At 71.1% G+C, this 57,671-nt stretch carries 48 protein-coding genes and 1 riboswitch (2 of these 49 running past the window's edge); of the genes, 24 read left to right on the forward strand and 24 right to left on the reverse strand.

Annotation, left to right across the window (positions count from 1 at the left end):
- The 4 genes in view from CLV30_RS15705 to CLV30_RS15720 are tightly spaced (at most 59 nt apart) and all read right to left on the reverse strand, a layout consistent with a single transcriptional unit that may run on beyond the window.
- Positions 1–629: the 5' portion of a carbohydrate ABC transporter permease gene (locus tag CLV30_RS15705; protein ID WP_106538162.1), read on the reverse strand. Its footprint begins 304 nt before the window's first position; the window shows 629 of its 933 coding nt (coding positions 1–629); it begins with the start codon at positions 627–629; its stop codon lies beyond the left edge, outside the window.
- A gap of 3 nt (positions 630–632) precedes the next feature.
- Complete coding sequence (ngcE, locus tag CLV30_RS15710) at positions 633–2,108, reverse strand: N-acetylglucosamine/diacetylchitobiose ABC transporter substrate-binding protein (RefSeq protein ID WP_106538163.1); 1,476 nt, start codon at positions 2,106–2,108, stop codon at positions 633–635.
- 59 nt (positions 2,109–2,167) lie between these two features.
- Positions 2,168–2,935 (reverse strand): sugar isomerase domain-containing protein, encoded by a 768-nt coding sequence (locus CLV30_RS15715; RefSeq protein WP_205740978.1) that lies wholly within the window; start codon positions 2,933–2,935, stop codon positions 2,168–2,170.
- The gene (locus CLV30_RS15720) at positions 2,932–3,894 is read right to left on the reverse strand and encodes a MurR/RpiR family transcriptional regulator (RefSeq protein WP_106538229.1); all 963 of its coding nucleotides are present in this window, start codon (positions 3,892–3,894) and stop codon (positions 2,932–2,934) included. The genes CLV30_RS15715 and CLV30_RS15720 overlap by 4 nt, the downstream gene beginning before the upstream one ends.
- Positions 3,895–4,112: 218 nt before the next feature.
- Between CLV30_RS15720 and CLV30_RS15725 the strand changes: the two genes are divergently transcribed.
- Positions 4,113–5,126: an N-acetylglucosamine kinase gene (locus CLV30_RS15725; protein WP_106538164.1), complete on the forward strand. Its 1,014-nt coding sequence runs from the start codon at positions 4,113–4,115 to the stop codon at positions 5,124–5,126.
- A 78-nt stretch (positions 5,127–5,204) separates the two neighbouring features.
- Here the strand turns inward: CLV30_RS15725 and CLV30_RS15730 are convergent, their stop codons facing one another.
- A complete protein-coding gene (locus CLV30_RS15730; protein WP_106538230.1) occupies positions 5,205–5,429 on the reverse strand; it encodes a hypothetical protein in 225 nt (74 codons plus the stop codon).
- A gap of 42 nt (positions 5,430–5,471) precedes the next feature.
- Positions 5,472–6,365, reverse strand: a complete 894-nt coding sequence (locus tag CLV30_RS15735; RefSeq protein ID WP_106538165.1) for a LysR family transcriptional regulator — start codon at positions 6,363–6,365, stop codon at positions 5,472–5,474.
- Positions 6,366–6,469: 104 nt separating this feature from the next.
- On the opposite strand from CLV30_RS15735, the gene CLV30_RS15740 reads away from it, so the two are divergent.
- Positions 6,470–7,474 carry a nitrilase family protein gene (locus tag CLV30_RS15740; RefSeq protein WP_205740980.1) on the forward strand — a complete coding sequence of 335 codons (1,005 nt, stop codon included), beginning with the start codon at positions 6,470–6,472 and terminating at the stop codon, positions 7,472–7,474.
- A 103-nt stretch (positions 7,475–7,577) separates the two neighbouring features.
- Here CLV30_RS15740 and CLV30_RS15745 read toward each other — a convergent pair whose 3' ends face one another.
- The gene (locus tag CLV30_RS15745; protein ID WP_106538167.1) at positions 7,578–8,858 is read right to left on the reverse strand and encodes a serine hydroxymethyltransferase; all 1,281 of its coding nucleotides are present in this window, start codon (positions 8,856–8,858) and stop codon (positions 7,578–7,580) included.
- Positions 8,859–8,895: 37 nt separating this feature from the next.
- Positions 8,896–9,001: riboswitch (ZMP/ZTP riboswitch) on the reverse strand.
- On the reverse strand, positions 9,000–9,752 hold the full coding sequence (locus tag CLV30_RS26060; protein ID WP_129711062.1) for a GNAT family N-acetyltransferase: 753 nt from the start codon (positions 9,750–9,752) through the stop codon (positions 9,000–9,002). (Overlaps the previous riboswitch by 2 nt.)
- A gap of 186 nt (positions 9,753–9,938) precedes the next feature.
- Here CLV30_RS26060 and CLV30_RS15760 point away from each other — a divergent pair, with 186 nt between their 5' ends.
- From CLV30_RS15760 to CLV30_RS15775, 4 genes are all read left to right on the forward strand, one after another.
- Positions 9,939–11,213, forward strand: coding sequence for an ABC transporter substrate-binding protein (locus CLV30_RS15760; RefSeq protein ID WP_106538170.1), 1,275 nt, complete (start codon positions 9,939–9,941; stop codon positions 11,211–11,213).
- 5 nt (positions 11,214–11,218) lie between these two features.
- Positions 11,219–12,121, forward strand: coding sequence for a carbohydrate ABC transporter permease (locus CLV30_RS15765; RefSeq protein WP_106538171.1), 903 nt, complete (start codon positions 11,219–11,221; stop codon positions 12,119–12,121).
- A complete protein-coding gene (locus tag CLV30_RS15770; protein ID WP_106538172.1) occupies positions 12,118–13,029 on the forward strand; it encodes a carbohydrate ABC transporter permease in 912 nt (303 codons plus the stop codon). Before CLV30_RS15765 ends, CLV30_RS15770 begins: the two co-directional genes overlap by 4 nt.
- 108 nt (positions 13,030–13,137) lie before the next feature.
- Complete coding sequence (locus CLV30_RS15775) at positions 13,138–14,775, forward strand: hypothetical protein (protein ID WP_106538173.1); 1,638 nt, start codon at positions 13,138–13,140, stop codon at positions 14,773–14,775.
- Here the strand turns inward: CLV30_RS15775 and CLV30_RS15780 are convergent.
- Positions 14,765–17,008 (reverse strand): family 43 glycosylhydrolase, encoded by a 2,244-nt coding sequence (locus CLV30_RS15780; RefSeq protein ID WP_106538174.1) that lies wholly within the window; start codon positions 17,006–17,008, stop codon positions 14,765–14,767. The genes CLV30_RS15775 and CLV30_RS15780 overlap by 11 nt on opposite strands.
- 23 nt (positions 17,009–17,031) lie before the next feature.
- A complete protein-coding gene (locus CLV30_RS15785) occupies positions 17,032–19,212 on the reverse strand; it encodes a glucosidase family protein (RefSeq protein WP_106538175.1) in 2,181 nt (726 codons plus the stop codon).
- 339 nt (positions 19,213–19,551) lie between these two features.
- Here CLV30_RS15785 and CLV30_RS15790 point away from each other — a divergent pair, with 339 nt between their 5' ends.
- From CLV30_RS15790 to CLV30_RS15800, 3 genes are all read left to right on the forward strand, one after another.
- Positions 19,552–20,592, forward strand: coding sequence for a LacI family DNA-binding transcriptional regulator (locus CLV30_RS15790; protein WP_240723351.1), 1,041 nt, complete (start codon positions 19,552–19,554; stop codon positions 20,590–20,592).
- Between the two features lie 9 nt (positions 20,593–20,601).
- Complete coding sequence (locus CLV30_RS15795) at positions 20,602–21,384, forward strand: glycerophosphodiester phosphodiesterase family protein (protein ID WP_205740981.1); 783 nt, start codon at positions 20,602–20,604, stop codon at positions 21,382–21,384.
- A gap of 123 nt (positions 21,385–21,507) precedes the next feature.
- The gene (locus tag CLV30_RS15800; protein ID WP_106538177.1) at positions 21,508–21,918 is read left to right on the forward strand and encodes a hypothetical protein; all 411 of its coding nucleotides are present in this window, start codon (positions 21,508–21,510) and stop codon (positions 21,916–21,918) included.
- A 98-nt stretch (positions 21,919–22,016) separates the two neighbouring features.
- On the opposite strand, the gene def is transcribed toward CLV30_RS15800, so the two are convergent.
- Positions 22,017–22,511 (reverse strand): peptide deformylase, encoded by a 495-nt coding sequence (gene def, locus CLV30_RS15805; RefSeq protein ID WP_106538178.1) that lies wholly within the window; start codon positions 22,509–22,511, stop codon positions 22,017–22,019.
- Positions 22,512–22,693: 182 nt separating this feature from the next.
- Between def and CLV30_RS15810 the strand changes: the two genes are divergently transcribed.
- Together CLV30_RS15810 and CLV30_RS15815 are read left to right on the forward strand one after the other, a co-directional pair.
- Positions 22,694–24,112 carry an MFS transporter gene (locus CLV30_RS15810; protein ID WP_165358695.1) on the forward strand — a complete coding sequence of 473 codons (1,419 nt, stop codon included), beginning with the start codon at positions 22,694–22,696 and terminating at the stop codon, positions 24,110–24,112.
- Between the two features lie 195 nt (positions 24,113–24,307).
- Positions 24,308–24,697 (forward strand): RNA polymerase-binding protein RbpA, encoded by a 390-nt coding sequence (locus CLV30_RS15815; protein WP_106538179.1) that lies wholly within the window; start codon positions 24,308–24,310, stop codon positions 24,695–24,697.
- Between the two features lie 115 nt (positions 24,698–24,812).
- On the opposite strand, the gene CLV30_RS15820 is transcribed toward CLV30_RS15815, so the two are convergent.
- From CLV30_RS15820 to solA, 5 genes are all read right to left on the reverse strand, one after another.
- Entirely contained in the window at positions 24,813–25,331 is a 519-nt protein-coding gene (locus tag CLV30_RS15820) for an FxsA family protein (protein ID WP_106538180.1), read from the reverse strand.
- Entirely contained in the window at positions 25,328–26,071 is a 744-nt protein-coding gene (locus tag CLV30_RS15825) for a polyprenol monophosphomannose synthase (protein ID WP_106538181.1), read from the reverse strand. Before CLV30_RS15825 ends, CLV30_RS15820 begins: the two co-directional genes overlap by 4 nt.
- Complete coding sequence (gene lnt / locus CLV30_RS15830) at positions 26,068–27,612, reverse strand: apolipoprotein N-acyltransferase (protein ID WP_106538182.1); 1,545 nt, start codon at positions 27,610–27,612, stop codon at positions 26,068–26,070. Before lnt ends, CLV30_RS15825 begins: the two co-directional genes overlap by 4 nt.
- A gap of 582 nt (positions 27,613–28,194) precedes the next feature.
- The gene (locus tag CLV30_RS15835) at positions 28,195–29,787 is read right to left on the reverse strand and encodes an amidohydrolase (protein ID WP_106538183.1); all 1,593 of its coding nucleotides are present in this window, start codon (positions 29,785–29,787) and stop codon (positions 28,195–28,197) included.
- A 327-nt stretch (positions 29,788–30,114) separates the two neighbouring features.
- Complete coding sequence (gene solA, locus CLV30_RS15840; RefSeq protein ID WP_106538184.1) at positions 30,115–31,293, reverse strand: N-methyl-L-tryptophan oxidase; 1,179 nt, start codon at positions 31,291–31,293, stop codon at positions 30,115–30,117.
- A 203-nt stretch (positions 31,294–31,496) separates the two neighbouring features.
- Here solA and lat point away from each other — a divergent pair, with 203 nt between their 5' ends.
- From lat to CLV30_RS15860, 4 genes are read left to right on the forward strand one after another with little or no spacing between them, the layout of a single operon-like run.
- Positions 31,497–32,834 (forward strand): L-lysine 6-transaminase, encoded by a 1,338-nt coding sequence (gene lat, locus CLV30_RS15845; protein ID WP_106538185.1) that lies wholly within the window; start codon positions 31,497–31,499, stop codon positions 32,832–32,834.
- Between the two features lie 19 nt (positions 32,835–32,853).
- Complete coding sequence (locus CLV30_RS15850; RefSeq protein WP_205740982.1) at positions 32,854–34,407, forward strand: aldehyde dehydrogenase family protein; 1,554 nt, start codon at positions 32,854–32,856, stop codon at positions 34,405–34,407.
- Positions 34,408–34,418: 11 nt separating this feature from the next.
- Positions 34,419–36,605 carry a thiamine pyrophosphate-dependent enzyme gene (locus CLV30_RS15855; protein WP_240723347.1) on the forward strand — a complete coding sequence of 729 codons (2,187 nt, stop codon included), beginning with the start codon at positions 34,419–34,421 and terminating at the stop codon, positions 36,603–36,605.
- 1 nt (position 36,606) lies between these two features.
- The gene (locus CLV30_RS15860; RefSeq protein ID WP_106538187.1) at positions 36,607–37,824 is read left to right on the forward strand and encodes an acyl-CoA dehydrogenase family protein; all 1,218 of its coding nucleotides are present in this window, start codon (positions 36,607–36,609) and stop codon (positions 37,822–37,824) included.
- Positions 37,825–37,853: 29 nt separating this feature from the next.
- On the opposite strand, the gene CLV30_RS15865 is transcribed toward CLV30_RS15860, so the two are convergent.
- Positions 37,854–38,291 carry an Lrp/AsnC family transcriptional regulator gene (locus CLV30_RS15865; RefSeq protein ID WP_106538234.1) on the reverse strand — a complete coding sequence of 146 codons (438 nt, stop codon included), beginning with the start codon at positions 38,289–38,291 and terminating at the stop codon, positions 37,854–37,856.
- Positions 38,292–38,445: 154 nt separating this feature from the next.
- A complete protein-coding gene (locus CLV30_RS15870; RefSeq protein WP_205740983.1) occupies positions 38,446–39,042 on the reverse strand; it encodes a TetR/AcrR family transcriptional regulator in 597 nt (198 codons plus the stop codon).
- Positions 39,043–39,124: 82 nt separating this feature from the next.
- Here CLV30_RS15870 and CLV30_RS15875 point away from each other — a divergent pair, with 82 nt between their 5' ends.
- Positions 39,125–39,757 (forward strand): NAD(P)-dependent oxidoreductase, encoded by a 633-nt coding sequence (locus CLV30_RS15875; RefSeq protein WP_106538188.1) that lies wholly within the window; start codon positions 39,125–39,127, stop codon positions 39,755–39,757.
- Between the two features lie 55 nt (positions 39,758–39,812).
- Positions 39,813–41,171, forward strand: a complete 1,359-nt coding sequence (locus CLV30_RS15880) for an FAD-binding oxidoreductase (protein WP_106538189.1) — start codon at positions 39,813–39,815, stop codon at positions 41,169–41,171.
- An 87-nt stretch (positions 41,172–41,258) separates the two neighbouring features.
- Here the strand turns inward: CLV30_RS15880 and CLV30_RS15885 are convergent, their stop codons facing one another.
- Both CLV30_RS15885 and CLV30_RS15890 read right to left on the reverse strand, forming a co-directional pair.
- Positions 41,259–42,365, reverse strand: a complete 1,107-nt coding sequence (locus CLV30_RS15885; RefSeq protein ID WP_106538190.1) for a M24 family metallopeptidase — start codon at positions 42,363–42,365, stop codon at positions 41,259–41,261.
- Between the two features lie 57 nt (positions 42,366–42,422).
- On the reverse strand, positions 42,423–43,097 hold the full coding sequence (locus CLV30_RS15890) for a GOLPH3/VPS74 family protein (protein ID WP_106538191.1): 675 nt from the start codon (positions 43,095–43,097) through the stop codon (positions 42,423–42,425).
- A 61-nt stretch (positions 43,098–43,158) separates the two neighbouring features.
- Between CLV30_RS15890 and CLV30_RS15895 the strand changes: the two genes are divergently transcribed.
- Positions 43,159–43,860, forward strand: a complete 702-nt coding sequence (locus tag CLV30_RS15895; protein WP_129711063.1) for a class E sortase — start codon at positions 43,159–43,161, stop codon at positions 43,858–43,860.
- 239 nt (positions 43,861–44,099) lie between these two features.
- Positions 44,100–45,023, forward strand: coding sequence for a 5'-3' exonuclease (locus CLV30_RS15900; protein WP_106538193.1), 924 nt, complete (start codon positions 44,100–44,102; stop codon positions 45,021–45,023).
- Positions 45,024–45,156: 133 nt separating this feature from the next.
- Here CLV30_RS15900 and CLV30_RS15905 read toward each other — a convergent pair whose 3' ends face one another.
- Positions 45,157–46,620, reverse strand: coding sequence for a M81 family metallopeptidase (locus CLV30_RS15905; protein ID WP_106538194.1), 1,464 nt, complete (start codon positions 46,618–46,620; stop codon positions 45,157–45,159).
- Entirely contained in the window at positions 46,617–47,804 is a 1,188-nt protein-coding gene (locus CLV30_RS15910) for an ROK family transcriptional regulator (RefSeq protein WP_106538195.1), read from the reverse strand. The genes CLV30_RS15905 and CLV30_RS15910 overlap by 4 nt, the downstream gene beginning before the upstream one ends.
- Positions 47,805–48,069: 265 nt before the next feature.
- On the opposite strand from CLV30_RS15910, the gene CLV30_RS15915 reads away from it, so the two are divergent.
- From CLV30_RS15915 to CLV30_RS15935, 5 genes are read left to right on the forward strand one after another with little or no spacing between them, the layout of a single operon-like run.
- Entirely contained in the window at positions 48,070–49,884 is a 1,815-nt protein-coding gene (locus tag CLV30_RS15915; RefSeq protein WP_106538196.1) for a peptide ABC transporter substrate-binding protein, read from the forward strand.
- 6 nt (positions 49,885–49,890) lie between these two features.
- Entirely contained in the window at positions 49,891–50,844 is a 954-nt protein-coding gene (locus CLV30_RS15920) for an ABC transporter permease (protein WP_106538197.1), read from the forward strand.
- Positions 50,841–51,767, forward strand: coding sequence for an ABC transporter permease (locus CLV30_RS15925; RefSeq protein WP_106538198.1), 927 nt, complete (start codon positions 50,841–50,843; stop codon positions 51,765–51,767). Before CLV30_RS15920 ends, CLV30_RS15925 begins: the two co-directional genes overlap by 4 nt.
- Complete coding sequence (locus tag CLV30_RS15930; RefSeq protein ID WP_106538199.1) at positions 51,764–53,494, forward strand: dipeptide ABC transporter ATP-binding protein; 1,731 nt, start codon at positions 51,764–51,766, stop codon at positions 53,492–53,494. The genes CLV30_RS15925 and CLV30_RS15930 overlap by 4 nt, the downstream gene beginning before the upstream one ends.
- Positions 53,491–54,423, forward strand: coding sequence for an ROK family protein (locus CLV30_RS15935; RefSeq protein WP_106538200.1), 933 nt, complete (start codon positions 53,491–53,493; stop codon positions 54,421–54,423). The genes CLV30_RS15930 and CLV30_RS15935 overlap by 4 nt, the downstream gene beginning before the upstream one ends.
- A gap of 94 nt (positions 54,424–54,517) precedes the next feature.
- Here the strand turns inward: CLV30_RS15935 and CLV30_RS15940 are convergent, their stop codons facing one another.
- Both CLV30_RS15940 and CLV30_RS27585 read right to left on the reverse strand, forming a co-directional pair.
- Positions 54,518–55,327, reverse strand: a complete 810-nt coding sequence (locus CLV30_RS15940) for a putative protein N(5)-glutamine methyltransferase (RefSeq protein WP_106538201.1) — start codon at positions 55,325–55,327, stop codon at positions 54,518–54,520.
- Between the two features lie 35 nt (positions 55,328–55,362).
- Positions 55,363–57,671, reverse strand: the 3' portion of a protein-coding gene (locus tag CLV30_RS27585; protein WP_106538202.1) for a DEAD/DEAH box helicase. 442 nt of this gene lie beyond the right edge of the window; the window shows 2,309 of its 2,751 coding nt (coding positions 443–2,751); its start codon lies off the right edge, out of view — the gene reads right to left on this strand; it ends in the stop codon at positions 55,363–55,365.

Raw genomic sequence — 57,671 nt, forward strand, 5'->3', positions numbered from 1 at the left:
GAACCGTCCAGCAGCGCCGCCTCGTAGATGTCACGCGGGATCGACTGCATCGCCGCGGAGAACAGCACTACGTAGAAGCCGACGAACGCCCACGTCATCACCAGGACGACGATCCAGATCAGGTATTTCGGCTCACCCAGCCACAACTGGGTCAGGCTGCCGAGCCCGATGGCCTCGAGAATGTTGTTCAGGATGCCACCGGCGTTCGACGGCGCGAACACGTAGGCGAACATGATCGCGACGATCGCGTGCGGCAGCACCTGCGGGAAGAAGTAGACGACCTTGTAGATCGACGACCCGCGCACCCCGGTGATCGCCTGCGACCGGCCGCGCCCGCCCACGTTCAGCATCGACGCGAAGAACAGCCCGAGGACCAGCGTCAGGACGGGAACGACGACCAGCAGGATCAGGTTGTTGCGCAACGCGGTGCGCAGCTGGTCGTCGTTCCACATCTCGACGTAGTTGTCGAACCCGATGAACTTCTGGTTCGCCGACAGCCCGCTCCACTCGGTCAGCGAGATGTAGATCGCCTGCACGTACGGCGACAACATGTACAACGCATAGATCCCGACCGGTGGAATCAGGAAGGTCAGGATGAATGGATACTTGCCGTGCCGTAGTGCGGACATTCCTCATCCCTCGCGGGTCTGCTTCACGATGGAGTCGTCCTTGCGGATGTCGGCGGCGACCTTCTCGCACTGCTGCACCCATTCGTCGACGGTGATGTCCGCACGCAGCAGTGCACCGGTGGCCTGGTCGATGCCGGGGTTCTCCATCGTCGGGTACCAGGTCGGGTACATCCAGTTGATGACGTTGTCGCCGGCGGCGTTCAGCGCGTCCTTCGCCGACGACAGCCCGGGAGCCTGGATCTCGACGCCCTGGTTCGCCTCGGCCACCGACGTCAGGCTGGTGACGGTGTCGGTGAACCCACGCGCTCCCTCGACGGAGAGCATCGCCCGCATGTACTCCATGCCCCCACGCGGGTTCTTCGCGTCGGCCGGGACGATGTACGGCTCGCCCGCCGTGGCCCGCACGGTCTCGATCGGCATCACCGCGTCCTCGGACAGCAGCGGCTGCGGCATCATCGCCATCTCGAACGTGGGGTCCTCCCCGATGGCGTCGGCCTCCTCGTTCTCCAGCCACGAACCGGACGGGCAGAACACCGCCTTTCCGCGCGCCCACAGCCCCTGCGCGTCGCGGAACTCCATGCCCTCGACGCCCTTGAGGAAGTAGTCGTTCTCCTTCAGGCTGCGGATCGCCGCCGCGGACTCCCGGATCGCCTCGTGTCCCCAGGCGCCCTCTTCCAGGTTGTCGATCGGGACGAGGATCTCCGGCCCGGCGAGCTTGGCCGCCATAGTCAGCAGCGGCCAGTTCATGTACCGCGGCGCGGTGACGCCCTGGTACACCCACGGCGCGATGCCGGCCGCCTTGATCTCGGCGCACAGATCCATCATCTGCTGCCAGGTCGTCGGCACGGTCCAGCCGTTCTCGTCCAGCAGCGTCTTGTTGTACCAGAGCCCGAACACGGTGAACGCGTAGTTCAGCGCGAACATCTCGCCGTCGCGCGCGCCCATCTCGACGGTGCCGGGGATCAGCGTGTCGCGCACCGGTGTCGCCGGGTCGTCCCAGCTGGGCGCGTCCAGCAGCTCCTCCAGCGAGTGCAGCTGACCGTCGGTGATCAGCTGACCGCCGTCCAGCTGCCCGTCGCCGGAGTTGTTCACGAAGTCGGGCGGGTCGCCGGCGACGAACCGAGCCTGCAGCTCGCCGGCGATGTCGACGGCGGCGTTGTGGTCGATCGTGACGTCCGGCCACTTCTCACTGAAGATCGGCTGGTGGACGTCGGTGGCGTACGCGTCGCCGAAGCCGCCGTCGAAGATGTAGATCTCGACGGTGCCGTCCTCGGGCATGCCGAGCGGGTTGTCCTCGCTGACGTCACCGGTCGGCTCGCTGCCGCCGCCTTCCTCGTCGTCACCACCTCCGCCGGTGGCGCACGACGAGAGGAAGGCCGCGCCCGGTCCGAGCGCGACGCCGGTGATCGCCATCCGCTGCAGGAACGTCCGGCGATCGGACGACATCCCCGCGGTACTGCGTTCGATACTGCTGGACATCTGTGTACTCCTTCGTACTGGGAGCGTTGGCGGCGGGATTCGGCCGGTCGGCCCGGCTGTCAGCCTCCGCGCCTGATCCGGCCCGCGTACCGCTGCAGCAGGCCGTCGTTGTGGGCATCTCCCCCGGGCACGTTCGCCGAGAGGTAGACGGGGGGCGTCTCGCCGGCGTCGATCATCCGGCGCAGCACCTCCGCCGTGAGCAGTTGAGCGAGCAGCGCCGCGGTGAGCGACGAGACCGCGCAGGCGGCGCCACCACCGGGCAGAGGCAGCACCGCGTCACCGAACGGGCCGCCGTTGTCGAGCACCACGTCGGCGACGTCGCCCAGCTTGCGCCCGGACGGGTGCCGCGACTCGACCTCGGCGCTGTGCCGGCGGGACAGGATGGCGACGACGGGGTGCCCGTTCTTCTTCGCCACCTCCGCGAGCCCGACGACGCTGCCGTTGATGCCCGAGTTCGACGCGATGACAAAGACGTCGGACGGGTCGACCGGTGTCGCGTCGTACAGCCGCTGCGCCAGGCCCGGGTCGCGTTCCAGATGCGGGTCGGTGAGCACGGACACCGGCTCGCCGCCGTAGGCCACCAGATCACGCAGCGAGATCCGGTTCGTGGGAATCAGCCCGCCGGCCCGCCCCGCGATCTCCATGGCTGTCGCCTGCGAGTGGCCCGTGCCGAACGCCTGAACCACGCCGCCCGCGCGCAACGCCGCTGTCACGACGTCCGCGGCGCTCGCGATGTTGTCGCGCTCGGTCTCGGCCACCCGGTCGATGGCCGTGCGCGCGTGGTCGAGGTACGCCGAGGCGCTGACCTCGCCGGTCAGATCGTTCACCGCTGCTCCTTCTTGCCGTCCGACGCGCGATGGGCACTGACCGCCTGCGCGGTCAGGTTGAGTGCGACGCCTGTCGTCTCGTACCGCCGCTGCGCGACGGCGACGTAGAGCAGGTCGAGCACGATCAGTTGCGGATGCCGCGCCGCGAGCGCGTCCGGGCGGAAGGTGGTCTCGTGGATCGCCGTCGTCAGCACGATGTCCGCCACTTCCGCGAGGTCCGAGTTCGGGAAGCTGGTGAGCGCGACGGTCGTGGCGCCGCGGCTGCCCGCCGCCGACAGCATCTCGACCGTCTCGTAGGTGGCGCCGGAGTGTGACACGGCGATCGCGACGTCGCTCGGGCCCAGCAGCGCCGCACTCGTCAGGCCCACGTGCACGTCACTCCACGACCAGGTCGGGATGCCGATGCGGTGCAGGCACAGCTGCATCTCGCCGGCCACCAGGGCGCTGCCGCCGATGCCGTACACCTCGACCCGGCCGGCGGACGCGATCGCGTTCGACGCGCGCTCGACCTCGCCGAGGTCGATCTGGGCGGCGGTCTCCTGGATGGCACGAATGTCGGCGGTGGTGATGAGGCTGAGCAGTTCCTGCAGCGAGTCGGTCGGCATGATCTCGCGGCCGATGTCGATCTCCCAGCCGGCGACCGCCGACGACCGGCCGGTCTCTTCGGCCATCGCCAGCCGCAGGTCGGCGTACCCGGGCAGGTCGAGCGCCCGGCAGAACCGGGTGACCGTCGCCGCGGACGTCCCGCTGCGCTCGGCCGTCTCGAGAATCGTGGCCCGGGCCACCACGGCCGGCGCGGACAGGACCTGCTCGCCCACCCGCTGCAGTGCCGCGGGCAGGTCGGGCAGCGCGGCACGGATCCGGGTCAGCACCGAGGCGCTGGACGTGCCGCCGCTACCATCGCCGGACGGCTGTGCGCCCGGCTGGTGCTCCCCCGCAGTGTCCGGCGCCGGTCGCACGGCCGGTGCCGTATCGTCGCCCACTCGCGTCGTCCCTCCGTCCGGCTGCCAGGCGGCCCGACATGTCGCCGGCTGCGCCGTGGTCGTCAGTTTCGCCGTCACGCCGTTGGCGTACGGTGATGAGAATTCTTTCTACCCTGTGGCGGATGTCAAGAGTTTGGCGCGAGTTTGCTCAAGCGTGATACTCCTGCATCCACCACGAGACCGAAGGGACGGCCATGACCCCACCGCCAGCTCGGTTGGTGCTCGGCCTGGACATCGGGGGAACATCCACCCGAGCCCTGGTCGTCGGTACGGACGGAGTCCGCCACGGCAGCGGCCGCGGCCCGGGCGCCAACATCACCTCGCACTCGCTCGACCATGCGATGGACGCGGTTTCCGTCACGCTGGACGAGGCGCTGCGCGGTGTCGACTCGTCGGCCGTCGTCGCCGGTGTGATCGGCGCGGCCGGCGACCGCAACCTCATCGTCCCCGACACCGCCGAGGCGCTCACGAAGCGCTGGCGGGCGGCCGGACTGACCTGCGAGTACACCGTGACGTCCGATGCGCTGGTCGCCTACGTGGCCGGCACCAGCGCACGCGACGGCTCGCTGCTGCTGTCCGGGACCGGCGCACTGGTGGCGCGGGCCGAGCAACGGCAGCTGACCCGGATCGTCGACGGGCACGGCTGGCTGCTCGGCGACCTCGGCTCGGGATTCTGGCTCGGCCGTGAGGCGGTGCGATCCACGCTGGCCTTCCTCGACCGTGGCGTGTCGCCGGGTCCGCTCGGTCAGGCCGTGCTCGCGTTCCAGCTCGGCGGCGCCGGGACCTGGCCGCCGGACCGCGTGACGGTGGCCGAACTGGTGCTCAAGGTGCACGACCGGCCGCCCGTCGCGCTGTCGGAGCTGGCACCGCTGGTGACGCGGCACGCCGACGACGACCCGGAGGCCGGCCGGATCCTGCGGGAGGCGGCCGCCCACCTGATGCGGGCCACCGACACCGTGCGCGCGCCCGGCGAGACCACACCGGTGGTGCTGACCGGCTCGCTGCTCGCCTCCGACACGCCGCTGGCCCGCCTGGTCCGCGGCGAGCTCGCCGAGCGCTGGCCGGACGCGACTGTCACGACGGCGACGGACGCGACCGCCGGTGCCGCCTGGCTGGCGGCCGTGCACGCCGACGGGTTGGACGACGCGGCCGCCGACGCGCTGCACGTCCGGCTCTTCTCGTCGCATGATCGCGCCCGACACGAGTGATCGTGCGACTGCCATGGCGACGAGACGGGCGACCTCACCCCGGCACGGCCACCTCGTCCGGCAGGGCGCGCCGTACGTTCAGCGGTTGCGTGGATGGTTCCGGGCGACACGCTCGTTGCCGCGCTTGTAGTTGCCGGTCCAGCGGGCCATGACCTGCTGCGCGTCGCCGCCGCCGTCCCCGAGTTCGGCGAGGAACGCTGCGGCGCGGCCGCGACGCAACGTCGTCGCCGCCCGCCCGTGGTGCGTGATCACCACACTCCCGTCGGAGCGGACCTCGTAGGCGAAACCGGCAGGCGCTGGCATGTCCGGCATCGTGCCACCGCCGGCTGCCGGCCGCACCTCGTTTCAGGCCACCGCCAGGGCCACTCGCACGAAGTTCGTCACGACCGCGGGAACGTTGTCACGGCGGCAGGCCACGCCGATGCGCCAGGCGGCCGCCTCGTCGTGGACGGGAACCAGCCGCACGGCCGACGACGCGACCGTTCGCGCGCTCGCGGGAACCAGGGCCACACCCGCACCGGCGGCGACCAGCGCGAGAACGGTCTGCAGGTCGTTCGCCACCTGTGCGGGCCGGAACCGGCCGAACCCGGCGGATTCGCGGAATCGGTCGATCTGCTCCGCAAGCCCCGGGCCGCGCTCACGGGTCAACGCCACCCATTCCCGCGCCTGCGCCCACAGCATCAGACCGTGCGGATCCGCTGGCGGCTCGTCGTCGGCTCGCGCCGCGAGAGCCAGCCGATCGGCGCCGACCTCCCACCAGCCGAGCGCGTCGTCGCCGGTCTCGCGGACGAATCCGACCTCGCGGACGAATCCGACGTCGAGAGCCCCGGCGCGTAGCCGGCCGAGCTGCACGTCCGACGACATGTCGTCCAGCGTGACCCGCACGTCCGGGTACCGCCGGCGATACGCGGCCACCGCTCGCGGCGCCGTGTCGATGCTCGAGAGCCCGAAGCCCACCGACAGCCGCCCCAGGACACCGCGGTGCATCTCGCCGATACGAGTGTCGAGCGCGTCGGCCCGCGCCACCAGGTCACGGGCGTCCGGCAGCAGCGTCCGTCCGGCCTCGGTCACCGCCGCCCCCTGCCGGTCCCTGGTGACCAGGCGGCTTCCGACCCGTCGCTCCATGGCCTGGATCTGTTTGCTCAACGCGGGCTGGGTGATCGACAGACGCCGTGCGGCGACGCCGAAACGCCCCTCCTCCGCCACCGTGAGGAACGCGCGGAGCTGCTGGATATCCATTCCGACAGGTTATGGCGAGCTGTGCAACATTCATTGGACACATCGCCGCGCACCGGATGTCCTGGTGCCCTCCGCAACGACCGCACTTCGGACGGGAGCGACACGTGCACGAATCGAGCACCGACGAGACCACCGACGACTCCTCCGCGCCCACGCTGCGGGTGGCCAGCGTCCAGTTCGAGCACCGACCGGACGAGAAGGAGTTCAACCTCGGCCGGGTCGAACAGTTCCTCCGCGCGGCAGCCGCCGACGGCGTCCAGGTCGTCGCGTTCCCCGAGATGTGCTTGCTCGGCTACTGGCATCTGCGCCGGCACACCGCCGAGCGCCTGCGCATGCTCGCCGAGCCGCTGAACGGGCCGTGCGTGTCGACGGTGCGGAAGTGGGCACGCGGGCACGGTGTCGCCGCCGGAGTCGGGTTCCTCGAGTCCGACGGCGACGCGTTGTACAACTCCTACGCCGTGTGCCTGCCGGACGGATCGGTGCACTGTCACCGGAAACTGCACGCCTTCGAGCATCCGGCCATCTCCAGCGGGGACGGCTACACCGTGCTGGACACCCCGTGGGGCGTCCGTATGGGTGTGCTGACCTGCTACGACAACAACCTCGTCGAGAACGTGCGCGCCACCGCCCTGCACGGTGCGACCGTGCTGCTGGCCCCGCACCAGACCGGTGGCACGTCCTCGCGCAGCCCGCACGGCATGAAACCGATCCCGCTGGAGGTCTGGCACCGCCGGCACGACGACCCGGAGGCCGTCGAGCGGCGGTTCCGCGGAGCCGACGGCCGCGAGTGGCTGCTGCGGTGGCTGCCGTCGCGGGCACACGACAACGGGATGTTCGTCGTTTTCAGCAACGGTGTCGGCCAGGACGACGACGAGGTCCGCACCGGCAACGCCATGATCATCGACCCGTACGGACGGATCGTCACCGAGACGTGGGCGGCCGGCGACGCCATGGTCACCGCCGACCTGGACACCGGTCTGGTGCCGATGTCCACCGGACGGCGCTGGCTCAAGGCCCGCCGCCCCGAGCTCTACGACGTCCTCACACGTCGGTTCGGCGACGAGCGCGACCCGCGCACCGCGCGGTTCTCCGATCAGCCCGCGTCGTGAGGCACGACCGCGGCACGGCGCGCCAGATGCACGCCGTGCCGCGGTGCCACGTGTTCGCCGTGGCGTCGGTGCCCGCCGGTCCCGCGCCGGCCGTGCTCGCCGCTCAGCCGTCCAGACCGGGGGTCGGGAACCGGCCGGTCAGCTCGCTGACCTCGCCGCGGACGCGGCTGATCGTGGACTCCAGCGCGTCGGCGTCGCCCGCGGCGGCCGTGACGACCTCGTCCAGCCACCGCGCGACCTCACGCATCTCGCCTTCGGCCATGCCCCGGCTGGTCAGCGCGGCCGTGCCGAGACGCAGGCCGGAGGGGTCGAACGGCTTGCGCGGGTCGAACGGGACGGTGTTGTAGTTCGCCTCGAGACCGGCGTTGTCGAGATGCTTGGCGACCGGTTTGCCGCCGACGCCCTTCGAGGTGAGGTCCATCAGGATCAGGTGGTTGTCCGTGCCTCCGGACACCAGGTCGAACCCGCGGCCCTTCAGCTCGTCGGCCAGCACCGCGGCGTTGGTCACCACCTGCTGCGCGTAGTCGCGGAACTCCGGACGCGCCGCCTCGCCCAGCGCCACCGCGATACCGGCGGTGGTGTGGTTGTGCGGACCGCCCTGCAGCCCCGGGAAGACGGCCTTGTCGATCGGCTTCGCGTACTCCTCGCCGGTGAGGATCATCGCACCCCGGGGCCCGCGCAGCGTCTTGTGCGTGGTGGTGGTGATGATGTCCGCGTGCCCGACCGGCGACGGGTGCGCGCCGCCGGCGACCAGGCCGGCGATGTGCGCGATGTCGGCCACGAGGATCGCACCGACCTCCTTGGCGATCTCGGCGAACGCGGGGAAGTCGATGGTGCGCGGGATGGCGGTGCCGCCGCAGAAGATCAGCTTCGGCCGCTCGGCCAGCGCGGTCTCGCGGACCTGGTCGAAGTCGATGCGTCCGGTGTCCTTGCGCACGTCGTAGTGCACGGCGCGGAACCACTTGCCGGTGGCCGAGACGCTCCAGCCGTGGGTCAGGTGCCCGCCCATCGGCAGCGACATGCCCATGACGGTGTCGCCGGGGTCGACCGTGGCCAGGTAAACGGCGAGGTTGGCCGGCGAACCGGAGTACGGCTGGACGTTGGCGTGCTCGACTCCGAACACGGCCTTGGCACGGTCGATGGCCAGCGTCTCGATCTGGTCGATGACCTGCTGGCCCTCGTAGTAGCGCCGGCCGGTGTACCCCTCGGAGTACTTGTTGGTGAGCACCGTGCCGGAGGCCTCGAGGACCGCGGCCGACACGTAGTTCTCCGACGCGATCAGCTTCAGGGTCTGCGCCTGACGCCGCTCCTCCGCGGTGATCAGCTCGGCGACCTGGGGGTCGCCCGTGCGTAGAGCGTCAGACGTCGTGTCCGAGGCGGTCATGGCGGGAGCCACATCCTCTCCGTATAGCTGGCAGTCCCCGTGACACCCAGGCGCGCGGTGTCACGGCTGTCCGCTTCCTGGTGGTCCGTTCCACCTCGGCGCGCCGGTTCGGCGAGCCGATTGCGCCAGTCGCGACGGACGTCACTCTATCGCCTCGCTCGGACGGTCCCCGGCTCGCGCCTCCTGTCCGGCTGGTTCGGGGCGCTCGGCGATCACCACGTCGGCGGCCACCCGCCAGCCCAGGCTGCCGTACAGCGCGTACCCGTCCGCGGAGGCCACGAGGATGCCGGTGCGGGCGCCGGCCTCCAGTCCGCGAGCGCTCAGCGCGCCCATCACGACCGAGCCGAGACCGCGCCGGCGGTGGTCCGGGCGGGTGAAGATCCGGTCGGCCACCGCGTCGGCCCCGACGACGCAGAGGTGCCCCTTCGCGGCGACCTCGCCGTCCGTGACGACCTCGACGACCAGCACCCCACCGGCGGTGGTGGAGCTCACGACGTCGTAGCCGGCCGGCGGTGTGCGACGCGGATGGTCACCGAGATCGACGGTCATCAGCCGCTCGGGAGCGCGTACGTGCAGCCCGGCGTCCCGCAGTGCCTGCTTCGTGCCCGCACGGTCGGCGGCCGGCACCGTCAGCCACTGCCCGGCACCGATCCGGCGCGCCAGCAGGACGTGCTCGGCCGGCGTCGTGGACACCGCGACGTGCTCGACCGCGCGGCCCGGCTCGCCGACCTCGACGGCCAGCACCCCGTCCGGGCCGTGAGCGCCCGGGTAGCCGCGTGCGGCGATCCACCCGTCCCGCCAGCGCGCCATCATCGCCGTCAGCCCCGGTCCCGGTCCCAGCTCCGGCGGCGGCCCGCTCCCCTGCCGCGGGGCCGCCTCGTGTTCGGTGTTCACACGCCCGACCTTAGAGGCCAACCGTCGAGCAAGCGATTACATCATCCACGGCTCGATACCGAGTTGTAACGCTGTTACCGGCGCCGTCGCGCTTGACGAAGCAGGTTCTTCAGGTAGTAATCTCGTAATCGATTTCACACATGGCACTCCAGCTGACCGAGCTGGCCGAGTGGAACGGAGAGCACGATGGCACCGACGCGCACCTTGACGGCCACGTTGTTGGCGACCGGATCGCTCGTGCTGCTCGCCGCGTGCGGCGGCGGCGACGAAACCAGTGGCCAGGGCGGCGACGAGCTGACCTACTGGGCGCGCGGCGCCAACGAAGCCATCAACCAGCAACTGGTCGACGCGTGGAACGAGACTCACGACGTGCAGATCGAGCTGCTGGCCGTGCCCGACGACGAGTACAACCAGAAGCTCGCCGCGGCCGTGCAGGCCGGCACACCACCGGACGTGGTGACCGTCGACGTCGTGCACGTGCCGAGACTGGCCCGCGGCGGCGCGCTGGACCCGATCACCGACCAGGCGAAAGAGCTGCCCTTCTTCGACACGCTCTTCCAGAGCTACGTCGACTACTCGACCTATGAGGGCGACATCTACGCGCTGCCGGAGAACGTGGACGCGTCAACGCTGTACTGGAACAAGAACCTGTTCGAACAGGCCGGCCTTGATCCGGAGAAGCCACCGCGCAGCTTCGCCGAGCTCAAGGAGTACGCCGAGAAGATCTCCGCGCTCGGCGACGACACGTACGGGTTCTACTTCTCCGGGCAGTGTGTCGGCTGCAACGATTACACGTTCTCGCCGCTGGTCTGGGCCAGCGGCGGCGACTTCGTGAGCGAGGACGGCACCACCGCCACCCTGACCGACCCGGCCGTCGCCGACGCGCTGCGCCTGTACCGCGACCTCTGGGAGTCCGGTGCGGTGCCGGACCAGGCTGAGACCGACACCGGCGCCAACTGGGTGTCGTCGTTCGGCTCGGGCAACATCGGCATGATCGGACTCGGCGCGTTCGCCATCAGCCAGATGAGCGAGAACTTCCCGGACGTCGACTACGGGGTCGCGACGCTGCCGGGCAAGGACGGCGGCGAGTCGTCGTTCACCGGCGGAGACGTCATCGCGATCCCGTCCGGGGCCGAACACCCGGATGCGGCGTGGGAGTTCGTGAAGTGGTCGCTGACGGATGCGGCGCAGGTCGACGTCTACGCGAAGAACGGCAAGCTGGTCGCGCGTTCGGACCTGATCGAGAACGAGTACGCCACCGAGAACCCGAAGGTCGTCGCGCACAACCGTGCGCTGCAGGCCGGCCGGCTCCCGGTGTACCACCCGAACTCGGCCGAGATCGACGCTCCGACCGGGCCGTTCAACTCAGCCTTCCAGGAGATCGTCTTCGGTGGCGCCGACCCGGAGTCGGTGCTGCCCTCGGCCGAGGAAGAGTTCCAGCGATTGCTCGACCAGGGCTGAACCGGATGGTCGACGCAGTTTCGTCCAGGCGCCGAGCGGGCATCGTCACCCGCCGCAACCGCCGGGGCCTGTGGTACGTGATGCCGGCGCTGGCGATGACGCTGGTGTTCTTCACCACACCGCTGCTGGGCACGATGTGGACCAGCCTTCACGACTGGCCGCTGTACGGCGATTCCACGTTCATCGGCATGGACAATTACCGCACCGCGTGGAACGACCCCGCGTTTTGGTCGACATTGCTGTTCACGGTGCAGTTCATGGCCGCGGTGACACTGATCGGCGTGATCGTCTCGTTCGGTCTGGCTCTGATCGTGCGCACCCCGCGTCGCGGTGTAGGACTGCTGCGTACCGCCTACTTCCTCCCCGTGACCGTCGGCTACGCGGCAGCCGGGTTCCTGTGGTTCTACCTGCTCGACGGGCGTGTCGGCGTCGTCAACGACGTTCTGCTGCGGCTGGGGATCGTGGATGCGCCAGTGCAGTGGCTGGCCGACGTCGACACGTCGTTCTGGGCGATCGTCGCGATGAGCGTGTGGAAGAGCGCCGGGTTCGGCATGGTGATCTTCCTTATCGGCATGCAGGCGATCCCGAACGAGCTGTACGAAGCGTTCCGCGTCGACGGCGCGAACGGCCGGCAGACGGTGCGGCATCTGACGATCCCGCTGCTACGCAACAACTTCGCACTGGTCATGGTGCTGAACGTCGCGCTGAACATGCTGGCGTTCGACCAGTTCTACGCCATGACTGGCGGCGGACCGAACGGCGAGACGGTCACCGCTGTGTACAACGTCTTCCTCAACGCGTTCGAGTACCAGAAACTCGGCTACGGCTCGGCGCTGGCGATGATGCTGCTCGTCGTCCTGGCGCTGGTGAGTTTCGCCCAACTCGCGATCTTCAGGCGGCGAACATGACGACGACCCCGACCACGACCGAACCACGATCCGTCGCGGTCTCGCACGACGACGGGCCCGCGAGGCGTCCCGGACGAGGGTCGCACCGGCTGCTCTGGTATGCCGGGGCCATCGCGCTGGCGGCGGTGTTCGTCTTCCCGTTGTACTGGGCGTTCGTCAGCTCGGTGAAGACGGAGGAGCAGGCGGCCGCGTCCCCGCCGACGTGGTTCCCCGAGCAGTTCTCCACCGAGAACTACGCCCGGATGGGCGAGATCGGCGCGACCGGGATCTACGGCGCCCTGCTGAACAGCGCGATCGCCACCGGGCTGGCGATCGTGTTCACTGTGGTGCTCAGCACACTGGCCGGCTACGGGTTCTCCCGGTTCCGCTTCCCGGGTCGCGGGATCGTTTTCGCGTTCATCCTGTTGACGTTCATGATCCCGTTCCAGTCGATCCTGATTCCGCTGTATCAGCTGCTCACCGAGCTTCAGTTGACCAACAGCATGCTCGGGCTGGCCCTGGTCTACGCGACCTGGCAGCTGCCGTTCGCCGTGTTCGTGATGCGCAACAGCTTCGACGAGTTGCCGCACACGCTGGACGAGGCAGCGATGCTCGACGGCTGCGGCACCCTGCGGGCACTCGTGCGGGTCCTGCTGCCCAGCGCGGTCCCCGGAATCCTCACCGTCGTACTGTTCACATTCCTGTTCTCGTGGAACGAGCTGCTCGCGGCACTGGTGATGGTCAGCGACGCTGAACGGTTCACCGTTCCGGTGCAACTCAGCCTGGTCCTTTCCAACCAGTTCGGGACCGTCGAATGGGGGGCGCTGCAGGCGGGCGTGGTCCTGACGGTCCTGCCCTGCATGGCGATCTTCTTCCTGCTGCAGCGTCACTACCAGGCAGGGGCGACTGCCGGCTCGGTCAAGGAGTAGCGCACTCGCCACCTCCGTACGCAGTAGTCACCTTCGGCAACGACGCGAACCCCGGTGACGTGTCCTCGTTGCGGCCGGCCGCCGCGACCGTCCACAGAAAGGCGCATCGTGACGACACCAACGGCGGATCTCAGCTTCGACCCGTGCGATCCGTACTTCCCGGTACCCGGCGGCGGTCCGGCACGCTGGGCGGTGCAGGTCTTCACCCACGACAACGGACACGGTGTCGACCCGGACAGCGCCGAGGTGAGCACCCCCGACGAACGGACCGTACGGATGTGTGCCGGTCGCTACGCCAGGCTGGGCCAGCAGGTGACGGGCGCGGCCGGGGAGGTCGACGTCGTCGTGCGGCGCGACGCCAGGACGCTGACCTTCCAGGTGAACGCGAGTCATCCGGAATCGATCAAGTCCGTCAAGCTGCTCCTGCGCGGACTCCCGCGTACAGCGCTGCAGGCGGGATGGTGGTCGCCCACCACGCCCCGTGGCGCGACCACCGTCGGGCGCTTCCAGTGGACCTACCCCGGGCCGGAATGGGCCACCCGGTGGGCCGCCGCCGGCGAGGGCCCGGACTCGGTCGCGCTGAGCGTGCGTGATCCCGGCGTCCATGCGACCGCGCTGCACGTCAGCGAACCTCCCTACGCCGGCGAACCGATCACCGAGGTCGTGCTCGCCGCGCCCGCACACGAACGCACCCAGCGCTACCAGGCGCCCCCGGTCCAGGTCACGTTCACCGACGACACCGCCGGCCTCGACGCTGCTCTCGACGATCACTTGCGGTTCGTGGAGTCCGCGCACGGACTCGTCGCGTGGGAGGAGCGCGTCGACACGCCGGACTGGCTGGACGACGTCGCGCTCGTGGTCGCACTGCACGGCCAGCACTGGACCGGGCACATCTTCAACACGTTCGACCAGATGGCCCACGCCCTGAAGTTCGTCGCGGACCATGTGGATCCGAGCCGTGTGCTCGCCTACCTGCCCGGCTGGGAGGGGCGCTACTACCACTCGTACCCGCACTACCGCCCGGGACCGGACCTGGGCGGGGACACCGGATTCGCCCGGCTCGTCGAGACGGCCCACGGGCTCGGCTTCCACCTGATGCCGATGTTCGGCGCGCACGGCGCGAACGTGTCGCGGTACGCCCAGTGGCACGAGGCCGCGATCCGCAACGACACGAACCGCTACGTCGATCTGGTGAACCGTCCCGACTGGGACGGCGACCGGTTCGGCGAAGGGGACCAGGTCTTTCTCAACCCGGGAGAACCGGGATTCGGCCGGCACCTGACCGATTCGATCAGCGCGATCGTCACCGAGTTCGGCGTCGATGCAGCGTTCCTCGACACCGCCGGATTCTGGTTCAACGACCCCAGGCACCCGCTGTTCAGCGGTTTCCGGACGCTGGCCGCCACGTTGCGGCGACGGCATCCCAACCTGCTGCTCGCGGCCGAAGGCTGGTGGGACGCGATGCTCGCGTTGTTCCCGCTGAGCCAGCAGTGGCTCGGCTGGAGCAGGGATTTCCGTGCTCCGCGGACACTGACGCGATACGCGCGCACGACCGGACACCTGGCCGAAGGCGCACCCGGTCCCGGCAGCACCGGAGTGCACGAGCAGGGCTTCCGGCCCAGGCCAGCGCAGCACCCGTTGCCCGGCCACATCGCCCAGGTGAGCTTCGCCGAGCGCACGCTGGCCGAGTACCGCGACGAGATAGCCGAGATCTGTCGCCGCGCGGACGGTCGGATCAGGGTGTAGCGACCTCGATGGCGCTGACGGTCGGATTGTGATCGGCGACGTCGGCCCTCGTCCCGGGGAGGAACTCGAGCATGATGTGCCCGTGCTCGTCGGCCGTCGCCGTGAACTCGCGGACCAGTGCCCGGTACGAGCCCCCGGCCGCGGCGACCTTGTCCAGTTCGTCGAGCACCACGGTGCCGTTGACGGCCACGTCGAAGGTCCGTTGTCCCGGCTCGGTGAAATGGATCTCGGCGAAGTGCAGCCGGACGGTGTAACTCGCACCAGGCTGCAGCGACGGCACGACGTACCGGAAACTACCGTCGTCACCCGGGTACTTCGGCACGAGTGTGTCGCCCCACCGTTCGGTCTGGTAGTACGACGCGGGTAACGCGCCGGCGACGCCCGACGTCGAGATGCTCGAGGTCGTCGAGTTCACCTCGCCGCCCAGGCAGTACTCGTTGTAATCGTTCACGCAGAAGTCGCGCGCGTGTGAAGCTCCGGCGTCGACGGTCAGCCCGGGCCAGCCTCGGCCGCTGTAGAAGCCCCAGCTCGGCCGGTTGGCCCTCACCGTGACGTCGTCGAAACTCGCGGTCAGCCCGCCCCAGGTGCGCAGACCGGCACGGCCGAAGTCCCCGTCGCCGGCGCGCTCGGTCATGCCCGCGAGACGGACGACGCCCAGCTGCCGGAAATCGGTCCCGTCGGTGGAGATCAGGCCGGTGAGCTTGCCGGCGTTGACGTCGAGACGCAACCAGTACGTCGTGCCGGGGCTCCACTGGTATGGGCCGGAGTCCAGCACCTGCCAACTGCCCGAGCGGTTCCGCGCGATCACCCACTTCAGGGTGCCGGAAGCGTCCTTGAGCAGTTCCAGGTTGTACAGCGCCGACGCCGACTCGGCACGGGCCACGACGTTGACGCCGCTGCCGTTCGGTGCGTTGTCGGCCGTCACCTTGGCCTGAATCGTGTAGTCCGCCCACCGCGGCTCACCGATGACGGTGAGGTTGTCGCCGGTGCCGGTGGAGCAGTACTCCCCCGAGCACGGTGCCCAACTACCAGTGAGCACGTCCCATTTGCCCGCCCCGGAGGTGAAGTCCTCGTCCGCGAGCGTCGAGCCGGGAACCACCGGTGGCGGCGAGCCGCTTTCGCCGGAGGGAACGGGGATCGCCTCGTGCACGGGAACCGGACTGCCGAAGTCGGGCTCGCCGTCCGCGTCGTAGCTGAACGGCTGGATGAACGTGTCGCGCTCGCCGAAGTCCGTTCCCGGCGAGTCGCTGGCGTTGTAGACCATCCAGTTCTCGCTGCCGTCCGGCGAGCTGAACGTGCCCACGGCGAGCACGCGGTACAGGCCGCTGTCGGGGCCACCGGCGAACTCCGGCTGCGCGGACTTCTCCCACGACGCCGGATCGAGCAGGTTGCCGTCCGTGTTCGTGAACATGCCGACGCACCAGCTCCAACACGGTCCACCGTTCGTCCGGTGTGTGACGTGGTTCTCCGACGAGTACGGGACGAAGACCTTGGTCTGCCCGTTCTGGGTGTGCACGAACGGGCGCGCGATCTCCGACGTTCCGCCTTCCCATGCGTGGTCCGGCGAACCGTCGTCGATCGTGACCATCGACGAGCCCGGCTCGAGCGTCCAGGGGTTGGACATCGGCTGGACGTAAAAACCGAACGTGGTGGACGTGAAGAACAGCCGCCCGTCGGGCATCTCGGTCACGCTGGGCCCGACGATGCCCTTCTCCCACGGGCCGGGATCCTGTCCCTGCTCCCAGGTCTTGAGCGTGTCCTTCAGCGTGTACGGGCCGAGCGGGTCCCCTGTGGTGCTCTGCAACGCGTACACGGCGGCTTCGGTGACCGCTCCGGGCGATGCGGCGTCCGTGACGGACAGGTAGATGTACCACGTCCCCTGCACCTTCTGCAGCACCGGTGACCACAGCAGGCAGCAGCCAATGCCCGACGAGGGCCCGGACCAGACGGTGACCGGCTCGGCCGCACGCAGGCCGGCCACCGTCGACGACGTCCGGATCTGCAGGTGCCGGGTCTCCGAGGTGCCGATCAGGTAGTAGTCACCGTCGTGGGTGACGATCGTGGGGTCGTAGACGTCGGCCACCGGGTTGTAGAACGTGCCGCTCGCGGCGGCGGCTTCCGGCACGGTTCGGTTCATCGATCCGGGCCCGCCGAGAACGAGCATGGCGACGGCGAGACCTGCGGTGACGGCGATTGCGACGATGCTGCGCACGGGCGAACGAAGCTGGCTCATCTGCTCCTCCGTCGGGGCGGGCGTTACGTTCCTGTCAGCAGGCTGCCGACGGTGCGTTCCGGTTCCGGGGGCGGCTCGATCACAGTTCCGGCCGCCTGAGGCACGCCGTCGACAAGCAACGTGCCAGGATCGAGCCCGGGCACGTACGTCAGCTCGTACGGCCTCGACCGCCACACGAAGCGGGCGGACATCGTCGTGCCCCGCCAACCAGCCGGCAGCGACGGCTGCACACGCAGCCCGTCCAGCGTCGGCTGAACACCGAGGAAGCCGGTCAGCACGACCTCGATCAGGGACGGGTCACCGGCCCACGTGCACAGCCACGGCCGCGTACCCGGATGCAGGTACTTCTCGGCGTAGTAGTAAGGGGCGCACGCGGGGTCGAGCTCGTGCAGCCGGGCGGGCAATTGGCCGGCGACCGCGGCAAGGGCGGCATCCGGGTCACCGGCCTCGATCTCAGCCAGCGCGTACAGGTGGGTCAGCTCGGGCCAGCGCGCGAGCAGCCAGGTGGCGGTGCTCTCGACGGGCAGCGAGTCGGTGGAATCCGTGGAGGCGGCGACGTACTCGTGCTCGAAGGCCGTCTCCGGGACGACCGCTAGCCCGTGGCCCAGGCACGCCTCCCGCACGTGATCGAGACCGCGCCGATCCGGCACGATTCCCGCCAGCGCGGCCCAGATCTGCGTCGGCGACCAGAAGTCGTCCGGCGCACCGCCGGTGACGCCGTCGGCGAACAGATGCTCTGCGACGAGACCGGTCGCAGGGTCGTAGAACGCGTTCCGTGTCGCCTCTGCGAGCTCGGCCGCGGCGCCGGCCCACCTGCGCGCAGCCGGCTCGTCGCCGAGGTGCCCGCACACCTGCGACCAGGCCCGCAGGGCGAGCACCGCGGCCGCGGAGATCTGCCCCTGCGCCAGTACTCGCGGGTTCCACGCGTCCGCCCAGCCGCACGGGGGCAGCACCGACCTGACCCGGCTTTCCAGCAGGTCCGTGGCCGCACGCTCGACACGTTCGGCCATCCGGCGCGACACCGGGTCGAACGTGCTCTCGACCTTCTCGTCCAGCAGGCGCACATCACCGGTCCATGACAGGTAGCGTCGAATCGCGAGCAGCAGATGCGCATCGGTGTAGCGCCCGACATACCGCGACCATCCGCTCGCCGGCCGCGGCGCCGCCTCGATCCATCCGTCGTCACGTTGCAGCTCCGCATAGGCGAGCAGCTCCGAGCGCACGCTCGCCCCCTCGCCGGCCGCCAGAGCGGGCAGGTGCATCTGGTAGCTCTGGTGCAGGTGTGACGCCTGTGCGTACCCGCGGTCTCGTCGCCCGTGCACGAAGATCTCGCGCCCTCCGGTGGTGGTCGAGCGCGAGAACAGGCTGTTGTGCACGCTGTGGCGAGTCTGGCGGCTGATGTCCGGGTCCGCTACGTCGACCGAGAGCCGTCCGGCGACCCGTTCCCAGTGGGCCAGCTCGGTTTCGCCCGGCATCGAGGGCACCAGATCGGGTGCGGGCCCCACACCCAGCGCGATCCGCACCTCGGTGCCGGTCACGGCCGCCAGCTCCAGCTGGTGTACCGCGTCCGGCGGGTAGTGCCGGCTCGCAAGCATGGTCGTGCCGCACAACCGCTGCTCGCGTTCCGGTCCGTCCCACCCGAGCACGGCCAGCCCCGCCGCCGGCTCGTCGACCGCGGCCGGCGGGTCGGGGATGCTGGAGTTGTTCCGCTCGATCTCCCGGTCCTGCTCGAAATCCGCCGGCCGCAGGAACAGCCCGCGTCGCGTGCCCGGAACCCAGCGCACGTACGGCGTGACCGCCACGCTACTCGTCAGCCGCAGCACGACGACGACCACCGCGGCCTCGGGCGCGACGCGCGTGTGCACCGCCCATCCGTGCCCCTCGAGCACGCTCTCGCCCGGCCGGGCGATCAAGGCGAGCGCATCGTCGCTCGTGCTCCGCCCATCGACCCGGAAACCGACCTCGACGTCGAACCGCCCCGCGAGGCCGATCGGCAACAGCGACAGTCCGCGGTCGGTCACATCCGCCACCAGCCGGCGTCCCTGCAGCAGCACCGGCATGCAGGCCTTGTCCGCCGACCGACGCTGCCGCCAGCCACCGGCCGCGTCGTCGTAGGTCGCTCGCTGTCGGTTCGTCGTCGTGTCCTGCGCGGCCAGCCGTTCGACCAGGTCCGACCAGAACGAGTTCTCAGCCCAACGACCCATCGGACTCCCTCAACACCGAACCGTGCTCTGATATCGATTTCGGACAGATTAGGACCGTCGATGTCCGCGGTCAACCAACGAACCACGCTTCGAGCAGGAAGGTTGGCAGGAGTCATGTATATTCGAATAAATCGATTACAGTCGCGGACGGCTCACTCAGGAGGTGCTGTGGACCTGTACCGCCCCGAGGTCGCCGAAGATCGCTACGCTGTGGGTGGCCGGCGGCCACCAGCACCGTCGTCGCCGCCCGGCGCCTCCGAAGATGGCTCCCTACGACGTCTCCGTGCCGGTTGATCAGCCACGACGCCGAACGCTGCAGAGGGTGACCCAGTGACCACGATGAAGGATGTCGCACTCCGCGCCGGCGTCTCCACGGCCACGGTCTCACGTGTGATCTCCGGCACCGCCGGAGTGACCGAAGACGTCAAACAGCGGGTCGAGGCGGCGATCGGAGCCACGGGGTACCGCCCCAACCGGCTGGCACGCGGGCTGCGTCGGCAGTCCTCGATGGTGTGGGGCCTACTGATCTCCGACATCCGCAACCCGTTCTTCACCGACACCGTGCGCGCGGTGGAGGACGTCGCTCACGCGTACGGCTACTCGCTGGTGCTGTGCAACTCCGACGAGGACCTGGACAAGGAACGTCACTACATCGACGTCCTCACCGCCGAACGCGTCGCCGGGTTGCTACTCACGCCCGAGCACGAAGACCGGACCAGCGTCGCCGCCGCGGTCGAGGCCGGCGTGCCGGTGGTGGCCGTCGATCGGCGGTTGCGGACCTCGACAGTGGACACGGTCCTGGTGGACAACCAGCACGGCGCCCGGCAAGCCACCAGACACCTGGCCGAGCAGGGCGCCCGCCGCATCGCCGTACTCCTCGGAGACGAGCGCGTCACCCCGCACCGGGAGCGGCTGAAAGGGTACGAGTCCGCGCTGAAGAGCGCCGGGCTGCCGGTCGACGAGGAACTGATCCTGCGAGCCGGCACGCACAGCGCCGGGGCCGCGGAGTCCCTGCGCGCGGCCATGCTCGGCACCGACCCGCCGGATGCATTGTTCATCAGCAACAACCAGCTGACCAGCCGGGCGCTGCCCGTCCTCGACGGGCTCGGCGTCCGTGTGCCCGACGACCTGCTCGTGGCGTGTTTCGACGATCTACCGTTGGCGCCCTTCGTCGGCGGCGGCCTGACCGTCGTGGAGCAGCCGACGTACGATCTCGGACGGCGCGCAGCGGAACTGCTCATCGATCAACTCGAGGCCACCGCCGGGATCGCGCGCGAGGTGCTCATGGCTCCGCAGCTGATCGTGCGGGGATCGTCTCGCCGTGCACGGTCGGCCCGAGACCGGGCCTCCGGGGCGTCGCCGGACCGGGCGGCGCCGTAGCCTGGGCGGGTGTCGTCCCGGCCGGTTCACCCGTACCTCGACCACCCCGGCCCGCTGGCCATGGCGCACCGCGGCTTCTCGACCGATGGGCTGGAGAACAGCATGGCGGCCTTCGCCGCTGCCGTCGACCTGGGGTACTCCTACGTCGAGACGGACGTGCGTGCCACCTCCGACGGCGTCGGACTCGCGTTCCACGACGCGACGCTGGACCGCGTCACGGACCGGTCCGGAAACGTCGAAGGGCAGCCGTGGAGCCGGGTGCGCGGCGCGCTGATCGGCGGCCGCGAGCCGATCCCGACGGTCGAGGAGCTGCTCGGCACCTGGCCGTCGCTGCGGGTGAACATCGACGTCAAGTCGCAGGCGGCCGTGGCGCCGCTCGCGACGGCCGTCGAGCGCACCCGAGCCCACGAGCGGGTGTGCGTGGCGTCGTTCTCCGACGTGCGCCGGCGCGCGCTGCTGCGGCGGCTGTCCGCGCCGGTCGCCACCTCGCCGGGCATGGGCGCCGTCGCGCTGTTCCGCGTCGCGGCGGCGCTGCGGGCGTCCGCCGCGGCACGTGCCTGCCTGCGCACCGTCGACTGCCTGCAGGTTCCCGAGCGGTTCCGCAGCGTCGACGTGGTGAACGCCGGCACGGTCGCGCTGGCGCACGCCGCGGGGCGGCAGGTGCACGTGTGGACCGTCAACGACGCCGCACGGATTCACCGGCTGCTGGACACCGGTGTCGACGGCATCATCACCGACCGTGCCGACGTGCTGCGAGAGGTGCTGCTCGGGCGCGGCGCGTGGCCCGGCTGAAACCCTCCGGCCGACGCGGTTCGGCCGACGCGGTCCAGGGGCGCGCGAGCCCGCGGTTCATACCACGGACCGCCTGTGGATCGCACCTGGTGATCCACAGGACCGCTCGCCCACGCTCACCACATGACGATCACATTCCGCCTCGACGACGAGGCCGCGGTCCACGCCAACCTCGAGATCCTCGCCGAACACGGCGAGCTGCCACCGGACTCCCTGCTCGTGCTGCTCGGCGACGCCGACTCCAGGGTGATCATGGCCGTGGCGGTCGACGACCTGCCCGCCGACCCGCCGCAGGACGAACGGGTCCGCATTCTCGCGCCGTTCCTGCGCCGGCTGCGAGAGGACATCGACGTCGACGGCGTCGCGCTGGTCATCGCCCGCCGCGGCACCACCCAGGTCGGCGGTGGTGACCTCGGCTGGTACGACGCGTTCACCGGATGCGCCGGAACCGCCCGGCTGAGCTGCCACGGCGTCTACCTCGCCACGCCTTCAGGCGTCCGGCACGTCCGCCCGGGCAGCAGTGAGGCGGCCTGACGTGCCCGCCCGCCGCACAGGCGCGGCAGCCACCCCACGGGTTCGCCGGTCCAGCCGCCCGCCCGTGCATCCGGCCCGCACGTGCGTACACCGTCCGGTCAGGTCGAGAACCAGGCGCTGCGCCGGATCTCGCGCATCGCGCCGCGCCGCGTCGACGGCTCCAGACGGTGCACGTAGACGATGCCGTCCAGGTGGTCCACCTCGTGCTGGATACACCGCGCCAGCTCGTTCTCGCCTTCCAGGCGCACCGGCTCACCGTCCGCGTCGAACCCTTCGGCCACCGCGAACGCCGCGCGGTTCGTCGGGTACCACAGTCCGGGCACCGACAGGCATCCCTCCTCCCCGGACTGCTCGCCTTCGGTGGCCACCACCACGGGGTTGAACAGCACGCCGCGCTTTCCCTCGAGACCGTACGAGAACGCGCGCACCGGCACGCCGATCTGCGGCGCGGCCACTCCGGCGCGTCCCGGCTGGTCCAGGGTGTCCAGAAGGTCCTGCGCCAGCGCCCGGGCCTGCGCGTCGAACTCCTTGACCGGGTCGGCCACCGTGCGCAGCACCGGGTCCCCGTACAGCCGGATCTCGCGAACCGCCACCGTCGTCTCTCCTCCGTGTCGTCGTCACCACCGCCATCCGGCACCGTCCCCCCGCGGTGGCCGGATTCATCGGCTCGAGTGAGGGTAATGTGCCCGGGCACCATGCCACCACTCACGTCACCACTCACCGCTGCTCGGCGGCGCGTCACCGTCGTGTCACCCGGAGCCGGTACGGTCCGCGCGTGACCGACACCCTGGCACCGCCCGGACCGCTCGCCGACCCCGCAGCACGCGCCCGGGAGCACCGCAGCTGGTACTTCTACGACTGGGCCAACTCGGCGTTCGTCACCACCACGGCGACCGTCCTGTTCGGGCCGTACCTGACGGCGGTCGCCGAGACCGCGGCCTGCGGCGAGGCCGGCACTCCGCAGGACCCTTGTCACGCCGACCTGTCGGTGCTGGGCGTCCCGATCGCGGCGGGCTCGGTCGCCGCGTACGCCGTGACCGCCGCGACCCTGCTGTCGGCGCTGTTGCTGCCACTGGTCGGCGCCCTCGCCGATCGCACCTCGCGCAAGCGGCACATGCTGGCCGGGTTCGCCTGGACCGGCGCGGCGGCCGCGGCGTCGATGTTCTTCGTGACCGGCGCCAACTGGGCGCTCGGGGTCGGGCTGCTCGTGGTCGCGTCGGTCTGTCTCGGCTCGTCGCTGGTCGTGTACGACGCCGTGCTGGTCCAGATCGCGCACGAGGACGAGCGCGACCGCGTCTCCAGCCGTGGCTGGGCATTCGGGTACCTCGGCGGAGGCATCCTGCTGGCCGCGAACCTCGCGCTGGTCACGCTCGAGCCGTTCGGCCTCGAACGCGCGGACACCGTACGCGTCAGCCTGCTGTCCGCGGGCGTGTGGTGGGCGTTGTGGACCTTTGTCCCGTTCCGCGGCCTGCGCGACCGGCCGGTCACCGCGGCGGTGCCCGTCGACGGCGGACACGGACCCGCGGGCCTGGCCAGGCAGGCGTTCAGCCAGCTGACCACGACGCTGCGGCACGCCCGCGGCTATCCGCAGACCCTGCTGTTCCTGGTCGCGTACCTGCTGTACAACGACGGCGTCCAGACGGTCGTCTACGCCGCCTCGATCTACGGCAACCGCGAGCTGGGCCTCGCCGAGGACGTGCTCATCGTGGCGATTCTCATGGTGCAGTTCATCGCTTTCGGCGGCGCACTGTTGTTCGGCCGCCTCGCCGAGCGGTTCGGCAGCAAGGTCATGGTGTTGTTCAGCCTGGTGGTGTGGACCTTCGTCGTCTCCTGCGGGTACTTCCTGCCCACCGGCGAGATCGTTCCGTTTCTCGCGCTCGCCGTGGGCATCGGCGTCGTCCTCGGCGGCAGCCAGGCGCTGTCGCGCTCGCTGTTCAGCCTGCTGGTGCCGCGGGGCAACGAAGCCGAGTACTTCAGCCTCTACCAGGCCGCGGAGCGCGGGACGAGCTGGTTCGGCACTCTGGCCTTCGGCGTCGCCTACCAGCTGACCGACTCCTACCGCTCGGCGATCCTGGTGCTCATCGTGTTTTTCGTCGCCGGTTTCGCCCTCCTGGCCAGAGTCGACCTCCGGCGTGGGATCATGGCGGCAGGCAACGAACTGCCTACCGTGCTCCGCGGCCGAGTGTCCTCCTGAGGCGGCGCCCGGCCGGCGATGCCCGGACCGAGTGAGCAACATCACCCGGTTCGGATTGCATTATCACAGCGAACACGGAACATTACTCTCGGCCCGTCCGTTGTCATCGTGTCGTTGTGTTCTGGGTACGGGGCACGACGTGGCCATGACCGTCGTCTCGTCCCAGGGGCTGGTTGCCCCGGAAGGGTTTCACACATGTCCGAGCGTTCCACCCTGCGCGGCTCGCGCCTCGGCGCTCCGAGCTACGAGGACGAGCGCGGCGTCGAGTTCGCCGAGCGCCAGTCCGTGGGGTACAGCTGCACGGCCGGCCACCGGTTCGAGGTGACTTTCTCGACCGAGGCCGAGGTGCCCGCGCTGTGGGACTGCCCGCGTTGCGGCGCCGAGTCGCTGCGTGTCGCCTCCGACCGCCCGGACGACGCTCCGCTGAAGCCGGCGCGTACACACTGGGACATGCTGCTCGAGCGCCGCTCGGTCGACGAGCTCGAAGCGTTGCTGGACGAGCGGCTCGAACTGCTCCGTTCCGGTCTCATCCCCGGCGCCGCGCACCTGGCGGACCGTTCCGGCGGACGGAAGAAGTCCGCCTGACCGACTCGAGGTCTCGGCCGGCGACACCCGGCCACCACACCCGAGTGCCGCACCCGTCGACGGGAGTCGGGTGCGGCACTCGTCTGTGCGGCGCACACCCCCGCATGGATGCGGTCTACGAGCGGCCGTCCGAGGCGTCCGGGTCGTCGACGACCTCGCCCTCGATGACCACCGGGCCCTGCTGAGGACCGCGCTGGCCCCGGCCGGCGGCGCCCGGCCGGGCGCCGCCGGCCGGGAACGTCCGGAACGCCGCGGCAGACAGCCGCCGCCCGGTGCTGCGCCGCACCGGCGGGATCAGCAGGACCACGGCGAACAGATCGGTGACGAACCCCGGCAACGTCAGCAGCACACCCGCCAGCACACGCACGCCGGTGTCGGCCATGCGTGCCGTGGAGCCCGCGCCCTCGTCGGCGCCGTCCGTCGCGGCCTCGGCCGCCGCCTGACGTAACGACGTCCAGGCGCGGAACCCCTCGAACCGCAACAGGGCGAAGCCCACGACGCTGGTGGACAACAACAGCAGCAGCGTCCAGCCGAAGCCGATCCAGCCGCTGACGAGGACGAACACGACGATCTCGGCGACGGCGGCCAGGAACGGCCCGAAGCCGCGCAGCCCGCGGCCGGTGGTGCCGCTCATCGTGCTCGCCTGCCCGTCAGCGACCTGAGCTGGCGCATCCGGTGCGCGGCGCCCCAGTGGGTGATGCGCCACAGCGCCTCGCGCATGACCGCGCCGTCCATCTTCGACTCTCCCTGCTCCCGTTCGACGAACGTGATGGGAACCTCGACCACCCGCAGGCCGGCGCGGACCGCCCGCCACGCGAGGTCGACTTGGAAGCAGTACCCTTGCGACGCCACCTTGTCAAGGCCCAGCTCCCGCAACGCCGTGGCACGGAACGCGCGGTAACCGCCGGTGGCGTCTCGCAGGTTGGTGCCCAGTGCCAAGCGTACGTACAGGTTGCCGGCTTTCGACAGCACCTCGCGCCGCAGCGGCCAGTTGACGACCCGCCCGCCCGGGACGTAGCGCGACCCGAGCACCAGGTCGGAGTTGTCCAAGGCGTGCAGCAGATCGGGAAGCTGCTCCGGCTGGTGCGAGCCGTCCGCATCCATCTCGACCAGGACGTCGTAACCGCGCTCGAGCCCCCACCGGAAACCCGCCACGTACGCGGCGCCCAGGCCTTGTTTGCCCTGCCGGTGCAGAACGTGCACGTTCTCGTCCAGCTCGGCCATCTCGTCGGCGATCGCACCGGTACCGTCCGGGGAGGCGTCGTCGGCGACGAGCACGTGCGCCTCCGGCACGACGGTACGCACGCGCCCGATCGCCTTCGCGATGGTCAGCGCCTCGTTGTACGTCGGGACGACGACCAGGACGGCACTCATCGCGCACTCACTTCCGCCATCTCCGGGGCCTCGGGCTCGGCGCCGTCCTCGCCGCCGCGGGAGTTGCGCCGGGAGCTCACCAGGGCGAATCCCAGGACGCCGGCGCCGATCGCGGTCAGCACCCACTCCGGCCACGCGCCGATGGTGGTGGCCAGTGTCGTCTCGTCGACCAGCGGCACCTCGGTGACCATGACGTCTCGGGTGAACAGCTCCGCGCGGTCGCGGACCTCACCGTCCGGGGCGACGATCGCGCTGACACCGGCCAGCGCGGACACGATGACGGTACGCCCGTGCTCGAACGCGCGGACCTGCGACTGCGCCAGCTGCTGTTCGGTCATCTCGGAGTAGCCGAACGTGGCGTTGTTGGTCTGTACGGTCAGGAACTGCCCGCCCTCGCGCACCGCGTCCCGCACGACCCCGTCGAAGGCGACCTCGAAGCAGATGACGTTGCCGATGGTCACCGGCCCGACCTCGAAGGTGCCGACCTCGTGGCCGGGCAGATGGTCGCGCGGCTGGCTCTTCACCGCGTCGGTGATGCGCTCGGCGATGCTCCGGAACGGGATGTACTCGCCGAACGGCATCGGGTGCCGCTTCACGTAGGTGTCGCCGGGGCCGGTCTCGGGGTCCCACAGGATCGAGGTGTTCTTGACGTTCTGCTGGTCCTCGGTGGGCACGATCGCGCTGACCAGCACCGGCGTGTCGACCGCCTGGACGGCGCCGTCGATGGCCTCGTACGTCTGGGCGTCGTGGAACGGGCTGATGTCCGAGGAGTTCTCGGGCCAGATGACGACGTCGGGACGCTCTACCCGCCCGGCGTCGATGTCGGCGGCGAGTTGCTCGGTCGCCTCGACGTGGTTCCCGGTGATCACGCGTGCCCGGTTGTTGTAGTCCAGGCCGGGCGCCGGGACGTTGCCCTGGACGACAGCGACGGTGGTCGACTCTCCGTTGCCCTCGAGCGGTTGCACCAGCAGCGGCGCTGTGAACAGTGCGCCGACGGCGGCGACGGCGCCGACGCGGACCCACATCCGGCGGGTGACGACGACCCACGCCAGCAGCCCGCCGGCGAGTGCGACCACGAACGACAGCCCGGGTGAGCCCGCCAGCGACGCGACGCTCAGCATCGAGCTCTCGGCCTGGGAGAACGCCAGCTTGCCCCAGGTGAAGCCGCCGTACGGGATCCGGCCGCGGACGGCCTCGTCGGCCACCCAGACCGCCGCGGTCCACACCGGCCAGCCGGGAACCCGCTGGACGGCGGTGACCCCGACGGCCAGCGGGATGAAGAACAGTGCCTCGAACACGCCGAGGATCAGCCACGGGATCGGGCCGGTCTCCATGCCGGTCCAGTGCAACATCGGCACGAAGAAGCCCAGCCCGAACAGGAACCCGAGCAGGGCCGAGCGTTTCAACGTCTGTTCGCGGACCAGCAGCGCGAACGCCGCCACGACCGGTGCGGCCAGGAACCACAGGTCGAACGGCGGGAACGCGGTGATCAGCGCGGCACCGAGGACCGCCGCCCCGATACCGCGCGCTAGGTGACTCACGTGTGGAACTCCGTCCGACTCCCGATGACGCGGCCGCTGACCGGCTCACACCCTGCCCTCACCCGCCTGTCGGCGAGTGGCTCGCCCGAGCGTGGAACCTCAAGTGTGACGCCGATCGGATGACCGTACAACGTCGGCCCCGGCGCTGGAGTGCCCGTGATGTCGCGATTGGCCGGGAAGCGTCCGAGGGACGCAGCCCGGCCGCCCTTCGGACCGGTCCGCGGGCGCCGCTGGATGCGACTCGCGGACCGTTGTCTACTGGGCGGGCCGGGCCCGACCTCGTCTCACCCCGTGCCGCAGCGGGTGGCGCGCAGGCGAGGCGCGCGAGCGTGGGCCTGGCTCACGAAGGATGCCCGGCTTCCCGTCGGGAAACCGCCCCTCGACCCCGGTCGCAGCACCCACCCAGGTCACCGACCCGAGCGGTTCGTCCGCTGGTGGACTATCGCGACTTTGCTGCACGGACACCGAGAGTGTCAAGCTGCGCGGCGACCTGCGGAGACTCGATATCTTTGCAGGTCAACGTGGCCTTTCTTGCTCAGAATCGATCATGAAACGGTGTCGTTCGTCGGCGTGTCGCTCCCCTCACTCGACCCAAACCGTACGTCCCCGGACGACGGTCCAGCGGCACCGCGGCAGCGGCACCCCCGGCGAGAGGTCCGGCAGGCCCGGAACGCCCGACCGCGGGTCCGTCGACCACGCCGCGATCCGCTCGTCCGCCGCCTGGACCACCAGCTCCCCCGGCACCTCCCAGACCGCGAACGACGCCAGCATGCCGGGAGCCAGCACGCCGGCGTTCTCGATCCGTGCCGCACGCCAGCCGCCGCGGGTCGCGGCGGAGAAGGCTCCGCGCGCGCTGATGCGGTGCTCGCGGACGTGGTGCTGGGCCGCCGCACGAACCGTCTCCCAGCCGGCCAGCGGCGTCACCGGAGAGTCGGATCCGAACGCCAGCAGCACTCCGGCCCTGGCCATGCTCGCGAACGGGTTGAGCGTTCCTGCCCGCTGCGCATCGAGCCGTTGCGCGTACATGCCATCAGGCCCGCCCCACGCCGCGTCGAAACCCGGCTGCACGCTCGCGGCGATGCCCAGGCGCGCCATCTCCGCCACCAGGTCCGGGTCCGGCATCTCCACGTGTTCGAGCCGGTGGCGGCAGGCCACCACCTCCGCCAGGCCGCACTGGCGGACCGCCTCGGCCACGGCCGTCACGCCGGTGCGGACCGCCTCGTCGCCGATGCAGTGGAACCCGGCCTGCAGGCCCGCCCGCGTGCACGCCACCACGTGCGCGGTCGCCTCCTCGACGTCGAGGTACAGCCGCCCGTACTCGCCGGGGGCGTCCGCGTAGTCGCCGGACAGCCGCGCGCTGCGCGAACCGAGCGATCCGTCGATGTTCAGGTCGCCCCCGGCGCCGGCCGCGCCGAACTCGCGGGCGCGTTCGACCTCGTGCAGTCCTCCCCAGTACCCGATGACGTCCGGCACGTCCGGCTCACGGCCGAGCGCCAGCACCTCGGCGAAGTCGTCGGACTCGCTGATGTGCGGCGCACCCATCTCGTGCACTGCGCCGATCCCCCGGCTGGCGGCGTCGCGCAGCGCCTCCCTGCGCAGCGCACGCAGTCGCGTCCGGTCAAGAGAGCCGCGAGCCGCGTGCCGGGCCCGGTGGTGCGCGTCGCGGCGGACGGTGCCGTCGTCGTAGCCGTCGGCCGACTCGATGGTCCGGTCGGCCCGCAACACCGCCGACGACACCACCGCCGTGTGCACGTCCCGGCGCGCGAGGTACACCGGCGCTCCCCCGCCGGCGCGGTCGAGCTCGGCGCGGGTGGGAGCGCGCCGCTCCGGCCAGTCGCCCTCGTCCCAGCCGAATCCCAGCACCGCCTCGCCCGGGCGGCGGCGCGCGTGCTCGGCGACCCGGTCGAGCGCCTCGGGCACGCTCGCGACGGTCGTCAGATCGACCCCGTCACGGGCCAGGCCGGTCTCGGTGAGGTGCACGTGCGCGTCCACGAACGCCGGCGCGACCAGGGCGTCCTCCAGGTCCACGACGTCGGTCGCGTCGTCGGCGTGCACGTCGGCCGCGCCCTCGGGGCCCACCCAGGCGATGCGGTCGTCCACCACGAGCATCGCGGTGGCGAACGGGTCGGCAGGGCTGTAGATGCGGCCGTTGCGGTAGAGCGTGCTCGTGGTCATCGGGGGCATTCTCCACGAGAACCCCCGGTGTCGCGCCCACGGCGTCCGCCCGCGTCGCCGCGCCCGCCATACTGATCTCCGAACCGTCACCTGATCACTGAATCGTCACCTGATCGTCCGAGCACTGCCGATCAGGTGATCAGCGCAGGTGCTGTGCCGGTATCGGCGTCACCTGATCATGTCCACGGACCGGACGCGAAACGATCAGGTGACACAGTGACGGGAATCCGCTCCGGAACGTCACCTGATCATCCCGGCCCGCGTCACCGGGCATCGGCCCGTCCGTCCCGACAACCCGCGTCAAACCACCGCGTCAAACCAACCGCGTCAACCGAAGCCGAAGCGGCTCAGCGCGAACGGGGTGAGGTCCAGGGTGGCCGCGCCGGTGGTGGCCAGCTCCGCGGTCGCCTCCCCGACGGCGGCGGAGTGCTTGAACCCGTGCCCCGAGCACGGCGCGGCGATCACCACGTTCCGGTGCTCCGGGTGGTGGTCCACCACGAACCCGAAGTCCGGCGTCACGGTGTACAGGCACGACGCGCTGCGCACCACTCCGGGGCCGAGCGCGGGGATGCGCCCGCGAACGCAGCGTTCGTACACCTCGGCCGTCTCGGCGTCGTCGACGGTACGCCGGACCGTGCCCGGGCCGGTCGCGTCAGCGTAGCGCTCGGTGCCGATCTTGACGCCGCCGGACGGGCCCTCGACCGCCGGGAACCCGTAGCACACGTCGTCCTCGCCGGAGCCGAACTGCCAGATGAACACCGGGCACCCGGCGGGATCGAACGCCGCGGCGTCGCCGTCCAGCCGGAACCAGGTCTGCAGCTGGCGGTAGACGGTGAACAGCCGCGCGAGTTCGGGCTCGAGCAGTTCCGGCAGCCACGACCCGGCGGCCAGCACGGCGACGTCCGCGCCGTACTCGCCCTGGTCGGTGCGTATCCGCACACCGTCGCCGTCCGGCACCACGTCGTGCACCACCTCGTCACGCCGCAGCTGCGCGCCGTGCCGGACGGCCAGCTCCAGCTGGACCCGGACCGCCTCCTCGGCCAGCACGAGGCCGGCTCCCGGCTCGTGGTAGCCGACGTGCTCGGCACCGGTGCGGAACTGGCCGAACTCGCGCCGCAGCTCGTCCGGGCCGAGGACGCGGTGATCGATGCGGTGGCGCTGCGCCACCGCGATGGTGGAGGCGGCGAAGTCGTCGGCGCCGTGCATCGCCGCCGCGCCGGACGCGGGGCTGATGAGCAGCCCTCCGGTCGCGTGGAACAGCCGGGTACCGGACTCCTCCTCGAGCTCGCGCCACACCTCGTGGCTGCGGCGCACGAACGGCACGTAGGCCGCGCCCTCGCCCACGGCCTCGCGGGTGATGCGCGTCTCGCCGTGCGAGGACCCGTGCGAGTGCGGCGGCGCGTAGCGGTCGACGCCCAGCACCCGCACCCCGGAAGCCGCCAGCCGGCGGGTGGTGGCGCTGCCGACCGCACCGAGCCCGACGACGATCACCTCGTAGCGCTCCATCCCGCGAGGTTAACCCGCCCCCGGACGGGCGGCGAGGACCGTACGGGACGCGTCGAAGTTCTTTACCCGTTCGTTGGTGTTTCCGCCATGTTGTCCCTCTGTCGGGACCTGCTACCGTAAGACTTACCGTTCATTGCAGAACCGCGGGGAGATCTTCCCGCCGCAGTCGCACCCGTCCGCGCCGGCCGAGGAGGCTCGTCGACATGGCTGAACAGCTCAGCATCCCGGCGGAGGAGGTCCACACCGTCCTCGCCAAGCACCTGCTCACCGACGGGTTCAAGCTCGTCCTCGACCCGGTGGCCAGCAACGGCAGCTGGCTCGTCGACGCCCGCGACGGCCGCCGGTACCTCGACATGTACACGTTCTTCGCCTCCGCGCCGCTGGGCTGCAACCCGCCCGGCATCGTGCAGGACCCCGCGTTCATGGAGCTGCTCGCCTCGGTCGCCGCGAACAAGCCGGCCAACTCCGACGTCTACTCGGCGCATCTCGCCGAGTTCAGCGAGACCTTCATGCGGGTGCTCGGCGACCCGAAACTGCCGCACCTGTTCTTCGTCGAGGGCGGGGCGCTCGCCGTCGAGAACGCGCTCAAGGCGGCCTTCGACTGGAAGAGCCGGCACAACGAGGCGGCCGGGCGCGACCCCGAACTGGGCACCCGGGTGCTGCACCTGACCCGCGCCTTCCACGGCCGCAGCGGCTACACCATGTCGCTGACCAACACCGAGCCGGGCAAGACGGCACGGTTCCCGAAGTTCGACTGGCCGCGCATCGACGTCCCTGCCATCACGTTCCCGCTCGACGAGCACATGGACGAGGTCGTCGCCGCCGAGCAGCGCGCGCTGGAGCAGGCCCGCCGGGCCTTCGCCGAGCACCCGCACGACATCGCCGCGTTCATCGCCGAGCCGATCCAGGGCGAGGGCGGCGACAACCACATGCGCCCGGAGTTCCTGCAGGCCATGCAGGAGCTCACGCACCAGCACGACGCGCTGTTCGTGCTCGACGAGGTTCAGACCGGCGCCGGGCTCACCGGCACCCCGTGGGCCTACCAGCAGCTCGGCCTCTCCCCCGACATCGTCGCCTTCGCCAAGAAGCTCCAGGTCGGCGGCATCATGGCCGGCGGGCGCATCGACGAGGTTCCGGACAACGTGTTCGCGGTGTCGAGCAGGATCAACTCCACCTGGGGCGGCGGGCTGGTGGACATGGTCCGCTCGCGGCGCCTGCTCGAGATCGTCGAGGCCGAAGGGCTGATCGAGGCGGCCGCCAGTAAGGGAGAGCGGTTCGTCGCCGGGCTGCGCGCGGTCGCCGACGCGGCCGGCGGCAGTGTCGGCAACGTCCGCGGCCGCGGTCTCATGATCGCCGTCGACCTGCCCGACGCCGCCACCCGCAACGCCGTCATCGCCGACCTGCGCGACAACGAGAGCGTCATCGTCCTGCCCTGTGGTGAGCGCGCCATCCGCTTCCGTCCGACACTGTCGGTGTCCGATGATGAGATCGAGATGGCCGTCGCGGCGTTCGGCCGCGCCGTCAGCCGCCAGACGTCGTGAGAACCGAGGAGTAGTCACCGTGTCCCGTCTCGTCACCTCCGTCGTCGACGGCAAGTCCCTCGACGCCGGGGAGTCGCCCCGACTGCAGTCGCTCAACCCGTCCAACCTTGACGACGTCGTCGCCGAGATCGACCCCGCGCCGCCGCGGGTGTTCACCAGCGCCGCCATCGTCGCCTCCAACGCACAGAAACAGTGGGCCGACGTCCCGTCGCCGGTCCGCGGCCGTGCCATCGCGCACATCGGCCGCGTCGTCGAAGAGAACAAGCAGACCCTCGCCGCCCTGGTCACCCGCGAGATCGGCAAGCCGTACGGCGAGGCCCTCGGCGAGGTCCAGGAGATCGTGGACACCTGCGACTTCTTCCTGGGCGAGGGCCGCCGGCTCTACGGGCAGACCGTGCCCAGCGAGATGCCGGACAAGCAGCTGTTCACGTACCGCAACCCGGTCGGCACGGTCGCGGTCATCACGGCCGGCAACTTCCCGGTCGCGGTGCCGTCCTGGTACATCGTCCCCGCGCTGCTGGCCGGCAACACCGTCGTCTGGAAGCCCGCGGAGTACTCCGCGGCCATCTCGCAGGCGCTGCACGAGCTGTTCGTCCGCGGCGGCGGCCTGCCCGACGGCGTGCTGAACATCGTGCACGCCGACGGCCCGTCCACGTTCGCGGGGCTCGAGGAGTCCCTCGACGGCGGCTACATCGACAAGGTCGGCTTCACCGGCTCCCCCGAGGTGGGCCGCGAGATCGGCGGGCTGACCGGTCGGCACCTGCAGACCGCCTGCCTCGAGCTCGGCGGCAAGAACCCGCTGGTCGTCACACCCAGCGCCGACCTCGACCTCGCCGTCGAGGGTGCGCTGTTCTCCGGCTTCGGCACCGGCGGTCAGCGCTGCACGTCGCTCGGGACGGTCATCGTGCACGAGTCGGTGCACGACGAGTTCATGCGGCGGTTCACGGCGGCCGTCGACGCGGCCGTCGTCGGCGATCCGGCCGGTGACGTGCTCATGGGCCCGCTGCTGGACGCCAAGTTCGCCGAGCGGTTCGAGAAGTTCCTCGGCTGGATCCAGCCGCAGCACACCGTGCACGGGCGCACCGGCCGCATCACCACGGCCAACCCGCGCCCCGGCTTCACCGGCGACGCCGCCGCCGGTCTGTACTACCACCCGGTCATCGTCGACGGCGTCCGCCCGGGCGACGAGATCTTCGACAACGAGACCTTCGGGCCCATCGTCGGGGTGACGACGTACTCCACCCTCGACGACGCCATCGATCTGGCCAACGCCCCCGGATACGGGCTGTCGTGCTCCATCTACACCAACGACGCGCGCGAGGTGTTCACCTACCGCGAGCGCATCGGCGCCGGCATGGTCAGCGTGAACAACTCCACGTCCGGGGCCGAGGCGCACCTGCCGTTCGGCGGCAACGGGAAGTCCGGCAACGGCTCGCGGCTGTCCGGGCTGTGGGTGCTCGACCAGTTCACCCGGTGGCAGTCGATGAACTGGGACTACTCCGGCAAGCTGCAGAAGGCGCAGATGGACGTCACCGAGCTGACGCCCGACACCGGCTTCCGCCTCGAGAGCTGAGGGCTCCGCGAGTGACCCAACCGACCGGCCCGGCCGCACTCGAGAAGGCACTCCTCGACGCGATCGGCGCTCTCGACACGGCACCCGTGCGCGCCGACGTCGAGGCCGGCCAGCAGTCCCCGCTGCCCGGCGAGACGCTGTGGCGGATCTTCGACGCACAGGTCACCAGCCGGCACCTGGACGTCGTCGCGCGCGAGCTGCAGGCGGCCGGGCGCGGCTTCTACACGATCGGCTCAGCCGGGCACGAGAGCAATGCCGCCGTCGCCGCGGCGCTGCGGCCCACCGACCCGGCGCTGCTGCACTACCGCTCCGGTGGCTTCTACGTGGCGCGGGCCGGGCAGGTCGACGGGTCGACACCGGTCCGGGACGTGTTGCGCAGCCTCACCGGCGCGGCCGACGAGCCCATCGCCGGCGGGCGGCACAAGGTGTTCGGGCACCCGGCGCTGTCGGTCATCCCGCAGACGTCCACCATCGCCTCGCACCTGCCGCGCGCGGTCGGGCTGGCGGTGGCGCTGCACCGTGCGCGCCGGCTGGGCGCCGACGTGCCGTGGCCGGACCCCGACACCCTGGTCGTGTGCTCCTTCGGGGACGCCTCGGCGAACCACTCCACCGCGGCGGGAGCCATCAACACCGCCGTGAACACCGCATTCCGCGGGCTTCCGGTGCCGCTGCTACTCGTGTGCGAGGACAACGGCCTGGGCATCTCGGTGCCCACCCCGTCCGGGTGGATCGAGACCACGTACGGCTCGCGGCCCGGCCTGGCCTACGTCGCCGCCGACGGCACGGACACCGCCGGCACGTACCGGGCCGCGGCACGAGCCGCCCACCTGGCCCGCACCGAGCAGCGTCCGGTCTTCCTGCACCTGCGTACCGTCCGCTACCTCGGTCACGCCGGCAGCGACGCCGAGATCAGTTACCGCACCACCACCGGCATCACCGACGACTACCGGCACGACCCGATCCTCGGTACCGCGGCCGAGCTCGTCCGGGCCGGCGCCGCCACCGGCGCGCAGACCGTCGAGCGCTACCGGCGGCTGCGCGCCGACGTCGACGCGGCCGTCGACGACCTCGACAGCCGCACGCTCTCCTCGGCCGCCGAGATCGTCGCGCCGCTGTCGCCGCGCACACCGGACCGGGTGGCCGACACCGCCGCGGCGCTGCGTCCCGCCGGCGACCGCGCACCCGCCACCCTCGCCGAGTCGATCAACACCTCGCTCGCCGGGGCGCTGGACACCGACCGTCGCGTCGTCGTGTTCGGTGAGGACGTCGCCCGCAAGGGCGGCGTGTACGGCGTGACGCGCGGGCTGGCACGCCGATTCGGTCAGGCGCGGGTGTTCGACACGTTGCTCGACGAACAGTCGATCCTCGGACTCGGGCTCGGCGCCGGCCTGGCCGGGCTGCTGCCGGTGCCCGAGATCCAGTACCTCGCCTATCTGCACAACGCCGAGGACCAGCTGCGCGGCGAAGCCGCCTCGCTGTCGTTCTTCTCCCGCGCCCAGTACCGCAACCCGCTGGTCGTCCGCGTCGCTGGGCTGGCCTACCAGCGCGGGTTCGGCGGGCACTTTCACAACGACAACGGCGTCGCCGTGCTGCGCGACATCCCCGGTCTGGTGGTGGCGTGCCCCGCTCGGGGTGACGACGCGGCGGCCATGCTGCGGACCTGCCTCGCCGCCGGGTCGGTGGACGGCACCGTCTCGGCGTTCCTCGAGCCCATCGCGCTCTACCACACCCGTGACCTGCACGAGGACGGCGACGGCGGCTGGCTCGCGGCCGACGCGGGCCACCATGTGCCCATCGGCCGCGCCCGCCGCTACGGCGACGGCGCCGACGTCACCGTCGTCACGTTCGGCAACGGCGTGCGGATGAGCCTGCGCGTGGCGCGGCGCCTGGCCGCGCGCGCGGCGGGCCCTGTCGGGGTGCGCGTGCTCGACCTGCGCTGGCTGGCGCCGCTGCCGGTCGAGGACATCCTGCGCGAGGCGAACGCCACCGGCCGCGTCCTCGTGGCCGACGAGACCCGCCATGCCGGCGGCGTCGGCGAGGGCGTGGTCACGGCGCTCGTCGAGGCCGGCTTCGACGGGCCGGTGCGCCGGGTGTCCAGCACCGACAGTTTCGTGCCGTTGGGCACGGCCGCACAGCACGTCCTGCTCAGCGAGCACGAGATCGAGACGGCCGCAGTGCAGCTGGCCGAGAAGGAGTGACATGACCGCAGCACAACCGACCGCCGGCGTCTCGCCGCTGGACCTGCTCGGCGTCGACCATCTGCTCGGTGAGGACGAGCGCGACATCCAGGACACGGTGCGGCGCTTCGTCGACGACCGGGTCCGCCCGCACCTCGCCGACTGGTACGAGTCCGGGCTCGACGGCGGCGCGGCGCGCGAACTGGCCCGCGAGGCCGGCGCGCTCGGGCTGATGGGCATGCACCTCGACGGCTACGGCTGCGCCGGGACGAACGCCGTGTCCTACGGCCTGGCCTGCATGGAGCTCGAGGCGGGCGACTCCGGCGTGCGCAGCCTGGTCTCGGTACAGGGGTCGCTGGCGATGTACGCGATCCGCACGTTCGGCTCCGAGGAACAGAAGCAGCGCTGGCTGCCCGGCATGGCCGAGGGCTCGCTGATCGGCTGCTTCGGGCTGACCGAGCCCGACTTCGGCTCGAACCCCGCGGGGATGCGTACTCGGGCCCGGCGCGACGGCGACGACTGGGTGCTCGACGGCACCAAGATGTGGATCACCAACGGCTCCATCGCCGACGTCGCCGTGGTGTGGGCCCGCATCGAGGACCCTGCCGACGGCGACGGTCAGGGCGCCGTGCGCGGGTTCCTGGTCCCGGCCGGCACCCCCGGGTTCACTGCCGGCGAGGTCACTCGCAAGCTGTCCCTGCGTGCATCGGTGACCAGCGAGCTCGTGCTGGACGGGGTCCGGCTCCCGGCCGACGCCGTGCTGCCGGAGGTGGCCAGTCTGCGCGGTCCGCTGTCGTGCCTGAACGAGGCCCGGTTCGGCATCACGTTCGGCGCGCTCGGGGCGGCGCGCGACTGCCTGCACACCGCCGTCGACTACGCGCGCAGCCGCGAGGTCTTCGACCGGCCGTTGGCGTCGTTCCAGCTCACCCAGGCCAAGCTCGCCGACATGACGCTGGAGCTGCAGAAAGGGTTCCTGCTGGCGATGCACCTCGGCCGGCTGAAGGACGCCGGCGACGTCGAGCCGCGGCAGGTCAGCCTCGGCAAGCTGAACAACGTCCGCGAGGCGCTGGACATCGCCCGCGAGTGCCGCACGATCCTCGGCGCCAGCGGCATCACGCTGGAGTATCCGGCGCTGCGACACGCGAACAACCTCGAGTCGGTGCTGACCTACGAGGGCACGTCCGAGGTGCACCAGCTGGTCGTCGGGCAGGCGCTGACCGGCGAGTCCGCGTTCACCTGAACCGGCTCGCCACCGCGAGCCGGCGATCGTCAGGCCATCGGCCGGTTCTCGTAGGCGGTGGACAGCACGATGGTCGTGCGGGTGGACACGTTCGCCGACGAGCGGATGCGCGCCAGCAGCTGCTCCAGGTCGATCGGTCGCGACACCCGGACCTTGAGGATGTAGTTCTCCTCGCCCGCCACCGAGTAGCAGGCTTCGATCTCGGGGATGCCGGCCAGCCGGTCCGGTGAGTCGTCCGGCTGGCTCGGGTCGATCGGCTTGATGGAGATGAATGCGCTCAGCGGCAGGCCGAGCGCCTCGTGGTCGACCACGGCCGCATAGCCGCGGATCACGCCGCGCTCCTCGAGGCGCCGGACCCGCTGATGCACCGCCGAGGTCGACAGGCCGGTCGCCTTGCCGAGATCGGTGTAGCTCATCCGGCCGTCCTGGGTCAGCAGCGCCACGATCTGTCTGTCGATCTCCTCCACGCGGGTCACTCTAAAGGTTCGAAGGGCCGTCATGGGGGACGTCGGACGCCGGACCGCCGGACGGTGCGATCATGATGGTGTGCGTCACCACCCCTACAGCCCTGGTGACGCGTGCACTCGCCTGGTGATGGCCGCTGCCGGCGACTCGGTCCGCTCAGTCGCCCGCACCGCCCGCGACACCGGCCAGAAGTGTCCCGACCAGCCTCTCGGCCGTGATCGTGTGCTCCGCCGACGGCTCGTCGGCGAAGGCGGCCGTCAGCGCATGGTGCAGGCACGCGCCGAACAGCAGCATCGCCGCCGCCTCGGCGTCGACGTCCGCGTGGACCCTGCCGAGCCGCTGCTCCGCACGCAGGTACGCCGCCAGCTGCCTGTTCGGCGCCCCCGGCCCACCTCCTGTCTGGCGCAGCCCGGCGACGTGCTCGTCCAGCCGGCTGCGCTCGGCGAACAGCCCGGCCATCATCGGGAACCCGTCCGCGTAGAACGCCAGCGCGGCCGTCGCCACCTCGACGAGCGTGTCACGCACGCTCCCCCGGCCCGGGCGGTCGCTCAGCCGGTCCAGCGTGGTGACGAGATCGGGCAGCCTCTCCCGCAGGACACCCTTGAACAAGTCCGCCTTGTCGCTGAAGTGCTTGTACAACGTCGCCTCGGAGAAGCCGGCCTCGCGCGCGATCTCTTTCGTCGTCGCGCCCGCGACACCATCGGTCCGCATGATCCGCGCCGCCGCGTCCAGGATGCGATCTCGCGTCGTCACGTCAGTCCCTTCTTGACAGGTGAGTGAGCACTAACCATACTCGGTGGTTAGTAAACACTCACCCACCTTAGGACGTTCCGTCATGCATATCGCCGTTCTCGGCGCCACCGGCCGCACCGGCCGGCATCTGGTCGATCAGGCACTCGACCGTGGCCACACGATCACCGCCGTGGTCCGCGACCCGGCCAGGCTCCCACGGACCTCGACCGAGCAGCTGAACGTCGCCACCGCCGACGTCATGGACCCGGCGGCCCTCGCAGCGGTCCTGACCGGCCACGACGCTGTCGTCTCCGCGATCGGTCCGGTGGGCCGCGGGCCTTCGTCGGCCTGCACCGACAGTGCCCGCGCCCTCACCGAGGCGATGCCGCGGGCCGCGGTCGGGCGTCTCGTCGTGATCAGTGCCGCCGGCATCACCACCGCCGGCGACGGCCCCTTCACCCGGATCGTCGTCAAACCGCTGCTCAACCGGTTCCTCCGGCACTCGTTCGCCGACATGCGCGGCATGGAGCGCGAGGTCACCGGCAGCGACCTCGACTGGACGATCGTGCGCCCGCCACAGCTCACCGACCGCCCGTTCACCGGCCGTTACCGCCGCTCGGTCGGCAGCAACGTCCGTCGCGGGTTCCGCGTCTGCAGAGCGGACCTGGCGCACGCGGTTCTCGACGCCGCCGACGACAGCGCCCTGACTCGCACGACCCTGTCGGTGGCGGCATAGAGACTGTCCGCACCACCCGGACCTCGGCACCTTCCACCCCACACGGAGACCCGTCATGAACGACATCCAGACCCTTCGCTCAGCACTGCCCGGGCGTGCCTTCTCTCCCGGCGACGACGGTTACGACACACTGCGCCGACCGTGGAACCTCTCCGTCGACCAGTATCCGGCCCTGGTGGTCATGGCCGAGTCCGTCGACGACGTCCGAGCCGCGGTCCAGCTCGCACGACGGCAGGGGCTCGGGCTGGCCGTGCAGTCCTCCGGACACGGGGCCGTGCACCCGTGCGACGGGGGCATCGTCGTCAACGTGTCCCGGTTGGACGGCGTCCGGGTCGACCCCGACGCCGGCGTCGCACGTGTGGGCGCCGGCGCACGGTGGCGCGCGGTCCTCGAGGCCGCCGATCCGCACGGCCTCATCGGGCTGTCCGGCACCGCGACCAACGTCGGTGTCGCCGGGTACACCCTCGGTGGTGGGCTCGGCATCCTGATGCGACGGTTCGGGTTCGCCGCCGACAGCCTGATCGGCGCCGACGTCGTCACCGCCGACGGCGAGACGTTGCGTGCCGACGGCGCGAACCATCCGGACCTGCTGTGGGCACTCAAGGGCGGCAGCGGCAATTTCGGCGTCGTGACCTCTCTCGACGTGCGACTGCACCCGGTCCGCAAGGTCGTCAACGGGATGCTGGCCTACCCGGGCGAGCGCGCCGCCGAGGTGCTGAGCAGCTGGGCGGAATGGACGCGGCAGGTCCCCGACGACGTCACCTCCGCGGCCATGCTCGTCACCGTTCCGCCCGTGCCCGCGGTCCCGGAACCGATCCGCGGCCAGCACCTCGTCATCGTCCGCTCGACCGTCGCGGGCGCGGACACCACCCAGGTCGACCAGCTGCGGGACAAGCTCGGTGCGCCACTCATGGACACCACCACGACGTCCGGCTACCTGCAGGCGGCGATGTCCGGCATGGAGCCGGAGGATCCGTCCACGGCCGCCGGTCGAAGCACCCTGCTCACCGGGCTGTCGGCCGGCACCATCGCGCGCATCACCGAGGCCGCGGGCCCCGGCTCGCCGATCAACCCGCTCGAGATCCGGCATCTCGGTGGCGCCGCCGCCCACGCTCCGGATCAGCCCAGCGCCGTCTCGCACCGCGACGCCGCCTACGTTCTCGCCATGCACGCAGCACCGGCCGACGCCGCCGAGGCCGACGCGACCGTGCGGACCATGGAAGGCGCGCTGAGCAGCATCACCGACGACGCCCACGGCGGCACGTTCATCAACTTCCTGCACCACGGCTCCACCGCCGCCGAGGTCCGCTCCGCCTACGACGCCGCCACCTACCGCCGGCTGACGGAGGTCAAACGGACCTACGACCCGCACAACACGTTTCGCTTCAACCACAACATCGAACCCGCCGAATGAGGTGAACATCGCATCCGGTCACCGCGGCGACCCGATCGGCAGTGCTCTGGGCGTGTCCGGGGTGTGCATGTACGCCCGGGCACGCGGCTATGCGGGCAGGACCGCGAGGTCGCGCGGACGCAGGTTCAGCCGTTCGGCGCCGTCGTCGGTGACCAGGACGATGTCCTCGATGCGTGCGCCGTGCCGTTGCGGTACGTAGAAGCCCGGCTCGATCGAGAACGCCATGTCCTTCTCGACGCCCGCGCTGTTGCCGGCCATGATGTACGGCTCCTCGTGTGTCTCGACGCCGATGCCGTGCCCGAGCCGGTGGACGAAGTACTCCCCCAGCCCGGCCTCGGTCAGCACGTCGCGCGCCGCCGCGTCGATCGCCGCCGCCGGCACCCCCGGTGCCACCGCCCGCACCGCCGCCTCCTGCGCCCGCTGCAGCGCCTCGTAGGCCGCCCGGAAGTCGTCGCCGGGCTCGCCGACCGCGTAGGTGCGCGTCTCGTCCGAGCAGTATCCGTCCGGGGTGGTCCCGCCGATGTCCACGACCACCGGGTCGGCGGCGCGGACGACCCGCTCGCCGCTCTCGTGATGCGGGCTCGCCGCGTTCGGCCCGGACGCCACAATGACGAAGTCGACCCGGCGGTGCCCCTCCTGGACGATCGCCTCGGCCAGATCCCGGGCCACGTCCGCCTCCCTGCGCCCGGGGCGCAGCCACTCCGCCATCCGCGCATGTACCCGGTCGATGGCCGCGCCCGCGACACGCAGAGAATCCACCTCGTCGGCGGACTTGCGTATGCGCAGCGGCGACACGACCGGACCCGCCCGAACCTGTTCGGTGTCGGGCATCGCCGCTCGCAGCCGCAGCACCTTCTCCGCCCATATCTCGTCGTCCAGGCCCACCCGCCGGGCGCCGGCGAGCATCGCCGCCGCTCGCTGCACCGGGTCCTCGGTCTCGCGCCACGGCGTGATCGTCACCGCGTCCGCTCCCTCGACCGCCGTGCGCGCGGCCGGCTCCTCGAGCTCCGGGACGAGTAGCGTCGGGGCATCGTCGACGGGCACGACCAGGCACGTCAGACGTTCGAGAGGCAGCGCGTCGTAGCCGGTCAGGTACCGCAACGCGGCACCGGGGGTGATGAGCAGGCCGTCCAGCCCGCTGTCCGCCGCGGCCGCGCGGGCCCGTTCCAGTCGATCGCTCACTGCGTCTCTCATCGTGGTAGTTCTACCGGACGCCGACGACAGCGCACCGACCGGACCGTCACGGCCGCCTCAGCCGCCACCGTTGGAAGCGGCCACCCCGGCCGCGGCGACTGCGCCGGTCACGGCGGCCTGCACCTCCTGGACCGCCTTGCGGACGGCGTGTCCTGCCCACTGACCCTCGGCGATCTCCTTCGCCCGGCGCTTGGTCGCGCGCTTGTCGTCGGAGGGCACGAACTTCGGCACCGCATCGACCGCGGCCAGCAACGCGATCAGCCCGACGACGCTCTCGTCGGGCTCGTGCCCGTCGATCAGCACTTCCCGTAGCCGGCCACGCACGTGTGTCTTGCGTCCCGGGTCGGCCACCGGCCATCGTGGGGTCGGGAACAGGCCGAGGACCCGATGGTCGGTACGCCGAAGGCGGCCACTGTCGGCGAGGCGCTGCAAGACGGACTCCCGTAGCCCTTTGCGCAGCTTTCCCAGCACGTCCTTCGGTTTGCCGCCCTCTTTGTCGCGAACCACACGCAGGGCCGAATCGAGAACGGTGTCGCCTGTCGGCTCCGGATCACGCACGATCAGCCGTCCCGAGCGGACCCGCTCACCGTCGCCGGCCACGCCGACCTTGCCACGCATCGACAGTTCGACCAGGACCGCCCCGGCCAGGCTGTAGTCGACCTTGGTGGAGTCCAGGACCGGCTTGCCGGTGTCGTCGTCGTAGTACAACAGCAGGAGATCCTCCGCCAACATGTCATGACCGTACCGCCCGGTCCCCCCGTCCGGTCCGCGCTGTCGCACTAGAGTCGGTGACATGCCCCGACGAGCCCGCAGGCGTGAGCAGGAACCGCCTCGGCGTGGGCTGCTGACCGCCGCCGTGGGAGTGTTCGGCGAGCTGCTGCTCACCGCGGGAGCCCTCGTCCTGTTGTTCGTCATCTACATGGTGTGGGGTACCGGAATCCAGACGGCGCAGGCCCAGGACGACCTCGACCAGCAGCTCCGGCAGCGGTGGGACGCACCGGCGCAGTCCCGGCCGGACGAGCCGTCCGAGCTGGCCGACGGCGAGGCGTACGGCATCCTGCGCATCCCCAGATTCGGCGACGGATACGAGAAGATCATCGTGCAGGGCGTCCAGCCCGACGACCTGGAGGACGGCCCCGGGCACTATCCCGACACCGCGGACCCGGGCGAGCTGGGCAACGTCGGCATCGCCGCGCACCGCACCGGGCACGGCAGCCCGTTCTCCGAGTTCCCCGAGCTGCATGTCGGCGACCGCGTCGAGATCGAGATGGCCGACGGCGTCTACGTCTACGAACTCGACGACGCCCCGAACGGCGACGACGACGGCAACAAGATCGAGATCAGCGACACGTGGGTCGTCGACCCGGTGCCGGGCGAGCCGGAGGACGCCGAGCCCACCGAGCGGCGCATCACGCTGACCACCTGCTGGCCGCTGCTCGGCTCCTCGCACCGGATGTATGCCACCGGCACCCTGATCAGCGGCCCCGGCTCCTGACATCCGCCGGACCCATGACCCGGTGACACGGCGCCGTCAACGGTTACGCTGGGTACTGTCGGCGCGAGGTGCTGGTAACACCGACGATCCCGACAGACCCCGGCGCGTCACTTGATAACCTCCGCGCCGGGTCCTGGACAACACACAGCGCCCCGCCCTCTGGAGTCGGAGGACGGGGCGCTCTCGTGCGTTCCAGAGCCTTCGCAGCAACCGTCGGCCGCCACCGCTACCCTCATGAGATGCCAGGTACCGAGAACCGCTTGCTGCTCCTCGACACCGCCTCGTTGTACTTCCGCGCGTTCTACGGCGTGCCGGAGTCGATCACCGCGCCGGACGGCACGCCGGTCAACGCGGTGCGTGGCCTGCTGGACTTCATCGCCCGGCTGGTCACCGACCGGTCACCGTCCCGGCTGGTGGCCTGCCTCGACGCGGACTGGCGTCCGGCGTTCCGGGTCGAGCTGCTGCCGTCGTACAAGGCGCACCGCCTCGCCGACGCCGCCACCAACGCCGAGCAGATCCCGCCGCTGCTCGAGGCACAGGTGCCGGTCATCATCGAGGTGCTCGACGCGCTCGGGTTGGCGAACATCGGCGTGCCCGGCTTCGAAGCCGACGACGTCATCGGCACGCTGACCGCCCACGACACCGGGCCGGTCGACGTCGTCACCGGCGATCGTGACCTGTTCCAGCTCGTCGACGACGCGAAGGGTGTGCGGGTGCTCTACACCGCGCGCGGCGTCGGAAAACACGAGGTCATGGACGAAGCCGCGGTCACCGCGAAGTACGCCGTCCCCGGCCGCGCCTACGCCGACTTCGCCACCCTGCGCGGCGACCCCAGCGACGGTCTGCCCGGCGTCGCCGGCGTCGGCGACAAGACCGCAGCCACGCTGATCACCCGATTCGGCGACGTCGCCGGACTGCTGGCCGCCGTGGACGACCCGTCGGCGGAGCTCTCCCCGACACTGCGGCGCAAGATCGCCGACGCGCGCGACTATCTCGCCGTCGCGCCGCGGGTGGTCACCGTCCGGCCGGACGTACCGCTGCCCGCCTACGACGACGCCTTGCCCGTCGAGCCGGCGCATCCGGATCGGCTGGTCGAGCTCGGCGAGCGCTGGGGCATCGACTCGTCGCTCAACCGGGTGCTGACGGCCCTGAAGGGTGCCTGACGGCCGCTGCGTCCAACCACGTCCACCCACGGGCCACCCACCGGGCCACCACGAGGCGAATCCATGCGTCACCAGGCCTGCAGGGGTGGTGACGCATGGAATTCCATGGTGGACGTGGTCATTTCCGGGGCGATCAGACGAGGCGGGGGGTGAGGTTCGGAGCGGGCATCTCCGGGTCGAACGGGTACATCGGCCGCTCGATGCGGTGATGCCCGAGGCGTTGCAGGTCCTGGTCGACACCGCCCGGTGTGAGGGCGAGCATCCAGTCCGCAGCCAGTGCGTACAGCTCCGGCTCGAGGTAGCCGATCTTGACCACCACGATGTCGGCGGAGCGCGGGTCGAGCCCGAGATCGGTGAAGTCGGACTCCAGGTGGTACGGCTTGCGGCGCTCGGTGATGATCACGTGCAGGCCGCCGCAGTCCAGCACCGCGATCCGCCCGGCCACCGGGTCGTCCTCGGTCAGCGCGACCACCGTTCCCGACACGGTGACCGGTCCGCTCGGCCCGGCGTCGACGCGGCCGCCGACCTCGGTCGTCACGACGGCGCCACGTCCGGCGGCTGCGCAGGCGGCGACAGCCGCTTCGTCGAAGATGCTCGCGAACAGGGACGTGCGCGAGCCGTCCACCAGTTCCGGTGTCGCGAGCAACCGGCCGAGTGTCCAGGACACGTCGCCGGTCCCGCCGGCGGTCGGGTTGTCGCCGGAGTCGCTGATGACGTACGGAGCCGTGGCGCTCGCCAGCGCCTTGGCCACGCACGTCTCGAGCGTGTCGGCCGGCGCGACGAACGCGAAATCCGCCCGGTGCTCCCAGTACGAACGAGCCAGACTCTCGGCCTGTTCGGTGATCACGTCCGCGTCGTCGCCGGTGACGACGACGGCAGCCTGGCAGCGCGGTTCGTCCGCCCACGCGTAGCCCACCCACACGGCCGCGTCGAGCACGCCGGGCATCGCCTCGACCTCGGGCACGCGGGCGTAGATGCCGCGTGCCGGCTCGATGCGCGTGCTGGTCTTCTCCCCCGGCAACAGCACCGGCACCTGAACCCACGCCTTGAGCGGCTGGCCACCACCGTGGTCGAGCCGGTCGACCAGGTTGGCCGCGGCCCGCTCGCGGCTCTCCCAGGCGTCCTCGTGCGGCGCCATCCGGTAGCACGTGACCAGGTCGAGCCGGCGGACGAACGGCTCGGACACGTTGCCGTGCAGATCCATCGACGCCGAGATCAGCGTGTCCGCACCGGTCGCTTCCCGCACCGCCCGTGCCAGGTCGGCCTCGGCGTCCTCGCGGCCGACGACGCTCATCGCGCCGTGAATGTCCAGGAACAGCCCGTCCAGCTCTCCGGCCGACACGATCCGCTCGACGATCTCGTCGCGCAACGCGTCGTACACCTGCGCCTCGACAGCGCCGCCGGGCAGCGCCACCGCGTGCAGCAGCGGCACCCAGTCGGCGCGTTCACGCAGCGCGGCGCCCGGCGCCAGGAAGTCGTAGCGCCCGATCAGCGCGTCCTCCCGGGTGACGCGGAACGCCTCGGCCCCGCTGCGGTGCGGTGAGAACGTGCTGGACTCGATGGCGATACCGGCGATGCCGATGCGGGGACGGTTCACGAGAGGCTCTCCGAGGTCACGGGGACGGACGTGTCGGTGCCGGCCAGCACCTGCGTCAGGATCAGCCGGCCGGCGCCGATCACGCCGGCGTCCGCGCCGGTGCCCGCCTGGACGATCTGCAGGTCGCGGGTGGCCAGCGGGTGACACCCTTCGTAGAGCTGGCTGCGCACGGCCGCGACGAACGGCTCGACGGTGGACAACAGGCCGGCCAGGAACACCGCGTCCGGGTTGACGAAGTTGACCACCGGACTGAGCGTCTCGCCCAGGCTGCGGCCCGCACGGCGCACGGTGGTGGTGGCCAGCGGCTCGCCGTCCATGGCGGCGCGGACGACGTCGGTGGTGGTCGCGACGTCGTGCCCGTTCTCGCGCAGGCTGCGCACCAGCGCGCTGCCGCTGGCGATGGTCTCGAGGCAGCCGACGTTGCCGCAGCTGCACGCCCGGTCGCCGGCGGCGGCGACGCGCACGTGCGTGATGTCGCCGGCCGCGCCGGTACCGCCGCGGTAGATGTCGCCGCCGATGATCAGCCCGCAGCCGATCGCCGCACCGGCCTTGACCAGGAGGCTGTGCCGTGCGCCGGGCAGGTTGCGGTGCTCGGCCAGCGCCATCAGGTTCGCGTCGTTGTCCACGACGCACGGCACCCCGAAGCGCTCGGCCAGCCGCTCCCGAACCGGGAAACGGTGCCATCCCGGCATCCGCGACGGCGAGTCGACACAGCCGGCCGCGGCGTCCACCGGGCCCGGCAGGCAGGCAGCGACGCCGCGCAGCACGCCGCCCGCGGCCTCGTGCATCGCCGTGAGCTGTGCGCTCATCTGATCGAGCACGACCTCCGGCCCGTCGGCGACGTCGATGGCGATCTCTTCGACCGCCTGAAGGTTGCCCAGCAGGTCCAGGCGGGCGAACCGGACGTGGTGCCCGCCGAGGTCGGCGGCGAGGACGTGTCCGGCGTCCGGGTCGATCCGCAGCACCTTGGGACGCCGACCCCCGGTGGAGCGCCCGCTGCCGGATTCGACGACCAGGCCGGCGTCGATCAGCTCCTGCACCCGCAGTGACACCGTCGAGGCCGCCAGCCCCAGCTCGCGCGCGATGTCGGTGCGTGACGACACCCGCCCGGACGCCAGCAGCTCGAGGATTCCCGGCTGGCCCGGGAGGCCGCCGTCCCAGCGGTCCGGCTCGGATGTCACCACGGCTGGCTCCTCTGCTCCGCCGGTCGCGGCGCCGGCGGGTGATCGGTCTCGTCGCGAGTCAACGTATCAGGCGGACGGCAGAGTTTCACCGTTTGACGAATCAAGTGTGCCACCTAATTTCGATCGGCGCTTGCGTTCATCCGAATTCGGTGGCTAATCTGCGGCAGATCATGCGGCGTTCGCTCGACCTCGGCCCGATTGCGGACTGATGGTGGTCTGGTTGTGGTCCTGCTCCCGTCGCTCGCGTGAGTCACAAGGAGTGCGCATGCATCAACCACGACTGCGCCGCGGCCGCCTGCTGGCCGCCGCCGGGGCACTGTCGCTCACCCTCGTTCTCGCCGCGTGCGGCGACAGCGGATCGGCAGAGAGCGGAGGCGGGCAGGACAAGGACACGATCACCTACGCCCTGCCGCCGAACGCGACGCCGAACTGGATCCTGCCGATGGCGACGCCCGAGTACATGGCCACCCACAACACCGCGATCAAGTGGACGCTGTGGACGCCGGTCGTCAACGTCAACGGCGCCGACGGCGAAGTCGCCATGGACGCCAAGGGCAGCCTGGCCGAGTCGGTGGAGTTCTCCGGCGACGGCCGGACCGCGACGATCACGCTCAAGGACATGTCCTGGAACGACGGCACCCCCGTCAGCTCCCGCGACGTCGAGTTCTGGTTCAACCTGATCAAGGCGAACAAGGCGGCCTGGGGCGGCTACTCCGAGGGCCGGTTCCCGGACAACGTCGCGAAGTGGACCGTCGTCGACGACAAGACCTTCGAGATCACCTTCGACAAGGTCTACAACGAGAACTGGCTGCTCAACAACCAGCTGGTCAACCTGTACGCGATCCCGCAGCACGCCTGGGACAAGACCGGCGACGACGGCGAGATCGGCGACCACGACCGCACGCCCGAGGGCGCGAAGCAGGTCTGGGACTACCTGATCGGCGAGGCGAAGCAGACCGACACGTACGCCACCAACCCGCTGTGGCAGGTGGTCAACGGCCCGTACACCATCGAGGAGTGGACCTCGACGGGCCAGGTCACGCTCGCCGAGAACCCCGAGTACGACGGCGACGACCCGGCGCACATTCCCACCGTCGTACTGCAGCCGTTCACCAGCGCCGACGCCGAGCTGAACGCGCTGCGTTCCGGCGAGATCGACTACGGGTACCTGCCGGCATCGGCCATCGGCCAGCAGGAGCAGTTCGAGGCGCAGGGCTACCGGATCGATCCCTGGCACGGCTGGGCGGTCACCTACATGCCGTACAACTTCAACAACCCGGACATGGGCCCGGTGTTCCGCCAGTTGTACGCCCGGCAGGCCATCCAGCACTCGATCGACCAGAAGAGCATCGCCGAGGTCATCTGGCACGGCACCGCCGAGCCGACCTACGGGCCGATCCCGCAGACCCCGTCGTCGGAGTTCCTCTCCGAGGCGCAGAAGAGCAACCCGTATCCGTTCGACACCGACGAGGCTCGCCGGCTGCTGGAGGACAACGGCTGGACGATCGGTGACGACGGGATCGCGGTCTGCGAGAACCCGGGCACCGGCCAGGGTCAGTGCGGCGAGGGCATCGAGGCCGGCAAGCGCTTCGAGATGAACGTGCTGGCGCAGAGCGGCTCGAACGAGACCGACAACATGATGGCCGAGATCAAGTCGTCGCTGGAGAGCGCGGGCATCGCGTTGAACATCCAGTCCAAGCCGCTGAACCAGGTCCTGGGCCAGAGCGGGCAGTGCACGCCCGACCAGCAGGCGTGCTCATGGCAGCTGTCGTTCTTCGGCACCCAGGGCAGCTGGTACTTCAACGCCTACCCCACCGGTGAGCGGCTGTTCGGTACCGGCGGTACCGCCAACTTCGGCAGCTACTCCAACGCCGAGGCGGACCGCTACATCCAGAAGTCCCTGGTCTCGAACGACCAGGAAGCGATCCGCAACTACAGCGAACTGCTGACGAAGGACCTGCCGGTCGTCTGGCTGCCGGAGCCGGCCTACCAGGTGTCGGCGATCCGCGAAGGCCTGCAGGGAACCGGTCAGGACCCGCTGGCCGAGTTCTTCCCGCAGCGCTGGTCCTGGGGTTCGTGATCCTTCGTGGCTCGCTTTCTGGTGCGGCGCGTGCTGCAGGCCGTGATCGTGACCGTGATCGTGACGGTCATCGTGTTCGCCCTGCTGCACGCGCTGCCCGGCGGCCCCGCCCGCGGCGTTCTCGGCCAGCAGGCCACACCCGAGCAGATCGCCGCGTTCAACCGGGCGCAGGGACTGGACCAGCCGATCTGGACGCAGTACTGGCACTATCTCGGCCGGCTGGTGCAGGGCGATCTCGGTGAGTCGTTCACCCTCAACGCTCCGGTGTCGCAGCTGCTGGCCAACCGGCTGCCGAAGACGCTGCTGCTCACCATGGCCTCCACGGTGGTGGCGCTGCTGATCGCGCTGCCGCTGGGCGTCTGGCAGGCCGCCAGGCGCAACAGCGTCCTCGACTACACGGCCACGGCGCTGGCGATCATCGTGTACTCCACGCCGGTCTTCTTCCTGGGCCTGATCCTCATCATGGTCTTCGCCCAGGCCATCCCGCTGTTCCCGGCGCAGGCGCCGCAGGGCGACGCCCTCGGCGACATCCTCGCCGATCCGAACGCGCTGGTGCTGCCCGTCGTCACCGGCGCGTTCGCCACCGTCGCCGCGTTCAGCCGCTACATGCGCTCGGCGACGCTGGACAACCTCGCCGAGGACTACGCGCGCACGGCGCGGGCGAAGGGCACGAGTGAGCGGCGGGTGCTGGTCAGGCACGTCGTCCGGAACTCACTGGTGCCGGTCGTCACCATGCTCGGCTATTACATCCCGGTGATGTTCGGCGGCAGCCTGGTGGTCGAGTCGATGTTCAACTACCCGGGCGTCGGCTTCCTGTTCTGGAACGCCGCCCAGACGTCGGACTTCCCCGTCCTGCTCGGCGTCGTGCTGGTCATCGCCATCGCGACCGTCGTCGGATCGATGCTGGCCGACATCGCCCAGGCGCTGATCGACCCGCGGGTCAGGAGTGTGGCCGTATGAGTGGATCGCGTCCGGACCAACTGGCGGCCGACGACGAGCCCGCCCCCGCCTCCGGGCACACGCCGGGCACGGTGCCACGCAGGCGCGGCACGGCGCTGCGCCGGTTCACCCGCAACCGGCTCGCGGTCGCCGGACTGGCCGTGGTGGCCGTGCTGTTCCTGTTCAGTTTCGTCGGCCCGCTGATCTACGACACCGACCAGGTGCACACAGACCTGGCGGCGGCGAATCTGGAGCCCGGCGACGACGGTCACCCGCTCGGCACCGACGACGTCGGCTACGACGTCCTCGGCCGGCTCATGGTCGGCGGACAGACGTCACTGGTCATCGGCCTGGCCGCGGGTGCGCTGGCGACGGTCATCGGCACCGCCTGGGGTGCGGTCGCCGGCTACCTCGGCGGTCGGGTCGACGCGGTCATGATGCGCGTCGTCGACGCGGGCATCGCGATCCCGGCGCTGTTCCTGCTGCTGGTCGCCTCCGCGATCACGACACCGGACGTGCCGATGATGATCCTGGTCATGGGGCTGGTGTCGTGGCTGGTGCCGGCCCGGTTGGTCCGCGCGGAGGCACTGTCGTTGAAGACCCGCGACTACGTCCTGACGCTGCGCGCCATCGGCGGCAGCCACCGACGCGCGATCGTGCGCCACATCGTCCCGAACGCTGTGGGCACCATGATGGTCAACGCCACCTTCCAGGTCGCCGACGCGATCCTGCTCGTCGCGTACGTCAGCTTCCTCGGCATGGGCGTGCAACCGCCGGCCACCGACTGGGGCGCGATGCTGTCCAAGGGTGTGAGCTACGCCTACTCCGGCGCCTGGTGGCTGATCCTGCCCGCCGGCGTGCTGATCGTCCTCGTCGTCGCGTCGTTCAACTTCATCGGCGACGGCCTGCGCGACATGTTCGAGGTCAGGGGGAAGAACCGATGACCGACACCACATCGCCGGTGCTGAGCTACCGCGACTTCGGCGTCACGTTCGAGACCGAGCAGGGCCCCGTGCAGGCCGTGCGCTCGCTCGATCTGGACGTCTTCGGCGGCGAGGTGCTGGCGCTGGTCGGCGAGTCCGGGTCCGGCAAGACCGTCACCTCACTCGCCGCGCTGGGGCTGCTGCCCGGCGGGGCCCGGGTCGGCGGCCGGGTCGAGCTCGGCGGCGACTCGGTGCTCGACATGGCTCCGGCGCAGCTGCAGCGGCTGCGCGGCGCCCGCGCGTCGATGGTGTTCCAGGAGCCGATGACGGCGCTGAACCCGCTGATGCGCGTCGGCGACCAGGTCGCCGAGGTGTTGACCAACCACGGTGTGCTCGACCGAGCCGCCGCGGGTGAACGCGCCGTCGAACTGCTGGACCGGGTCGGCATCCCCGAGCCGAAGCGGCGGGTGGCGCAGTACCCGCACGAGCTCTCCGGCGGGCAGCGCCAGCGGGTGATGATCGCGATGGCGCTGGCCTGCGATCCGCAGCTCATCGTCGCCGACGAGCCCACGACTGCCCTCGACGTGACCGTGCAGGCCGAGGTCCTGGAACTGCTGCGCGACCTGCGCCGCGATCTCGGTGTGGCGGTGCTGCTGGTCACGCACAACATGGGCGTCGTGGCCGACATCGCCGACCGGGTCGCCGTGATGTACCGCGGCGAGCTGATCGAGACCGGGCCCAGCGAACAGGTGCTGCTGCGCCCCGCACACGACTACACCCGCACACTGCTCCAAGCCGTACCGGTGCTGCCGCGGCTCAGCGAGGACCACACCGGGGCCGAGGACGCCGCAGGTGCCGAGGACGCCGCAGGTGCCGCGGTCTCCGCGTCCGTCGACGCCGGCACGGGCACGGACACGGGCACCGACGCGGCGCTGAACCTCGAGGCGGTGACCGTGGAGTACCGCGGTCGCGGCGACACGTTCCGCGCCGTGGACGCCGTCGACCTGCGCATCGAGGCCGGACGGTTCGTCGGTCTCGTCGGCGAGTCGGGGTCCGGCAAGTCGACCGTCGGGCGCTGCGCACTCGGCCTGCTCCGGCCCGCGTCCGGCACCGTCCGGCTGTTCGGACAGGACCCGCACGCGCTCCGCCGGCGCGCGGCTCGATCGGTGCGCCGGCGCCTCGGCGTCGTCCTGCAGGACCCGGGCGCATCGCTGGATCCGCGGATGCCGGTCGGTGAGTGCGTCGCCGAGCCGATGGTCGTGCACCGCACGCTCTCCCGGCGTGACCGCGACGCCCGCGTCGCCGAGCTGCTCGAGAGCGTGCACCTGCCCGCGTCGACCGCGGCCCGGCACCCGCACGAGCTCTCCGGCGGCCAGCGCCAGCGAGTCAGCCTCGCGCGGGCGCTGGCGCTCGACCCGGAGCTGCTGGTCGCCGACGAGCCGACCAGCGCTCTCGACGTGTCGGTGCAGGCCGAGGTGCTGGAGGTGCTCGCCGAGCTGCAGCGTCGCTACGCGTTCGCGTGCCTGTTCATCAGCCACGACCTCGCGGTCGTCGACTCGTTGACGCACCGGGTCGCGGTGATGCGCCTCGGCCGCATCGTGGAGGAGGGCCCGACGCGGGAGGTGCTGACGGCGCCGCGAGACCCCTACACCCGCCGGCTGCTCACCGCCGCGCCGGTCCCCGACCCGGTCGAGCAGCACGCGCGGCGACAGTCCTGGCTCGGCCTGCGTGAGGCGCCCGCCGCATGACCGACACCCCAACGGCCGTCGGTATCGACCTCGGGGGCACCAAGACCCGCTTCGTCGTCGTGGACGGCGCGCACGCCACCGGGCCGACGCTCACGCTGCCGACACCGGCGCGCGAGGGCGGCGAGGCGATGATGCGCACGATCGTCGAGGGCGTCGAAGAGCTGATCCGCACGGCCGGCGCCCCCGTGGCCGTCGGCATCGGCACCGCCGGCGTCGTCGACCACCGGTCCGGGCGGATCGTGGCCGCCAGCGACTCGTTCACCGACTGGGCCGGCACCGAGCTGGGCCGCCATCTCGCCACGAAGCTGGGCCTGCCGGTCAGCGTCGACAACGACGTCAACGCGTTCCTGTTCGGCGAGCTCACCGCCGGCGCGGTCACCGCGGTTCCCGACGTCTTCGGCATCAGCGTGGGCACCGGGGTCGGCGGCGCCCTCGCGATCGACGGTGACCTGCACCGCGGGCGGCACGGAGCCGCCGGCGAGATCGGGCACGTGCCCGGGTTCGGCGACGAGCCGTGCACGTGCGGGCAGTACGGCCACCTGGAGTCGCTCGCGTCCGGCCGGTCGATCGCCCGGCGCTATCGGGCGCGGGCGGGCACCTCGGACGAGACGACGGCCGCGGACGTCACCACCCGGGCCGCCGACGGCGACCCGGCGGCTCTCGCGGTGCTGGCCGAGGCCGGCGACGCGATCGGCCGGGCCGCGCTGATCGTCGCCGGCCTGCTCGACGTCGGCGACGTCGTCGTCGGCGGCGGTGTCAGCGCCGCGTGGGACCTGCTGGCTCCGTCCGTCCGGCGCACGGTCACCGACTCGGCGCCGGTCAGCGGACACCCGGTGCGCATCCACCGCGCACGCCTCGGTGCGGACGCGGCAGCCGTCGGCGCCGCCGCGCTCGCGCTGCGCGACAGCCGAGCGAGCGCGGACCCGTAACGCCGGGACGGCTCACAGCGCCTCGCACACTCGACACCGACGCCATCAGCGCGGCATCGGGCGCGTCCCCGTCGCTTCCTCGTATCCGGAGCGTTCAGAGCCGCGCGGACGGCCGGGTACCCACGACGACGGTGGCGTCCAGCTCGGACGACCGGCTGACGCTCGGCGCGAGGCCACCCGCGGCGACCGCGTCGACGGTGCGCTGCAGCTGATACTCGCTGGTCTCGATCAGCAGGTGACCGCCGGGGGCCAGCCACCGCGCGGCTCCGGCCGCCACCCGGCGATGGACGCCCACGCCGTCCGCTCCCCCGTCCAGCGCCACCATCGGCTCGTGGTGGCGGGCCTCCGGAGGCATCATCGCCACCGCGTCCGTCGGGACGTACGGCGCGTTCACGACCAGCAGGTCGACCCGTCCGCGCAGGGTGGCAGGCAGCGGCTCGTACAGGTCGCCCTGGTAGACGTGCCCGCCCGCGGCGATGTTGCGGCGGGCGCACCGGACCGCCGCGGGCTCCACGTCCGCGGCATGCAGCTCGACGCTGCCGAGCCGCTCGGCCAGTGCCATACCCAGCGCACCCGTGCCGCAGCACATGTCGAGCACCACGGCGGGCCGTCCTGGCGGGCCCCCGACGAGCTCCGCCGCTCGGTGCACCAGGAAAGCCGTGCGCTGGCGCGGCACGAAGACGCCGGGTTCGATGCCGACCCGCAACCCGCAGAACTCGGCCCAGCCGAGGACCTGCTCGAGCGGCAGGCCGTCGACACGCCGCTCGACCAGCGCATCGAGCTCGGCGGGCGTGTCCGCGGCGGCCACCAGCAGCCGTGCTTCGTCCTCGGCGAAGACACAACCGGCTCCGCGCAGGCGCTGGACGAGGGCGTCGTGATCGGGTGCTGAAATCGACGTCGGCATGGTGCGGCCAACCTACCGTGCCGGCGCACGCACGGTCAGGTCAGCGTCGCGTAGGCGACCACGCCGCGCCGCAACGAACCGGACGCCAGCCGCGCCGTCTCGCGCAGCGGCGTCCCCGCCGCGGCGTCGGCGATCTGGTCGAGCAGGTCCAGCAGCTGCCGCATCGCCCGGACGAAGTCGCCGGCGGCCATCTCCGCCTCGCGCAGCACCGCGTCGAGCCGGTGCCCGCTGGCCCACCGCCACGCGACGTGCGAGAACCCCAGATCCGGTTCGCGCAGGAAGTCCAGGCGGTGTCGCGACTCCAGCTCGTCCAGCTCGCCCCACAGCTGCACCGTGCGGGCCAGCACCTCGCGTACCGGCGCGGTGGGCAGCCGTTCCGGCGCCGCCTCGTCGGGCTGCCGCGACTCGAAGGTCAGCGCGGCGACGCACGCGGCGAGCTCGGCCGGGTCGAGCTCGTCCCAGACCCCCGTGCGGACGCACTCCGCCGCCAGCAGGTCCAGCTCGCCGTACAGCCGCGCCAGCCGCCGTCCCGGCTCAGGCACCGTGTCGCCGTCGAGGTAACCGAGCTCGTCCAGCACCGCGCACACCCGGTCGAACTGGCGCGCGACGGTGTTCGTGCGCGACTCCACCCGGCGGGACAGCTGCGAAACCTCTCCGCGGAGGCTGGACCAGCGTTCGGCCCACCGCGCATGCTCCTCGCGGTCGTCACAGCCGTGGCACGGGTGCGCGCGCATATCGCGCCGCAGCCGCGTCAACTCCTCGTCGTCCGCGGCGGCCGATCGCGGACGACGCGCGCGGTGGTGCCGCCGGCCGGGGTGATCGTCCGGCACCTTCGCGCGCAGCGCCGCCGCCAGGTCACGACGCGAGGCCGGCACCTTCGGGTTGAACGAGCGCGGGATGCGCATGGTCGTCAGCGGCTCGACGGCCACCGGGAAGTCGACCAGGGACAGCCGCCGCACCTGGCGTCCCTCGGTGAGGACCGTGGGCCGCGGGCCGTCGCCGCGCCCGTCCGCCGCACCCATCCCCGGGTCGAGGACCACCGCGATGCCGGAGAACTTGCCCGACGGCACCCGGATGACGTCACCGGCACGCAGCTTCTCCAGCGCCGCCGCCGAGGCCGCCCGGCGCTGCGCCGTGCCCTCGCGGGCCAGCGCGTTCTCGCGTTCCTTGATCGCCTGGCGCAGCCGCCAGTACTCGCCGAAGTCGCCGAGGTGGCAGGTCATCGCCTCCTGGTACCCCTCGAGGGCCTCCTCGCTGCGGCGCAGCCGCCGCGCCAGGCCGACCACCGCCCGGTCGGCCTGGAACTGCGCGAACGACGACTCCAGGATCTCGCGGGCGGTGGTGCGCCCCACCCGGTCGACCAGGTTGACCGCCATGTTGTACGACGGCCGGAACGACGAGCGCAGCGGGAACGTCCGCGTCGAGGCCAGACCCGCCACCGCCGACGGGTCGAAACCCGGCTGCCACAGCACCACCGCGTGGCCCTCGACGTCGATGCCCCGGCGCCCCGCCCGGCCGGTCAGCTGGGTGTACTCCCCCGGCGTGATGTCGGCGTGCGTCTCGCCGTTCCACTTCACGAGCCGTTCGAGCACGACGGACCGGGCCGGCATGTTGATGCCCAGCGCGAGCGTCTCGGTGGCGAACACGGCGCGGACCAGGCCGCGCACGAACAGCTCCTCCACCGCCTCCTTGAACGTCGGGAGCATCCCCGCGTGATGCGCCGCCACACCGCGCTCGAGCCCGTCGGCCCACTCGTGGTAGCCCAGCACGTGCAGGTCCTCTTCCGGGATGTCCGCGCAGTGCCGTTCGACCACGTCACGGATCTCGACGCGTTCGTCCGCCGTGGTCAGCCGCACGCCCGAGCGCAGGCACTGCTCCACCGCCGCCTCGCACCCGGCCCGGCTGAACACGAACACGATGGCCGGCAGCAGCCCGGCGGACTCCAGCCGGTTCAGCACCTCGACCCGGCCGGGCGTGTACGTGCCGCGCGGGCGGGGCGGGCGCCGGCCGCCCCGGCGCCGGTCACCCTGGCGGCCACCGGGCCGCTGCTCGTCGCGCGCCTGACGCGCCAGCTGCGGGTTGACGACGCGCTTGCCGCCGTCGCCGGAGCCGGACTGGGCGAACAGGTCGAGCAGCCGCGGGCCGACCATCACGTGCTGCCACAGCGGCACCGGGCGCTGCTCCTCGACCACGACGTCGGTGTCGCCGCGCACCGTCGTCAGCCACTCGCCGAACTCCTCCGCGTTGGAGACCGTCGCCGACAGCGAGATCACGCTCACCGAGTCCGGCAGGTTGATGATCACCTCTTCCCAGACCGCGCCACGGAACCGGTCGGCGAGGTAGT

It is taken from the genome of Haloactinopolyspora alba (genome assembly GCF_003014555.1).
Classification (GTDB): domain Bacteria; phylum Actinomycetota; class Actinomycetes; order Jiangellales; family Jiangellaceae; genus Haloactinopolyspora; species Haloactinopolyspora alba.

Coding starts and splice junctions, on each gene's coding strand:
- ngcE (WP_106538163.1), bottom strand. CDS start 2,108: ATGTCCAGCAGTATCGAACGCAGTACCGCGGGGATGTCGTCCGATCGC.
- CLV30_RS15725 (WP_106538164.1), top strand. CDS start 4,113: ATGACCCCACCGCCAGCTCGGTTGGTGCTCGGCCTGGACATCGGGGGA.
- CLV30_RS15730 (WP_106538230.1), bottom strand. CDS start 5,429: ATGCCAGCGCCTGCCGGTTTCGCCTACGAGGTCCGCTCCGACGGGAGT.
- CLV30_RS15735 (WP_106538165.1), bottom strand. CDS start 6,365: ATGGATATCCAGCAGCTCCGCGCGTTCCTCACGGTGGCGGAGGAGGGG.
- CLV30_RS15745 (WP_106538167.1), bottom strand. CDS start 8,858: ATGACCGCCTCGGACACGACGTCTGACGCTCTACGCACGGGCGACCCC.
- CLV30_RS15760 (WP_106538170.1), top strand. CDS start 9,939: ATGGCACCGACGCGCACCTTGACGGCCACGTTGTTGGCGACCGGATCG.
- CLV30_RS15765 (WP_106538171.1), top strand. CDS start 11,219: ATGGTCGACGCAGTTTCGTCCAGGCGCCGAGCGGGCATCGTCACCCGC.
- CLV30_RS15770 (WP_106538172.1), top strand. CDS start 12,118: ATGACGACGACCCCGACCACGACCGAACCACGATCCGTCGCGGTCTCG.
- CLV30_RS15780 (WP_106538174.1), bottom strand. CDS start 17,008: ATGAGCCAGCTTCGTTCGCCCGTGCGCAGCATCGTCGCAATCGCCGTC.
- CLV30_RS15785 (WP_106538175.1), bottom strand. CDS start 19,212: ATGGGTCGTTGGGCTGAGAACTCGTTCTGGTCGGACCTGGTCGAACGG.
- CLV30_RS15790 (WP_240723351.1), top strand. CDS start 19,552: ATGAAGGATGTCGCACTCCGCGCCGGCGTCTCCACGGCCACGGTCTCA.
- CLV30_RS15800 (WP_106538177.1), top strand. CDS start 21,508: ATGACGATCACATTCCGCCTCGACGACGAGGCCGCGGTCCACGCCAAC.
- CLV30_RS15815 (WP_106538179.1), top strand. CDS start 24,308: ATGTCCGAGCGTTCCACCCTGCGCGGCTCGCGCCTCGGCGCTCCGAGC.
- CLV30_RS15820 (WP_106538180.1), bottom strand. CDS start 25,331: ATGAGCGGCACCACCGGCCGCGGGCTGCGCGGCTTCGGGCCGTTCCTG.
- CLV30_RS15825 (WP_106538181.1), bottom strand. CDS start 26,071: ATGAGTGCCGTCCTGGTCGTCGTCCCGACGTACAACGAGGCGCTGACC.
- CLV30_RS15835 (WP_106538183.1), bottom strand. CDS start 29,787: ATGACCACGAGCACGCTCTACCGCAACGGCCGCATCTACAGCCCTGCC.
- solA (WP_106538184.1), bottom strand. CDS start 31,293: ATGGAGCGCTACGAGGTGATCGTCGTCGGGCTCGGTGCGGTCGGCAGC.
- lat (WP_106538185.1), top strand. CDS start 31,497: ATGGCTGAACAGCTCAGCATCCCGGCGGAGGAGGTCCACACCGTCCTC.
- CLV30_RS15860 (WP_106538187.1), top strand. CDS start 36,607: ATGACCGCAGCACAACCGACCGCCGGCGTCTCGCCGCTGGACCTGCTC.
- CLV30_RS15875 (WP_106538188.1), top strand. CDS start 39,125: ATGCATATCGCCGTTCTCGGCGCCACCGGCCGCACCGGCCGGCATCTG.
- CLV30_RS15880 (WP_106538189.1), top strand. CDS start 39,813: ATGAACGACATCCAGACCCTTCGCTCAGCACTGCCCGGGCGTGCCTTC.
- CLV30_RS15885 (WP_106538190.1), bottom strand. CDS start 42,365: ATGAGAGACGCAGTGAGCGATCGACTGGAACGGGCCCGCGCGGCCGCG.
- CLV30_RS15890 (WP_106538191.1), bottom strand. CDS start 43,097: ATGTTGGCGGAGGATCTCCTGCTGTTGTACTACGACGACGACACCGGC.
- CLV30_RS15895 (WP_129711063.1), top strand. CDS start 43,159: ATGCCCCGACGAGCCCGCAGGCGTGAGCAGGAACCGCCTCGGCGTGGG.
- CLV30_RS15900 (WP_106538193.1), top strand. CDS start 44,100: ATGCCAGGTACCGAGAACCGCTTGCTGCTCCTCGACACCGCCTCGTTG.
- CLV30_RS15915 (WP_106538196.1), top strand. CDS start 48,070: ATGCATCAACCACGACTGCGCCGCGGCCGCCTGCTGGCCGCCGCCGGG.
- CLV30_RS15925 (WP_106538198.1), top strand. CDS start 50,841: ATGAGTGGATCGCGTCCGGACCAACTGGCGGCCGACGACGAGCCCGCC.
- CLV30_RS15930 (WP_106538199.1), top strand. CDS start 51,764: ATGACCGACACCACATCGCCGGTGCTGAGCTACCGCGACTTCGGCGTC.
- CLV30_RS15935 (WP_106538200.1), top strand. CDS start 53,491: ATGACCGACACCCCAACGGCCGTCGGTATCGACCTCGGGGGCACCAAG.
- CLV30_RS15940 (WP_106538201.1), bottom strand. CDS start 55,327: ATGCCGACGTCGATTTCAGCACCCGATCACGACGCCCTCGTCCAGCGC.